Here is a 57,392-nt window from a genome sequence, read left to right as displayed (position 1 = left end):
TTGCAGGAGCTGAGCAGAAAGGATTTGACAAATTAAAAGCAGAGGAATTATGGGATTTGATCGTTAAATTTGCCGGATACGGTTTTAATAAATCCCATTCTGCCGCTTATGCGATGGTAACCTTTCAGACAGCGTATTTGAAGACTTACTATGAACATGAGTTTATGGCAGCAATGCTCACTAGTGAGTCTAACAAAATCGAAAGCGTGGCAAAATATATCGATGAAGTTAAAACAATGGGGATTGAACTTATTGCACCTCATGTGAATAAATCCGGACTTGATTTTGGTGTGGAGGATTTTGAAGATAAGCATGGAAATACAAAAAAAATTATTTTTGGACTAGGTGCGATTAAAGGTGCTGGAGAGGGGCCTTTGAAAAATATTATAGAGTTACGAGAAACTCAAGGAGAGTTCAAAAATTTAGAAGATTTTATTTCAAGAGTTGATTCAAGTAAATTCACCAAAAGAATATTGGAGCCACTTATCAAATCTGGAAGTTTGGATAATCTTGGGTACACTAGAGCTACCATGCTTGAAAATATCGATAAAATATGTGATGCAGGTAGAAATAGTGATAAAGTCAAAGAAATGATGATAAATTCTCTTTTTGGCGATCAAGATCAAGAAGAGAGTGTTACACTTAATCTTGAAAAAGTTCCTGAATACGATGTAAAGACTTTGCTTGATTATGAGTATGAATGTTTAGGGTTTTATATCTCAGCTAATCCGCTTGAAGAGTTTAAAGATCAGATTAAAGCTATCAAAGGAGTCGCAAAAAGCATAGAATTGGATAGGTTGGAAGTTGGATCAAATATTATGCTAGTGGGTAAGGTGCTTGATATTGAGAAAAAAATCAGTAAAAAAAGCGGAAAGCCTTATGGAAACGCAAAAATATTGGATATGTATGGAAGTATCAATTTGATGTTGTTTGAAAAAAATTTGAAAGAGTTAGAAGAATTTGATATTTCTATTCCCCTTGCATTCAAATGTAAAATTGATGAGAGAGATGGGAAGGTGGAATTGAGGCTGTGGGAGATTATGGATTTAGAAAATGCAGCCAATCAAGAAAAAAAAGTCAAACTCAAGTACAAAAAAGAAACAACGCAAGAAGAAGATGAAATACAACCCATTGATCTCAAACCTCAAGATTTAAGCGATGCAACCTGTCCTTTGGCTGTAGTGCTTAATAAAAACATTCAACCAAGTTTTTTTGAGAAATTGCGCATGGAGGCAGAAAGATTTCAAGGAAACAGGGAATTAAGAGTAGTTATAAAAGATGAAAAAAGATCCTATATGATTGTGAGTAACCTTAAGGTAGATACAAAAATCAAACAAAATCTCCAAGATCTTCAATGGGTAGATGTATTATGAGACTTAATCAATTTATTTCGCACAATGCAAAATATTCTCGTAGGGAAGCTGATATTCTTATAGAACAAGGAAGAGTGAATATCGAAAAAACTAAAGCAAACACTAAAAGTGTGTTGCTTGAAGGACAAAGAGTTTTTATTGATGGTAAATACATCAAACCAAAACAAGAAGATAACTATACTGTTATTGTCTATCATAAGCCAAAAGGTGAGTTGGTCAGCAAGAAAGATGATAGAGGTAGGAGAGTTATTTATGATGCTATAGGTTCGAAATATGCTCATTTTGCACCCATAGGAAGACTTGATTTTGCTTCTGAAGGAGTGTTGCTACTCAGTGATAATAAAAAGATTGTTCAATGCTTAATGCAGAGCGATCTAGAGCGTGAATATATTGTAAAAATCAATGGTAAAATCACCGAAGAGATGATAAAGGCAATGAATGAAGGCATACACATTGAAGATGCTAGTAGTGGAGCTCACCAAAAAAGTAGAATTCAGGCAATGACTTTTGCTCCATTTGTAAAATATGATATAGGAAAAAATGATGCTCATTTTTCAAAACTCAAAGTCACTATCACAGAAGGGAAAAACAGAGAATTGAGAAGGTTTTTTGCATATTTTAACGCTGATGTGATGGATTTGAGACGCATTCGTTATGGATGGGTAAATTTGAATGCCTTGCCGGTAGGTAAGGTTAGGTTTTTAAGCAAAGATGAGTATAAAAAGTTGCATCATTTTATAAGCGGAACCGAGAAAACAGATTTAAATATCAGTAAAAAGAATATATAATAACATCTTTAATTAATATTATCCAAAGGAAAAATATGAAGAAATTATTTTTTAGCCTATTGCTGCTAGGAGTGTTTTTTTATGGTTGTAGCGATCCTATCAAGCCTCAAAAGGGGGACACTCAAGAAATTTCAGATCTGAAATCAAACTGTGGTGCAGGGGATTTGGAAAGTTGTGCAAACTTAGGTGTTAAATACGCATTAGGTCAAGATATTAAAAAGGATTTAGGTGCTGCTAAGGATTTGTTTGAAAAGTCCTGCAAAGGTGATAATCCTACAGGTTGTTATAATATGGGTGTGATCGATAGAGATAAAAAAGATTACAAGCAAGCTATAAAAAAATTCCAGGATTCTTGTGACAAAAATTTTTCTCAGGCTTGTTATAGTGTGGGTGTAATGTATAAAAATGCTGAAGGAGTAGATCAAGATCTAGACAAGTCTGCAGAATTATTTTCTAAAGCCTGTGATCTTGATAACGCATATGGTTGCTTAGATGCTTGTGCGTTCTACAAAGATGATGCACAAGGGGATAGAGCATTGCCAATGTGCCAAAAAGCTTGTGAGCTTGGAAATGGTGCAGGATGTTTCAATGCAAGTGATTTGTATTTTACGAAATATAAAAACATTAAAAGCACTATTGCCTATTCTGAACGTGGATGTGAGCTTGGAGTGGGATTATCTTGTTCAAATTTAGGATTTTTGTATGCTGAGGGTAAGGCAATCCATCAGGATGTAAATAAGGCTATGGATTACTTTAAAAAAGCTTGTGATTTAGGCATTAAAGATGCTTGTGATAATTATGAAACACTCCAATCTCACTTGAATAAAAACTCTAAAAGTAATAAAAAAGACGTAGGGGATTCAAAGAAAAAATAGCTAAATTGTTTTGATAAAACCTTTTGAATTTAAGTTTATTTTTTATTAGTTTAAGTACAATGCCCGTTATTTTTATGTCTTAAAAGGTAAAAAATGTCAAATTTGAAAAAAACTCTTGTGGTGAATAGCTACTTTAACGGGCTTGTTTTGGTGGGGGCAATATCTTTTGCCGCCCTTTATTTTGCTAACCTTGACTTTGTTCAATCAATACATTTTTCCCCCTTGCTTATTGGCGTTGTTATTGGCACTCTGGCTTCTTCGATTTTTAGAAGAGCGAAAGAATCCACTGAATACGGAGTGAATTTCAGTGCAAAGAAACTGCTTAGATTTGGGATTATTTTGTATGGGTTTAATGTCACATTAACAGAGATACTGAGTGTGGGAATACATGGAATCATTATTTCAGTGATTGTTGTGGGGGTTATTTTTTCTTTAGGCACTTATATTGGTGTTAAATTTTTGGGATTGGATAGGGATATTTCTATGCTTGTGAGCGGGGGTAGTGCAGTTTGTGGTGCTGCAGCTGTTTTGGCATTAGAGTCTTCTATAAAATCAGAACCCTATAAGGGGGTTATTGCTGTTGGAACGGTAGTGATATTTGGCCTTATTGCGATGTTTTTATATCCTATACTATACAACATAGGAATAATACCTTTAAATCATACTCAAGAGGGTATTTATATTGGTGCAACTGTGCATGAAGTAGCAAATGTTGTAGGGGCTTCAAGCTCGATTTCTCCAGAAACCGAAAGTGTTGCTGTAACCATTAAAATGATTCGAGTGATTTTGCTCGTTCCTTTGTTGCTCATCGTTCCTTATCTTGTGAATCGCGATGGAAAATTAGGAGGTCGCAGAAAACTACATATTCCTTGGTTTGCCTTCGGATTTTTGGTTGCGGTGATTATAAACTCTTATCTTCCTAGACTTGTTCCCAATGTTCTTTCTGCAGATATGCTTGAAAACATTATCGTTGTGTTGCGTTATATTTGCAATGTTTCTTTGGTGTTTGCTATGGTTGCACTAGGACTTCAGGTTGATTTAAAAAAATTTGCTAGTTCTGGTGGGAAAGCATTTACTCTAGCGTTGATATTGTTCGTTATTCTAATCTGCGGTGGTTTTTTCTTGGTTAAATTTCTAATATAAGAAGGATAAAAAATGGTAGAACTTATCAACAGAGCAGGATTTGAAAAACAAACAGCACATGGAGCTGTTATTGTAGATTTTGGAGCGAATTGGTGCCCAGATTGTCGAAAAATAGAACCTATTTTAGAGGCACTTTCAAAAGACTATGAGGGCAAAGTGAAAATATATAAGATAAATATTGATGCTGAAGAAGAGTTAAAAGATGAGCTTGGAGTGAAACGGATTCCCACTTTGATGTTTTTCAAAGATGGTAAAGAGATTACAGAAAGGCTTGTGGAACCCGATAATAAACTTCCTATTGAAACGGCTTTGAAAAAATTACTCTAATTTATTGGGAGTATTCTTGATGGACTATTTTTTCCAGTCCATCATACCTTCCTTGACTATTTCAATTACACAATCCATTCCCCCTGCTAGACTAAAGAGCCAGTATTTGTGTAAATAAATCCATTCAATTTGTTTGGCTTGGGTTTGTAGTTCATCTTTGACATTTTTAACTAGAAGTTTTGCAATATCAAGTTCTTGATGAAAAATGTATGATTGGATCGCATCTACAAAATAATCGTTGAATTTTTTTTCATCAAATAGTTTTTTAATCTCGTCAATTTCATCTAAAAGCTTGGACAATTTTTTAAAATTTATTTTTTCTAAATTATTTTGCTCATTGAGTTTTTCAAGCTCTTCTGTGTATTTTGCAACCTTTAAAAATAGCTTCTCGACTCTATTTTTTTGCTTACTGCCATAAGAGATAATGTCTTCACATTTTTCTCTAGCTATTTGAATATTTTTCTCAATAACATTTTGTTCTGGATAGGTTAATTTGATGGAGGGTTTAGGAGAGGTCGTATCCACCATCTTGATAGCTTCTTGAAAACTCATTTCAGTTGTTCCATGTATTCTTGCACCACCTTCTGTAGCATTAATAATTTCAAGTCTATAGGGAGTTTGGGCGATATCTTTTTCAAAAAATTCTAAGAACAATTTCCAAACTTGTGTGGTTTCTACCTCTCCTCCCCCTCCATATTTTTCTGTAAATAATTTTTCATTTTCTGGTTTTGGCTTGATTTCATCACTTCCATACAAAGCATTTTGAGCATGAGAGCTACCATCATCCCCAAAAGCAAGATCTTGACCGATGATAATACATCTTTTAAATCTTGAATGCACTACAAGTTCATAAGCCATGTTTGCAGCACTCATACCAATTCCTAAATAGCCATATTCATGAAATCCAAATAAATTAGTATATCCAAATGGACGAAAACTGAATTGCTTGATACCTTTTGTTATGGACTCTTTAAGTCTTTTATGAACAATAGAGGTGATGGCAAATACAACACCTTCTTGAGCTTCCTCTGGGGTGTCATAATAAAATCGAGCAGTTGCTTCTACGCGTTCAAGAGAGAGCACTACATCGGGTTTGATGCCATTTTTATGCAGAATAGGAAAGGATGCGTCAATGCAAAATATAGTTACGAAAGGAGCTATTATTTTGAGAGTTTCAAGTTGTTTGCTAAGGCTTGGGCCTGTAGAGACTATGATAGCGGTATCACGATTTTTAAGATTACCAACTAAATTTATGAGTGTGGGAGAAGACAGAGCATCAGGGAGATTTTGTATATGCTGCTTGATGCCTGTTATGGCATCTCTTGTGTCATTGCCTATACTAATAACGCCATGTTCAATTGCCTTGATAAAAAACTGATTGAGCTTAAGTATCTCATCTTGATAGACTTCATAGTAAGGATTAAAGATATGTAAGTCATATACTTTTGAATAAATCTTAGATTTCTTATCCATTTCAAAAAGTGAATTAATAAGATGGTAAGTGCAAAGTTTTGAATACAGAAATATTACCCTATCACTCAAGATTTCTTGTTCAAAATCCACTAGATTAAAAACGATAAATAATATTTCTATCTCAGGTTCAATAACAACAATGCGTTTGAGCTGAGAGTTTCCTAAAAGCAATCGATAAAATATTCCATTTCCTAAGCCATAAAAATACAAATATGGATAATGCACATAAGCGGAAAAATCAGCCACTTTTTGCATGGTTTCTTCAAGTGGCTTACCTATAAATAAAGGAGTGTTAGAACTTTTGTGTATGATATTAAAATTTGCAGGATCTTTGTCCATAAAAACATCAAATTTTTCATTGGGTTTGATGTTTGCCAAAGAAATGGCTAGAAGGGGGTCTTTGATTTTTAAGGCATTGAAATTTTTTTCATAAATATTTTGCATAGCTAACCTTGAAAAATAGAGGGAATAACACCCTCTTTAAGAGGAGTTATTGGAGGAGTCTTAGAACGTTTTGTTGAACGGCATTTGCTTGAGCCATCGCAAAACTTCCACTTTGTGCCAAAATATTATATTTTGAGAAGTTTGCAGATTCTTGTGCAAAATCCACATCTCTGATTTGAGATTCAGCAGCTTTTACATTCACCTGAGTAACAGAAACATTGTTGATAGTTGCAACTAGTTGGATTTGAACAGAACCTATATCTGCACGAACCTTGTCTAATTGAGTTCTAGCAGAATCTGCCATATCCATTACCACCATAGCACCTTTGATACTTGTAACTCCAGCACCCATTCCTCTCCAGTTAAGATCTGCTTGAGCAACGTTTGCATTAGCCCCAGAAGCAGAGGTTACATTCGCGTCAAAAACACCTCTGATAGCTCGAAGATTTACAGTATATTCTGAAACGCCTTGTGCGGAATGTAGACCAATATGGCTAAAATTCACACCGCTTATAATAATATCTCTAGCATCTGTTCTTGTAAGTGTTAGTCTTCCTACAATTGCGTGGTTAAATCCTGATATACCAACGAAGTTTCCTCCACCAAAGACTTGACCACTAGCACTATTTGCGTGGATTGAAATAGCCCTTCCATCATTTGATTTTAGATTTATTCTTCCTGTGATATCCAAAAATGCTTCTACGCCCGTTTGATCTTTTACCGAATTGACCGCATTCATCAATCTGCCATCTGCGTCATTTTTACGAACATCGTTGATAGTTCCAATCGTCACGCCATTGATAACAAGTCCTCTAATGGTTCCTGATTGCACTGGCGTACCACCTGTTGCCATAACATTATAAGAGGCTCGTACGCCAAGCTTGTTTGAAAATCTATTGATAATTTCGCTCAATGCACCGATTCCAGTTCCAGCAGATGTTGAAATTTTGGCAGTTTCTATTTGGTAGTCATTTACTCCATCAACCTGCCTAAAATTCAATGCAACTTCGGTAAGATTTCCTCCAGCAGCAGAAGCTTGCATTCCTGTGCCATCAAACGAAGATGTTTCCATTCTAATATGTCCGATTTTATCTGAGCTTGTTGGACCAATGGAGGCTTTTACGGTTGTATTGGAATATGCCCCGATTTGAAATTCTTTGTTTGAAAAGCTTCCAGATAGCATTTGCTGACCATTAAAACTTGTAGTGTTTGCAATATTGTCCAGCTCTTCTAGAAGTCTTTGAATGTCACTTTGGAGTGCCTTTCTAGATTCTAGGGTTTGACCATCTTGTGCAGCTTGAATCGCTTTAGTTTTAATGGTATCTAAGATTTTGATTTGTTCATCCATTGCTTTATCAGCAACCTGTATCATACCAATAGCATCATTCGCATTTTTAACTGCTTGTCCTAAGCTTTCGCTTTGACTTCTAAGGCTATCGGCAATGGCCATACCAGAGGAGTCATCAGCGGCTTTATTGATACGAAGTCCAGAACTGAGCTTTTCCAAAGAACCTGCTAAGTCTCTGTTATTTTGTACGCCTACTGCGTGTGCGGTAAGTGCCGCTATATTTGTATTGATCCTAAAACTCATAATCGCATCCTTTGCTATTTGTTTTGACCAATGTAAGCAATAGGTGTTCCAAAAATATTTTCTAGTAAAAAAACAAAAATGTGTTAGAATTATCAAAAACATCAAATAATAAAGAGAAATAATGAAAGATCTAATCATCGTAGAATCTCCAGCCAAAGCAAAAACAATTAAGAATTTTTTAAATAATGATTTTGAGGTGATTGCTTCAAAAGGTCATATAAGGGATCTTCCAAAGTCTAATTTCGGAATTAAAATAGAAGCGGAAAGTTTCACTCCTGAATATAAAATCGATAAAGATCACAAAGAAATTGTAGCAAAAATCAAAACATTGGCAAAGAAGGCAAAGACTACCTATATAGCGACCGATGAAGATAGGGAAGGAGAAGCGATAGGTTTTCACATCACTCAAGCTATTGGCAAGGATGTAGATACTTTTCCTCGTATTATTTTTCATGAAATTACAAAAACAGCTATTGAAAATGCCTTAAAATCTCCAAGAAAAATCGATATGGATAGAGTCAATGCACAACAAGCTCGAAGACTCCTAGATAGAATAGTGGGTTTTAAGCTTAGTGGTCTAATTTCAAATAAAATAAGCAGAGGGCTAAGTGCTGGGAGGGTGCAGAGTGCTGCTCTAAAGATTATCTTAGATAGAGAAAGGGAGATTAGAGCTTTTGTGCCTGTTGATTATTACACTATTGATGCTGTTTTTGGAGATGGGATACAAGCTGAACTTAGTGTATATGATGGCAATAAAATTAAAAAACAGAGCATTACAGACAAGGTTTTCTCTCAAGAAATATTAGAAACTCTCAAGGCTAGTTCTTATAAGGTTGGTGAAATTGCAAAAAAACCAAAAAAATCTCCAACACCCCCACCATTTATGACTTCTACACTACAACAAAGTGCTTCAAATATTTTGGGTTATTCTCCTACAAGAACAATGAGCATAGCTCAAAAGCTTTATGAGGGGGTTGAAACTAATAATGGGGCGATGGGAATTATCACCTATATGAGGACAGATAGTCTTAATATCGCCAAAGAGGCCCAGAAATCTGCTCGTGAGAGAATCCTCAAACAATTTGGAGAAAAATATGTTCCTCCAAAACCAAAAAACTATACAACAAAAAATAAATCTGCACAAGAAGCACACGAAGCAATACGGCCTACAGATATTGCTTTTACGCCAGATATTGCGAAATCTTATCTCAAGCCTGAAGAACACAAACTTTATTCTCTTATTTATAATCGCTTTTTGGCTTCGCAGATGGAAGATGCTATTTTTGAAAGTCAGAGTATTGTTTTTGTATGTGACAAAGGTGAATTCAAAGCCAGCGGAAGAAAGCTTATTTTTGATGGATATTATAAACTCTTGGGTGATGAGGATAAAGATAAATTATTACCTGAACTTAAAACTGGTTCTAGTATAACTTTGGAATCTATTCAAAATAATAAACATACTACAGAGCCTCCAGCTAGATATTCTGAAGCTTCATTGATAAAAACTTTGGAGGGATTAGGTATTGGAAGACCTAGCACCTATGCTCCTACGGTTTCACTTTTGCAAAATCGTGAGTATATTGTTATTGAAAAAAAGCAGATTATTCCACAAGAAAGTGCATTTAAGGTTATTAAAATGTTAGAAGAACATTTTAATGAAATTGTTGATTGTAAATTCAGTGCTTCTTTGGAAGATAAGCTAGATGAGATAGCTCAAAGCAAAGAAGACTGGCAGAAAGTATTGTGGGAATTTTATGAACCTTTTATGAAAAAAATCTCTGAAGGCAAGCTCAATATTACTTCTCAAAAAGTTATTATTCCAACAGGTGAATTTTGTCCAAAATGTGGTGAAGAACTTGTAAAAAGAAGTGGCAGATATGGAGAGTTTATCGCTTGTAGCGGGTATCCTAAGTGTAAATATATCAAGCCAGATGAGAGTAGTAGCAGTAATGCTGAAGAAACATCTGAAGTTTGTGAAAAATGTGGAAAACCTATGGTTAAAAAAATTGGGAAAAATGGAGAGTTTATCGCTTGTAGTGGGTATCCTAAGTGTAAAAATACTAAATCCTTAAAAACTCCTTCTAATTCATCTAAGCCCTTGGATGTAAAATGTCCTGAATGTGGTGGAGATATATTGCTTAGAAAAAGTCGTAGAGGATCTTTTTATGGTTGTGCAAACTATCCAAATTGTAAGTTTATTTCTAATCACGAACCTATTGATGTAAAATGTCCTGAATGTGGCTATATGATGAGTGATAGAACCTATAGAGGTAAGCATATTCACGAATGTATCAAATGCAAACATAAGATTGAAGTGGATTGATGCATAAAATTATATTTGGACCTGTTGTTTCTAGGAGATTTGGAATTTCTTTAGGGGTTGATTTATCTCCTAGTGGTAAGCAGTGCAATTTTGATTGTCTTTATTGTGAATTGATCGGGAAAAAAGCACAAGATCAAATGCAAGAAATTTTAAAATTAGAAGATCTTGTTCAAAGTGTTCAGTTAGCTCTCTTAGAACATCCTAAAATTGATGTCTTGACTATTACTGCAAATGGAGAGCCTACACTTTATCCATTTTTATATGAATTTATGAGTATCCTTAAACCTATGATTCCAAAAAATATTTCTACACTTATTTTAAGCAATGGTTCTAGATTTGGTGTTCCTAGTGTTCAGAAGGCTTTAGCATTATTTGATATCGTAAAATTTTCTTTAGATGCTGCAGATGAAGATAGCTTTAAACGTGTGGATAGACCCTATAGAAGCATTAATTTAAAAGATTTATTGGCAGGTATTAAGGATTTTTCATCTAAATATCAAGGCGAATTGGTTGCTGAGATACTGCTTGTAAATAATATCAATGATGGAGCTAAAAATATCGAAGCTTTAGTAGAATTTTTAAAAGATATACGGGTAGATAGAATTGATTTAGGGAGTGTAGATAGGCCTCCTGCGTATAATGTAGAGGCGATTGGCTTTGATAGACTTGCTCAAATAGCCAAACAATTTGAAGGAATGTTTGTTTCTTTGCCCCATCGAAAAAGTTCGATTCCTTTGATACATCAAAATTACTCTAGGGAAGATCTTGTGGAGTTTATATCCAGAAGACCTGTAAGTGTGAATGAATCTGAAAGTCTTTTTGATTCTCAGACTTTAGTTGTTTTAAAAGAACTTTATACAGATGGCATATTAAAAATAAAAAAAGTAGCCAATCTTGAATTTTATACAACAAAGTCCTAATTTTGGAAGATAAAGGGTATTAAGCTAATAACAAATAAAATAATTACTCCAGGATTTATTCTCTTCCATTGCTTTTTAAAAGCACACATTAAAACATAAACAATAAATCCACTTGCTAATCCTGTTGTAATTGAGGAACTCAGAGGCATTAAAATAATTGTAAAAAAACTTGCTACACAAATAGGTAAATCCGAAAAATCAATATGCCTGATTTCTGCAAACATCAACGCTCCTACCACGATCAAAGTGGGATAAATAGCATAATCAGGAATAGCACTGAATATGGGTAATAAAAACAATGTTAGGCCAAAGAGTACCGCGGTAAAAATGGCTGTTAGGCCAGTTCTTCCGCCTACTGCAACCCCTGCTGAGCTTTCTAAAAAAGCTGTTGTTGTAGATACTCCAAACATTGCTCCTGCAGTTGTGGCTATCGCATCGGCTTGAAGAGTTTTTTCAAGTTTTTTGTCTTTTCCGCTAACATCTTGAAACATTTTTGCTTTTGCCCCAACTCCAGCAAGAGTCCCTAAAGAATCAAATAAATCTGTAATAAGCAATGCAATGATCGCTGGTATAAGAGCAACATTCATTATTCCTACCAAGTCAAACTTCATCGCGATGCTTGAAATAGAAGATGGAGAGGAAAATATTTCAGATGGCAATGACGAATATCCTAATATCCAAGAAATTGCTGAACAGAGTAATATTCCAATGATGAAAGCACCTTGAATTTTAAGAGTATGCAACAATAGCATGACAATAACTCCAAAAATACCAATAAGAATATGAGGTGAAGAAATATTTCCTAATGTCATCAGCCCAGATGAGGTGATAGTAATAAAACCTAGAGATTTAAATCCTATGGTTGCAATAAACGCTCCAAGTCCTGCACACAGGGCAAATCTTAGATCTTTAGGAATGCTCTGCATAATCCAAACCCTAATACGAGTGAAAGAAATAATAATAAATATTACCCCTGATAAAAAAACCGCACCTAACCCTTGCTGCCAACTCAAACCCATACCTTGAACGAGTCCATAGGTGAAATATGCAACCAAACCCATCCCTACACTCATAGCTACGGGGGTATTTGCCCACAGTCCAGTTAGTAGCGTTGCCAATGCAGTTACCAATGAAATAACAGTAATCAGTTCGTTTTTTGGCATACCCGCTTCAGATAGAATTTGTGAGCCTACAGGAATAATATAAAGCATTGTTAGAAATATTGTAAATCCTGCCAAAGCTTCTGTTTTAATATTTGTGTGGTTTTGATCAAGTTGAAAATACTTTTGTAAAAACTTCATTAGCCCCTCTTTTTCAAGTAGATTGTATTATGGAAAAACAGACCAATTGTAAAATATTTTTTCATAAAAACATATAAAATCTAAAGTAATAGTAAGAATAATTCAGGAAAAAACATTCAATCCTAATTTTTATAAGAAAAATTATTTTGATACAACCTTAAGAGTGCTATAAAAAATGCAGTGATAGTGGGTCCTACGACAATTCCCCAAAATCCAAAGGTAGAAATACCAGCTAAAATCGAGAAAAAAATTAATATTTCGCTGATCTGAATAGGGGTTTTTAGGATTTTTTGTTTGATGATAGTGATAATAATTGGTTTAATGAGATTATCAATCACAAAACTTATAAATACCAAAGAATAAATTCCAATAAATACAGCCCCTGTTATATTGCCCAAATAAATTTCATAACCAACTATAGGTATCCACAAAAGTGCTCCCCCAACTATGGGTATCAAGGAAGCTAGTCCATATAGCACTCCAAGTAAAAATCCATCATAACCAAACCACATCACAGCAATTCCAAAAGCAAGTCCCTGTAACAAAACATTGATAATGGAAGTTAAAAACACAATGTGCAAAACGCCATTTATTTCTTCAAAAACAGCCTGGCTCTCAGATTTTTGAAAAGGTAAAAGCTTGATGGCGTAATCATACATTTTGCGTCCATAATAAAAGAAGAAAAACAAAAATACTACAATGAATCCTGTGTTCATAACAAAATTTAGACTGTATTTTCCAATATAACTACTAAATTTAAGTGCGTAGGTCATCATTCCATCTACAGAAATATTTGATAAAACTTTATTTAAACTTGAGTTTAGAGATGGAAAATCGACAAATGTATTAGAGGTAAAATTTCTTAATTTTTCGATAAACATTTGAAAACTATGAGGTTCTAAATGCCTCAAAAAATCGATACTTTGGTGTATAACAAAATAAAGAGGCAAAATAAAAAATGTCAAAAGGACAAACACGCACAAAAAAGATGTGATGAAATTATTTTTGATATATTTTTCAAAAAAATGTTTGAGCCAATAACTAGCTACACACAAAAGTCCTGCTATTAAAAGGTTCATCAAAAAATCTTGATATAAATATCCCATCCAATAAAGACTGACAACAAAAACAACCCAAAAAAAGTATATAGGACGCACTAGATTGCTAACATTCCGTTGAAATCATTTTCTATTTTAAGAATATCAAGGGCTGCTGAAATCTGTCCTCTATGATGAATGTCATGAGTAAGTACTGATAGAAGAATTTGATAAGTTGGTTTTTGAAATGTTATACCCGGAAATTCTAATGTTTCTATTTGCGTGAAATCAGATTCTTTTTCAATAAGGGCAATCATAAAATCATCAATTTTGGTTCTGTATTCAAACATTTTTTCCATTGTTTTATATTCTGGTTTTAGTTGCATATTTGAGTCAATGATAGAGACGATGGCACTCCCATCAAGCTCTTTTGAGCTATATCTACCACAAATATGGGCTCCTAATGTCAGAGTGTGCTCAAAAAGACCTGCTATGGATTTGAAATACAATCCCATATCTTTTTCAAAAATTTCCTTACCGCATTTTTTTAAGCACTCCATCATTTTTTCGTTTGAAACTTTGTTGTATTTCATCTCTAATTTCATTATTTCTTTCATCTGAAACCTTTTTACTTTTTTTTAAGATTATAGCTTGATTGCTTTAACTATAGTCTATTTTGTGTTAAAATTTACGGTTCAGTCAAAATAAACACTAAAGGAACACAATGGTGGTGCATAAATATTGTGCAAGTGGTAATGACTTTTTGATAATCAATGCTTTTAGACATGAAGATAGATCTCAATTAGCAAAAGAACTTTGCGATAGACATAATGGAATTGGTGCAGATGGGCTTGTAGTTGTTTTGCCTCATTCAAGCTATGCTTATGAATGGGAGTTTTATAATTCTGATGGAAGCAGAGCAAAAATGTGTGGAAATGCTAGTAGATGTGTGTGTTATTATGCTTATAGCAACTCTCTTGCTCTTGCTTCTCACACCTTTTTTACTGAAGCAGGAGAAATCAAAGCTTATTTCAATGGTGCTGTAGAATCTGATGGTATTGGAAAATTCGCAAATATTCAGACCAATCTAGGAAAATACACCTTTATAGAAGAGTTAAGCTTGGATATTCACCCTTATGGACAAAAGTGGTATCTTCTTGATACGGGTGTTCCGCATTTGGTTCATTTTGTGAGGACTTTTGAGGAACTTCCTAAAACAAAAAATCAAACACTCTGTGATTTGCGTCAAAAATATGATGCAAATGTCAATATAGCTTATATTAGAGATAATACAACCATATATCTTAGTACTTACGAAAGAGGAGTAGAGGATATTACCTTAGCTTGTGGGACGGGAATGGCTGCTGTTTTTGCCATGGGAGTTCGTCATTATAATATTTCTAAAAAATGCATACTTATTCCCCCCAGCACAGAGAGATTGGATTTGGAGTTAGAAGATGGGGAAATATTATTTGGTGGAAGGGTTCGTTTTATAGGTGTTTGCGTTGTCGATTGAATAATGCCTAATGAGCATAATTGTGATTTTTGGAATACTTCTTGATATAATATTGTTTGCAATAAATACTAAAGGATAAAAAATGTTATCAGATATAGGAAAACTAATACTCAGGCTAAATATCGGAGGAATGATGTTGTTTCATGGCATTTATAAAGCAATGTATGGAATTGAAGGCGTAAAGGGTATGATTGAAACGATCGGGATACCTGGAATTGTAGCTTATGGAGTTTATATTGGAGAGATTTTAGCTCCGATTATGCTTATTATCGGATTTCAAGTTAGAATCGCTTCTGTGATACTTATTTTAAATATGCTAGTGGCAATTTTTGCTGTTACAGGCGGAAATATTTTTGGAATCAATCAAATGGGTGGATGGATTATTGAACCCCAAGCATTTTATCTTTTTGGGGCTTTGGCAATTATCTTTTTAGGATCAGGAAGATTTGCTTTAGATATCAAAAAAGCGAAATAGAAAAAGGGGATTTTGATCCCCGCTATTGCTAAAAACACTTTAGAATTAATGTTTAAAATCTATAATTTATAGTTTAATGTAACACAAGCAAAATTGTAGAAACTTTAAATCACACAGTGACTGATTTTCTTGAATTCTTCTAATATCTCAAATACTTTTTTGCTTTTCAAAGTTTCTTTTATTTGCATATATCCATCTTTGATAGAGTTTGCCAAACCATACATATATAAGGCTGCTCCAGCATTTAAGCATACTAAGTCATTTTTTACTGAAGGAATGTTATTGAAAATATCTAAAGTGATTTGTTTGTTTGTATCTGCATCCCCACCTCTTAACATGCTATATGGAACATAATCAAGTCCTACTTCCAAAGGAGTAAAATCATAACTTAAGATTTTCCCATCTTTGAGTTCGGTTATTTTGGTTGGTGCAGATAGTGAAATTTCATCATATTCGTCAAATCCACTCACTATCATAGCTCGTTTTATTCCTAAGATATTGAGAGCTTCGGCCATTATCTCTGTATAGTTTTTGTTAAAAACGCCTATGAATTGATGCGTTACAGCTGCTGGATTTGCTAGAGGACCAATAAGATTAAAAGCAGTTTTAAAACCTAGAGATTTTCTAGCGTTACTTGCAAAGGCTAGTGCAGAGTGAAATTTGGTTGCAAATAAAAAAGTGATTCCAAGTTTTTTATAGCATTCAATACAGTTTTCTACACTCATATTAATATTGATCCCAAGTTTTTCAAGTAAGTCTGCCGATCCTGATTGGCTTGTGATAGCTCTATTGCCGTGTTTGATAATATTTACTCCTCTAGCAGCTAGAATCAATGAAGAAGTTGTCGAAACATTGAAAGTTTTATTCGGACTGCCTCCAGTTCCCACGATGTCTAGACGTTTTTCTCCATCTATGGGAAGAGGGAAGGAAATAGCTTTTTTCTTTAATATGCTTGCAAATCCGGCGAGTTCTTCAGCTTTAATACCCTTGATTTCTAATGAAGTGAATAAAGAGCCAATTTGTGCATCGCTCATATTTCCTTCTGTGAGTTCATCCATGATATTATAAGCTTCTTGAAAGTCCATATCTAAAAGATTGAGAGCTTTTTTTAAATAAGTTTTGATAGGTATGGTTTCTCTTCTATAGTGTAAAAAATTTAATATCATTTTTTCACCCTCATTTGTTCCTATAGATTCAGGGTGAAATTGAAGTCCAATGAGTTGGTAACTTTTGTGTTCAACAGCCATCACCTCTCCATCGTGCGTTTTAGCTGAGATTTCAAAAAAATCTGGAATATCATCACTTTTTGCTGCCAAAGAATGATAGCGGACAATAGGTGTGTTGGGTGAAATATTTCTAAAAATACCTTTTGAATTATGTTCAAGAGGTTCTATTTTTCCATGAACAATGTGTTTTGCATTTACAATGGGCACATCAAATGCCGCGAGTATAGCTTGATGTCCTAAACAGATTCCTAAAATAGGATAGATGCCTTTTAATTCCTGAACAATCTTAATTGATATACCTGCTTCTTGTGGCGTCTTAGGACCTGGTCCTATTATAATGTACTGCGGATTTATTTGTTTGATTTCTTCAATGCTTATTTTGTCATTTCTAATAACCTTGATAGGGTGGTTAAATTTTGAAAACATTTGGTAGATGTTAAATGTAAAAGAATCATAATTATCGATCAATAAAATCATAGCAAACCTTTCAGATCTGTTTTTGAGTGATGGCTTCTATTAAGGCGAGCATTTTATTTTTTGTCTCTAAATATTCACTTTCAGATTCAGAGTCATATACAATACCCCCTCCAGATTGCAAGTAATAAATACCATTTTGATAAACCGCACTTCGAATGCTTATTGCACTATCAAGATTACCATTTCTATCAAAATACCCCACAAGTCCAGAATAAACACCTCTTTTATGTGGCTCTAGTTTGTAAATAGTTTTTATTGCCTGTATTTTCGGAGCTCCACTCACGGTTCCAGCCGGGAAGGTTGCATAAATAGCATCTTTTGAGCTATATCTTTGTGTATCTAACTTTGCTTTTACCTCAGAGACGATATGCATCACTTTGGAGTATTTTTCTATTCTTTTAAATTCCACAACCTCTACACTTCCAGCAATAGCTATTTTTCCCAGATCGTTTCTGCCTAAATCTACAAGCATAAGATGCTCAGCATTTTCTTTTTCATCTGCTAGGAGTTCATTTTGAAGTTTATTGTCTTTCGCGATGGTTTCTCCTCTAGGGCGAGTTCCAGCTATAGGTCTTAATGTGAGAGTTGAATCTTGAGATTTTACCATTACTTCTGGAGAAGCTCCTAAAATCTTAAAATCATTAAAATCAAAATAAAACATATAAGGACTAGGGTTTTTATGCCTCAAATTGCGATATGCACTAAGAGGAGGAAGATCTGTTTTGATTTGCATACTTTGTGAGGGAACACATTGAAGTAAGTTTCCTGCATAGATTTCTTTTTTGATGTATTCTACAGCTTGAATATAATATTCGTGTTTATCCTCAGAGATAGTTTGAGCAGTATATGTTTTCTCTGGAAATGGGTTTGGCTTTAAAAAATGTAGTTTTTCTACTATCTGCGAAACTCTGTTTTGCAAGTCAAAAGTTTGAGTTTCTTTTGCATATGAAATACCAAATATATATGCTTCATCATAGAGATGGTCAAAGATCAAAAAATCCCTTCCAAAAATAAATGCACACTCATATGTATCGACAATAGCAGGTTTATCTAAGGAGATATCTTCAATTTCTTCAAAAAATTCATAACCCAAATAACCTATCCCTCCTAGTGGTAATGGAATATTTTCTAGTTCTTTTGGTTTTATCGGGGCTAGATTTCTAAAAAACTCTAGCCAGTCTAAGAATTTTTTATCTTCATCAATTTCTTTGAGATCAAGTTCAAAGTCAGCTTGTTTTAAAAAATATCTACCCTTTTGTTTTACAACCATAAATGCACTTTCAAGCATCATTAGAGAATAACGTTCTTTACCAGTTTCTTGATAAGCAGATTCAAGCAAAACCTTTGCCTGAATATTTTCCAATACTAGTAGGGGTGTAAAACTATCAGATATTATTTTTTCCACGATGATTTTTGCAGGTTGTTTGGAATCAAAATCAAACATAAAAACTCCCATTCATATATAGTCCTCACATTATACATTAAATATTTCAAGAAGAACGCTACCATAAGCTCGAATAAAAAATGATTGTATATACAACTAATTTACATTATGTTGCTATACTTCACATTTAAAATGTAGAATTTCACGAAAGCTTTCAGCATTTAAAACTATTAGGAGAGTAAATGAGATACATTAGTGTGTTTGTTTTGGCTATTTTGTCGTTTTCTAATTTATTTGGGGATGATACACAAAATAGTCAAAACGATAAAACATTGGATTTGAGTGTAACGAGCAATTATAAAGATGCTAGCATATATTCAGAGATTCAAAAAATGAGTAGTAACTCTTCACATTCCATCGGTCTTCAAGATCTTCTTAAGGGTGCTGATACGAACTATTCTCTTCAATCAAAGATGTTAACAGTTGAGCAATCTAAGAAAAATCATACAATTGCACAAATTAGTTTTTTGCCTACACTTAATTTGGACTATACCTTCCAGAATAATAATAGAGATACTATCCAGTATAAAAATTATAACACGCAAACATTTGATGCTAAATTGAATTTAGATCTTTTTAGTGGATTTAGCACTGTTAATTCTATCAAAGAAAAATCCGCAACTTATCGTTCAAGTGTAGCTGATATGGAATATACTAGACAAAATATCTATTTACAGGTGATTCAGCAGTACTATCAATATTTTGATAACCTTTCTCAGTTGCTTTCGCTTAAAAGAAAACTTGAGCAAATCAACTCTGATATATCTAGGGTTTCTAAGCTTTATGAACAAGGTCTTACAACTATTGATGATTTGGAATCCTTGAAAGCACAAGGATCGTTGAGCGAATATCAGATTTCTGACATCAAACTTTCTATAGAGCAGAATAAATTGATGCTTGAGTATCTTACTAACCTTAATTTTGATGCACTTAAGAGAGATGATATTGCCAATCCTGTTTATGAGATAAAAGAACGCAAAGATCTGATTTCTTTAAAAGAACAGATTAATGCCTCCATTTATCAAAATAAACAACTCAATTATTATCCAACCGTGTCATTTTTTGATACTTATACCTATAATATTCAATTACCGCAATATATTTTGGCAAATCCGCTCTTGGCACCTACTTTTCCGCAAGGTCAAAATATTCTTGGTTTGACGGTGAGTTTGAAGCTTTTTGATGATGTGGGACTGACATTGCAAAAGCAGTATATGAAATTAGGTCAGCTTGCAAATGAAAAAAACCTCCTATACAAACAAGCTGAACAAAAAAAAGATGAAAAACTCTATCGTAAATCACTAGAGATTGCTAAGGCAAAAATTGCTTCATCTGAAGCAAGTCTAAAATCAGCAACGATTTCTTATTTGAATATCAAGAAAAAATATGATGCACAATTAGTTAATTTTACAGACTATTTACAAGCCTTGAGTACGAAATTTGACGCAGAAGCAACGTATAATGCGAGTTTAAATAATTATGAATTGCAAAAAGCTAACTATATTTTCTACAGTGGCCAAAAAATACAAGACTACATAAAGTAAGGAGAAAGAAGAATGAAGTTTAAATTTTTGATAGCGGCTCTTTTGAGCTTTTCAATATTGTGGGGAGATGATGTTTATGCTATTTTTGATGTAGAAGCAGTTAGAGATTCAAATCTTACTTTGGATAGTTCAGGAATAGTTTCAGAGATGTGGGTTGATGTTGATAGTGTTGTCAAGAAAGATGACAAGCTTTTGTCTTTGGCCAACAAAGATAAAATTGCACAAGCTGATTCTATCAAACAACAATATCTTTTTGCCAAAAAGCAATATGAAAGATATTCTAAAACAGGTACTGCTATAGATAAAAATACACTTGATAATTATTATTTTAACTACAAGAAGCTACAAGCAGATTATGCGTACTATACATCCTTACTTGATAAAAGTATCCTAAAAGCTCCTTTTGATGGAGTGATCGCAGAGAGAAAGATTAACTTGGGGGATGGTGTGAGTGCCAATAGCACTACATTATTTCGTTTAGTAAGTCATCAGAAAAAAATAGTCTTACAATATGATTCAAAATACATTGATAAAGTCAAAGTTGGAGATGAATTTGAATATTCTGTTGATGGAAATGGACAGAAGAAAGTCGCCAAAATTACAAAGATTTATCCAACCATTGATGATACTACTAGAAAAGTTACAGCCGAAGCAACTGCTAGTGATGATATGGTTCCGGGTATTTTTGGTGATGGATATATAAGGAATAAATAATGTATAAATTTGCCATAACTCGTCCAATCACAACTTTGATGTTTGCATTAGCAATCATCTTTTTTGGAATAATGGGTCTGAAGAAAATTCCAACAGCTTTGTTTCCAGATATAGACTTTCCTATTATTATGGTCAGCACTTCCTATCCGGGTGCGAGTGCAGATGTTATAGAAAGTAAGGTAACTGACAAGATAGAAGAAGCTGTAATGGGGATTGATGGTATCAAAAAGGTTACTTCTAATAGTGCAAGAAATATCAGTTTGGTTATTATTGAGTTTCAATTAGAAAAGCCTATCGATGAAGCATTGAATGATGTTATTAATAAAGTTTCATCTGTTAGTTTTGATGATCCTAATATCAATCAACCTTCCATGGATAAATTTGACACTAATGGACAGGCTATTATTTCTTTATTTGTGAGTAGTGACAAAATACCGATTCCAAACTTAATGAAACATTCTGAAAATATCATAAAACCAATGTTGCAAAAGATATATGGAGTTGGAGGTGTGCAACTTAATGGTTATCGTGAGCGTCAAATTAGAATTTATGCTGATCCTACGCTTATGAACAAATATGGTATCACTTATGCTGATTTGTGGAATACACTTGGATCAGAGAACCTTGAAGTTGATGGTGGTAGGATTGTAAATGGACAGAAAGACTTTTCTATTCTTACTGATGCTAATAGTTACAAAATTGATCAAGTTGCCAACATTCGAGTTGCAAGTAATGTAAAATTAAGTGATATTGCCGTGATTGAAGATGGCATTGAAGAAGATACGACTTATGCTGCATTCGGAGATAAGCCAGGTGTTATTTTTGAAGTTCAAAAAATATCTGGTGCAAATGAAGTTGATATAGCTGATGGGGTATATAAAGAACTTCCTCTTATTAAGGCTGCAAGTCCAGGCTATGAGATAAAACCATTTTTAGATACAACAGAGTATATTCGTTCTTCTATCAAAGACATTGAATTTGACTTGATGTTAGGAGGTATTCTTGCTGTTTCTGTTGTATTTTTATTTTTGAGAAATTTTACAATTACTATCGTTTCTGCTATCAGTATTCCCATATCAGTAATGGGTACATTTGCATTGGTTCAAATGATGGGATATTCTTTGAATATGCTTACTATGGTCGCACTCACGCTTTCTATTGGTATTATCATTGATGATGCCATTGTTGTTATTGAGAATATTCACAAGAAGCTAGAGGCAGGTATGACCAAACGTGAGGCTGCATATGAAGGAGTGCGGGAGATAGGGTTCGCCATCATTGCTATTTCCGCGATGTTGCTCTCTGTGTTTATCCCCGTAGGTAATATGACAGGGATTGTTGGAAGATTTTTCCAGAGCTTTGGAGTAACCGTCGCTCTTGCAATTGCTATTTCTTATGTGGTGGTTATTACCATTATTCCTATGGTAAGTTCTTTGATAGTTAATCCAAAACAATCACGTTTTTATCATTGGAGTGAGCCGTTTTTCAAAGGAATGGAAAATGTGTATATGAAGATACTCCAAAAAGTATTGAACAACAAAATTATAATCATTGTCTTAGTATTTGCAGTATTTTTTGGTTCCATTTTTGTCGCTGGTAAGTTGGGAACGGATTTTATGCTCAAGGAGGATAGGGGACAGTTTTATGTTTGGATTCAAACTAAGCCTGGAATCAGTATTTATGATATGCAAAGAAGAACTGTAGATTTTCAAAAAGAGATACAAAAGCGTCCAGATGTTGATTTTACGACTATTCAAGTTGGATATGGCAAAATACAAAGTGTATTTAAATCAAAAATTTATGTAAAACTTAAACCTGAAAAAGAACGTAAAAAAGGTCAGTTTGAGATTATGGATGAAGTACGAAAGACCCTTAATGCAATGCCTGAAGCAAAGGTAATGACTTCCATTATTCCATCTGAAGTGCCGCTTATTGGTGGAGGAGATAACTCTTCATTCCAAGCTTATATTTTTGCACCTACTGAAAAGTTAGTAGATGAAAGTGTGGCAAAATTGCGTGATTTTCTACTTAATAGCCCAGAACTTAAGGGAAAATTTGGAAATTACCATACAAGCACATCAGATATGCAGCCTCAATATCAACTCACTGTTTTGAGACAAAATGCAAATAAGTATGGCATCACTGCTCAAGACATAGGAAAGGTTGTAAATGCAGCTTTTTCTGGAGAAAATCAAGCTGCGTATTTTAAGGAAAATGGAAAAGAATATTATATTACCATCAGAGTTCCTGATAATAAAAGAGTTTCAGTTGAAGATATTAAACGTCTTCAGATTAAAAACAAAGATGGTAAATTGATGTTTCTAGACGGTCTTGTTGATATAAAAGAAGATCTCACTCCTTCTAATATTACTCGCTATGATAGACAAAGAAGCGTAACTGTATATGGCGATCCAATAAAGGGTTCAGGAGTTTCGCTTGGAGATGTTCTTAAACTTGTAACTTCTAAGTCTTCAGAGTGGTTATCACCAGGTGCAAGTATTGCTTTTGGTGGAGATGCTGATAACTTGGCTGAAACAGGTCAGGCGTTTGGAGTTGCTGTTGCTACGGCGTTTATTTTGATTTATCTGATTTTGGCAGCACTTTATGAATCTCTTTTAGAGCCACTTATTATTATGATTACAATGCCATTGAGTTTTTCGGGTGCATTTTTTGCACTCGGACTTGTTGGGCAACCTTTGAGTATGTTTTCTATGATGGGTCTGATATTACTCATTGGTATGGTGGGTAAAAATGCTACCTTACTTATTGATGTTGCAAATGAAAAACGAAAAGAAGGGAATAATGTATATCAAGCAATCATACTCGCTGGGGAATCTAGACTTCGTCCTATTCTTATGACGACAATAGCGATGGTTTGCGGTATGCTACCTCTAGCTATTGCTACTGGAGATGGTTCTGCAATGAAATCCCCAATTGGTATTGCTATGACAGGTGGTTTGATCGTATCCATGCTTCTAAGCTTGTTAATTGTTCCGGTTTTTTATTGTCTTTTGGCTCCTCTTGATGATCGCATTAAGAAGTTCTATAAACCAAAAGAAGGAGATAAGTTTTAAATACCCATGCTAAAATCATGGGTATTTTTTTAAAAATTCAGTATAATAAATAAATTTTTATCTAGAGTTGGAAATGAAAAAAACTTTATCTATTTTCTTTATCACCTTTGTAAGTATCTTTTGTACTTTGAGTGCAGAAGATAAGAATTCTTCGCCACAAGAAGATGAACAAAAAAATTTTATTTTCGTTGGTGGAGGCTTTGGAGCCTCAGAGGTGGCCAAGGTTATTGGTGGTAAAAAAGATGATGCAAATTCTTATAAGGCTTTTGCTTGGGATATACGAGGTGGCTATGAGTATATGCCTATAAAATATGTTGGTTTAAGAACTTATCTTGATTATATGATGTCTATAAAACCCTCAGGATTGGACACTGTTACTTCTTCACTTTTTAGTTTAAATCTAGATGTTTTGGCAAATTTCTTTTATTATAAAGGTAATGCTGTTGGTGTTTATGGTGGAGTTGGTTTTGGATATTTTCAACATTCAAATGTTGTTCAAACAACAGAAGAGGACAAGGCTTTTGTGTTGGGTTATGCAAATTTATTGAATTTTGGAATCAGTGGGACTTTTGATCAAGTTCATTTTGTTGAACTAGGAGCAAAGATACCTTTATACACTTATGGAAAAGAATCAAACTCCTATCAAGATAGTTATGTATTTGTTTCATATTCATACTTATTTTAATATTTAATTGAAAATTTCTATAGCCTTTTAATAATTTTACTACTATTTTGAGTAAATATTCTAAGATTTTGATATTTAAAAACTAGGAGATAAAATGTCTCTCAATAATATTCCCTTTTCTTTTCTTGATCTTGTTCCAGTGTTGCATAATGGCTCTATTCAGGAAGCTTTCAAAAATTCTCTCTTCATGGCAAAAAAAGCAGAAGAGCTAGGATTTAAGAGATTTTGGTTGGCAGAACATCATAATATGGACGGTATTGCTTGTTCTGCTACGCCTGTACTTATTAGCTATATTGCTTCAAATACTAAAACTATCCGCGTTGGATCTGGTGGAATTATGTTGCCAAATCATACTCCTTTGGTTGTTGCAGAACAATTTGGCACACTTCAAGAGATTTATGGAAATCGTATAGATCTAGGCGTTGGTAGGGCTAGAGGTGGAAATTATGAAAGTGCATTGCTAGTAAGAAAAGAGAGGATGTTTAGCGATGAAAACTTTTTTGAAGAGTTCCAAAATTTGGAGGATTTTCTAGGTAATACTGAAACTTCGAAAGTAAAAGCAATACCTGGATACAATACAAAAGTTCCACTCTACTTACTTGGTTCAAGTCTTTATAGTGCACAAATGGCTGCAAAAAAAGGATTACCTTATGCGTTTGCTTCTCATTTTGCACCTAAATATCTTTTAGAAGCACTTAAACTTTACAGAGAAAATTTTATTCCTTCTGAGATGTTGGAAAAACCTTATGCCATTGTTGCTTTACCCTCATCTTTGGCACCTACTCAAGAAGAAGCTTTATTTTTAGCGAGTAGTTCTTATCAAAGAGCTTTATCTCTTTTTAGAGATGGCAGCTTGAGACTTAAGCCCCCTGTGCCATTTTTGGATATTGATTGGAATCCAAATGAAAAAGTATCTGTTTTAAGCCTACTTTCACAAATGGTTATAGGAGAAAAGAGCAATGCTAAAAAATTCTTATCATCGCTTCTTTGCAACACACAGGCAGATGAATTTATATTCACTTGTGATATTTATGATCAAGATAAAAGAATCCGTTCTTTAGAACTTCTAGCACAAGTAATGCAAGAATAAAATCATTCCCTAAATTTTAGGGAATGATTTGGGGAATAACGTAAGCTATAAAGGTTGTAATAACCCCTATAGCAACCACAAAGAAAACTGAATACTTCACAGTAAATCTAAATAATTCTGATTCTCTACCCACAAGTCCTACTGCAGCACAAGCAACTGCAATACTTTGAGGACTGATCATTTTTCCTACTACTCCGCCTACAGAATTTGCTGCTAAAAACAACACTTCAGGAATTCCAAGTTGTCTTGCTGTAAGTTGTTGAAGTGTTCCAAATAGAAGATTTGAACTTGTATCGCTACCTGTTAGGAAAACCCCAATCCATCCAATAATCGGTGAGAAAAAGGTAAAAGCATGTCCAGTGTTGGCAAGTGCAAGTGCAAGGGTTGCTGATATACCACTATAGTTTGATATAAAAGCAAAAGAAAGCACAAGTCCAATGGTAAGTATAGGGAATTTCATTTCATTGAGAGTCTCTCCAAATACTCCTAAAGCTTCTTTTGGTTTGACTCTAAGAATAAATATACTCAAAAGCGCAGCAACAAAGATAGAAGTTCCTGTAGCATTGATAAGCGGAAGTGAGAATATAACTTTTCCTATAGGTTTTTCTTCAGTTACTACAGGAGGGGTTTGTATTATTTGTTGGCTGATATTGTGAAACTCAAATGAAAAATTTGTAAATGCCAAAACTCCATCTGGCTTGAATAGCTCTTTAAATGCAGGTTGTGTCCAAATAAAAATAGTGATTATGAGGAGTACAAAAGGTATCCAAGCAACGATAACTTTGCAGATATGGTGTTTGTTTTCTGGTTTTATTTCTTCTTTTCCATCAGTGCGGAAAATTTTCTTAGGTTGCCAGAATTTTAAGAAAATTGTCGTTACTACAATAGAAACAATTGCTGAAATAATATCAGGAAGTTCTGGTCCTAGATGATTGGAAGAAAAATACTGCACTATCGCAAAAGAACCCGCCGCAACTACTATGGCAGGAAAAGTTTCTTTAATCCCCTTATAGCCATCCATTAGAAATACAATAAAGAATGGAACAAATAATGTCAAAGGAGGTAGCATTCTGCCTACCATAGCTGAAATATCCGCAGCTGGTACATTTACTACTCCTGCCATTGCAATAATGGGAATTCCAACTGCACCAAAGGCTACAGGAGCAGTATTTGCAATCATACATAATCCAGCCGCGTATAAAGGACGCAACCCCAATCCTACGAGTATAGCCGCAGTAATTGCCACAGGTCCGCCATAACCTATTGCTCCTTCTAAGAATGCTCCAAAACAAAACCCTATCAATATAACCAATATTCTATGATCAGGGGTTATAGAGAGAATACTTTCTCTCAAAATATCAAAATATCCTGATTTTACAGATAATTTGTATAGAAAGATTGCTGCTACAATGATCCAAGCAATCGGCCACAATCCATATAAGAAACCATATCCAAAAGCAGATCCAACCATATCTATGGGCATATCATACACAAAAATAGCGATAATTGCCGAGAAGACCACTGTTATAAATCCTGCAGTATGGCCTTTGAGTTTTAGCACAATTAGCGAAATAAAAAAAAGTAATATAGGTAAAAATGCCACAAAGGCACTTAGCCAAATGTTATCTAAAGGGTTATAAATCTGTGTGTACTCCATCTATTTTTCCTTAGTTTTGTTATTTCTTCTAGTTTGTAATTTTTCTAAGAGTATAGCCAAAACACCTAGTAGCATTTTATTTTTTAGATGATAAAAATTATTTCTAATTAATTTTGTGTAATTATGTATCAAAAATGATATTAAGCAAAATAACTCAAAGATTTTGCTACGGATTTTTTTATGCTTTTTAGGATATATTTATACTAAATCTTAAAAGGAGATAATTTTGAAGGTCTATTTTTTTTCTACCTGTCTAGGCGGGATTGCTTATAGTGATACTTGTGTGAATGCAATAAAGCTCCTTCAAAAAGAAGGGGTAGAAGTCGTATTTAAAAAAGACCAAACTTGTTGCGGACAGCCAAGTTATAACTCAGGTTATTATGATGAGAGTAGAAAAGTTGCCCTGTATAACATTAATTTGTTTGAAGGAGATTATCCTATTATTGTTCCTAGTGGCTCTTGTGCGGGTATGATGAAGCACGATTATTTAGAGCTTTTTGAAGGGCATAAGGATTATAAGAGGGCAGAGGACTTTTGTGAGAGAATTTTTGAACTCAGCGAATTTTTGGATAAAAAACTAGGAGTGAGATATGAAGATAAAGGAATGCCTATCAAGATCACTTGGCATTCAAATTGCCACGCTTTGCGAGTGGCTAAAAGTATAGAATCTTCCAAATCACTTTTGAGAAGTCTTAAAAATGTTGAGCTTATTGAACTTGAAAGAGAAGAAGAATGTTGCGGATTTGGTGGAACATTTAGCGTAAAAGAGCCTGAAATTTCTCAAGCAATGGTTAATGAAAAGATTGCAGATATTCATTCTAAAAATATTGATTATTTGATTGCTGGCGATGCTGGATGTTTGCTCAATATCAGTGGAGCTATGGAAAAAATGGGATCAAAGGTAAAAACAGAGCATCTGTATGATTTTCTAGCTAAAAGAGTTGGTATCAGCGAAGGAGATTTGAGATGAGTGATAACTCTTTATTTCATTCTAATGAACAATATGAAGACACCATAACCAAGAAACTTTCTGATACCCAACTTAGAAAAAATCTCAAATCCGTGATGAGTACTCTTAAAACCAATCGTAAAAATCTTATCAAGGCTAGATACACTGATTGGGAAGGATTAAGAGAGCTTGGGAAGGCAGTTAAGATAAAAGCACTCTCACATTTAGATGAATTTTTAGAGAGATTTGAGGCAAATGCTTTAAAAAATGGTTTTCATATTCATTGGGCAAATAACGCTCAAGAAGCTAATGAAATCATTTATAATCTAGCAATACAAAAGCAAGTCTCCAAGATACTAAAGGGTAAGTCTATGGCTAGTGAGGAAATCCACCTCAATAAGTATCTTAAAGAAAAAGGAATCCTTGCAACAGAAACAGATCTTGGGGAACTCATTATTCAACTTATTGATGAGCCTCCTGTGCATATTGTGGCTCCAGCTATTCATAAAAATCGTTATCAGATAGGCGAAATTTTTGCCGACAAGTTGGGATCTAAGCTTGAATCAGAACCTGAAAAGCTTAATGCTATTGCAAGAAAACATCTAAGAGAGGAATTCAAAGACTTTAAAATGGGTCTATCTGGAGTGAATTTTGCCATTGCAAATGAAGGTGCAATTTGGTTGGTAGAAAATGAAGGCAATGGGAGGATGAGTACTACAGCTTGTGATATTCATGTAGCAATTTGCGGGATCGAAAAGGTTATAGAAAGTTTTGAAGATGCTTCTATTTTGGATACCTTGCTTGTTCCTAGTGCTGTAGGGGCTTCTATCACTTGTTATAATAATATTATTACAGGTCCTAGAAAAGAAGGCGAACTCGATGGTCCAAAAGAAGTTCATATTGTGATGCTTGATAATAATCGATCTAATATTTTATCTGATGAGCATTATTATCGATCTTTGAGCTGTATTCGTTGTGGAACTTGTCTCAACCACTGTCCTGTATATGATAAAATAGGAGGACATGCTTATTTATCTACTTATCCTGGACCTATTGGAGAGGTTATTTCTCCACAACTATTTGGGTTGGATAATTGTGGGTATATGGTGAATCTCTGTAGCCTATGTGGAAGATGCAGTGAGGTTTGCCCTGTAAAAATACCTTTAGCAGAGCTTATAAGAGACATTAGAAGTGAAAAGGTAAAAGAAGGTAGAGGAGGCGTGAAAGGTTATGCAAATATCCATCAGAACAAAGCTGAAAAAATGGCTATGCAGATGTTTTCTTCTCTAGCTACTAGTGGAGTGAAATGGAGGATACTTTTGTGGTCAGCTAGGGCATTTTCACCACTAATGAAAATGACTCAACATATTTTGCCAGGACTGAAAAACTGGACATCTTGTCGCACCTTTCCTAAAATCAACGCTACCTTGCATCATAAAATTAAACATATGAAGGGGGTTGTTTATGAGTAAGACAGAAATATTAAAACGTGTTCAAAATGCTTTGGGCAAAAATCATATTCCAAAAGATAATATTCCTTATTTTAAAGATATTCTTAAGTATGAAAATGTAGATTTGATTGAAGAATATAAACGTCTCCAATCTAATAATCGTGCAAAAGTCCTCTTATCTGAAAAACAAAGCTTAGGCGATGATATTCAAGGAATTTTAGAAGAGATGGGAAGCAAAAAAATCCTCTATAGCTTGGATATCCCTTTTGATATCTCTACTTTGGGGGGAGGGTTTGAAAAAATTGCTTATGACAAAGATGTAGAAACAATGCGTTCAGAACTTTTTGGTATTGATACTTCAATTATAAAGGCAGTATGCGGGGTAGCCAACCTAGGTATTATAGGGATTGTTTCAACTCCTTCTTCTCCCCGTTTAGCATCTTTGATAACACCTAATTGTTTGATCTTGCTTGATAAAAACAATATCGTTAGCAATTTGTTTGAAGGCACAGAAATACTCAAAAAACAATCAAAAAATGGGGTTTTACCCACAAATATGCTTTTTATTGCTGGTCCTTCTAGGACTGCTGATATAGAACTTCAGACAGTTTTTGGAGTTCATGGACCACAGAATGTGGCTGTTATTTTATATTAAAGGATTTAAATGAAGTTAGAAATAGGCGATAAAGCCCCTTTTTTTAAGTTAAAAAATCAAGATGATGTTGAAATCGCTCTTACGGATTTGATTTCAAAAAAAGTTATTTTATATTTTTATCCCAAAGACAATACACCAGGATGCACAATTGAAGCACTTGATTTTACAGAAATGATAGATGAATTTGAAAAAAAAGGTGCAGTTGTTGTTGGCATCAGTCCTGATAGCACTAAAAGTCATAAAAAATTCATACAAAATAAAGAGCTTAAACACATTCTGCTTAGTGATACTGATAAAGCTGTCGCGACAAGCTATGGAGCGTATGGTAAAAAGATGATGTATGGGAAGGAAGTTTTTGGAATCATACGATCTAGTTTTATCATAGGTCAAGATGGACGCATAGAAAAAATATTTTATAATATAAAAGCCAAAGGACATGCCAAGGATGTTTTAGATTCTTTGTAGGATTTAAATGATTTTTGGCTTACAGCCTTTATTTGTTATAATTAGATTGAAAAATAAAGGAAGGTTTTAATATGGATAAAGGGATATTTTTGTGTTCAATTTCAAATGTTAGTAGTGGAAATTGTAGTGAAGATTGTGGATATTGCACACAAAGCTCACATTATCACGCTGATATTGAAAAATACAAATTTAAAGATGCTGATATTGTGCTCAAAGAAGCTCGTTTATTGAAAGAATATGGGGCGTTGGGCTTTTGTTTGGTAACTGCAGGACGAGGATTGGATGATAAAAAATGTGAGTATATTGCTAAAATAGCAAAAATGATCAAAGATGATGGATTGGATTTGCATATTATTGCTTGTTGTGGAAGAGCTGACTTGGATTCTTTGGTATATTTGAAAAAAAATGGCGTAGATAGTTATAACCATAATTTAGAGACTTCGAAAAATTTTTTCCCCAATATTTGCACCACCCATCCTTGGAATGAGAGATTTGAAACCTGTGAAAATGCACTTAGTGCAGGGCTTGGGTTGTGTAGCGGAGGAATATTTGGATTAGGAGAAAGTTGGGGGGACAGAATAGAGCTTTTAAAAGCATTACAGATACTTTCCCCGCATTCTACACCGATTAATTTTTTTATTCAAAATCCTGCTCTTCCCATTAAACAACAGACATTAAGTCGTGAAGAGGCACTAGAATGCGTGGTTTTAGCTAGAGAGTTTCTGCCTAAGGTACGATTGATGATTGCAGGGGGTAGAGAAGTTGTTTTTGGTAGAGATCAAAAAGCCTTATTTGATTGTGGTATTGATGCAGTAGTGCTTGGGAATTATCTTACAGCAAAAGGAGATGCTCCCCAAACAGATGTAGATATGATAAAATCTTATGGATTAAGCATCGCTAGTGTTTGTCATTGATGAAATTTGCTGTTATTAGAAATTTTTCTATCGTATTTAAAGATAAAATTAAAGAAGTTGTAAATTTCCTAACTCATGAACAGGCCATGTTTTATTATGCTTCTTCGCTCAGCTTTTATACTGTTTTTGCGATGATTCCCTTGCTTCTAATCCTTTTTTCTATCGTGTTAAAATTTCCTAATTTCCAAAATAAATTCAACGAATTTAAAGCGTTGATACTTTCAAACATTCTTCCAGATTATACCGGAGTGATTGTATCATTTTTTGATACTTTTGTTCAAAACAGCTCCAAAATAGGAACAATAGGTTTTGTATATGTTTTATTTACTTCGCTGATGTTTTTTCGCAACTATGAATTTATTACTTCGAAAGTTTTCAACTCTAAACCCAGAAGATTTTTTGAATCTTTGATAGTTTATTTGGTAATGATGGCGGTTTTTCCGGCAGGTATTTCAATATTGATTTATTTTAGTGCTGAAGTTCAGGGGGTTTTTAAAAATAAACAAAATATAAGTATTTTCGCCAATGTGCTTGCATGGTTGGCAACTTGCTTGTTATTTTTAATCCTTTTTAAGATTTCTGCAAATAAACGATTGAATAAAAAATTATTATTGCTCACTTCTTGTTTGAGTGCAAGTCTGTGGTATTTTCTTAAATGGGCTTTTGTGTATTATGTGTCTTACAATAAGACTTATCCAACTCTATATGGTTCGGTTTCTGTGCTATTGATTTTGATGCTCTGGGTATACATTTCTTGGCTTGTATTGCTTTTTGGAATGCGTATTTATGAAGCTCTAATAAGTGATTTTGGAAAAAAAAGAGAATCTTTGAGTTTTAAATATAAAGTTTAAGAAACACTTCGAATTCGAAGTGTTAAGAGTTATTTTTTGAGTTTTCCAGCAATGATAAAACGTAAGGCATTTAGCTTGATAAAACCCTGTGCGTCTTTTTGATTATAAACACTATCTTCTTCAAAAGTGCTATAAGCTTGGCTAAACAATGAGTTTTTGGATTCTCTTCCTGTAATAATTACATTACCTTTATATAGCTTAAGATAAACTTTTCCTTCTACTTTTTCTTGTGTCTTATCTATCAAAGCTTGAAGAGCTTCTCTTTCTGGAGAAAACCAATATCCGTTGTAAATTAGAGAAGCATATTTTGGCATTATTTCATCTTTTAGATGAGCTTCTTCCCTATCTAGACAAAGTGACTCAATAGCTCGATGAGCCTTGAGCATAATAGTGCCACCAGGGGTTTCATAACATCCTCTAGATTTCATTCCTACATAGCGATTTTCTACAAGATCAAGTCTTCCTATACCATGTTTACCGCCTAACTCATTGAGCCTTTCTAGTAGTTTTGCAGGACTTAAGGGTTTATTGTCAATACTTACAGGATCGCCATTTTTGAATTCTATTGTAATGCTTTCAGGAATATCGGGTGCTTGTAGAGGAGAGGTTGTCCATCGCCACATATCCTCTTGTGGCTCTATGCTTGGATCTTCTAATATCTGCCCCTCATAAGAGATGTGCAAAAGATTCGCATCCATAGAATAAGGTGATTTATTACCTTTTTTTTCTATAGGTATTCCTGCTTTATCAGCATAGTTCAAAAGTTTTTCTCTAGAGTTTAGATCCCACTCTCTCCATGGTGCGATGATTTTTATATCAGGATTTAAGGCATAAGCACCTAATTCAAATCGAACCTGATCGTTTCCTTTTCCTGTTGCACCATGTGATATAGCATCAGCATTCACTTTTTTGGCAATTTCCACAAGTTTTTTTGCAATCAAAGGACGTGCAATACTGGTTCCTAGAAGGTATTCTCCTTCATAAATCGTATTAGCTCTAAACATTGGAAATACAAAATCACGGACAAATTCCTCTCTGAGATCTTGAATGAAAATATTTTCGGATTTTATTCCTAGTCTTTTGGCTTTTTCTCTAGCGGGTTCAACCTCCTCGCCTTGTCCAATATCTGCAGTAAAAGTGATTACTTCGCATTTATATTGTTCTTGTAGCCATTTTAGAATAACACTTGTATCAAGCCCGCCCGAATAAGCCAAAACTACTTTCTTAATCTCTTTTGTCATCTCTAGTCCCTTTTGGTTGGTTGAAATCAGCTCCCGTATTCTATCAGAATTATACAAAAAGTGATATACTCATTCATATTTAATAAGGCGAGGTATAAGGATGCAGTTGATTGATATTTTTGGTATCTTGTTGGTTGTATTTGTCATTGGAATTGTTATTTATAGGATTTTGGGAAGAAAAAAATCTAGTTGCGGATGTGGTTCTAACAAATGCTCCAAACCCAAACACTACTCATCAAAAGATGAGTGATTTGATTATTGTATTCCAAAAAAAAGATTTACAGGATAGTTTCTACCCATTTTTTTAAGTTCAAGATAAGCATTAATAATGAGAAAATCATCTTTATTGTGTGTGGAAAGTCTTTCTTTGGCTTGCTCTATCATTTCAAGATCTATGAGTGCGTATAAGTAAGCTTTTTCAGCTTTTTCGTCATTGTTTGCAAGTTTTCCAAAAATTTTTAGCCACATATCTGGGGATAAAAATGGCTTGGATTCTTTGGCAAGTCTTAGATAGTTTATTTCTGCATATTGAACACTTTTACATAACTTGGTGATATTATCTATTTCAAATGTGGCTCGATTTTGTGAGTATGCTACAAATAGCTCTCTGAGCATTTCTTTATCAAGAAAGCTTCTTGAGAGTTCCAAAGCCTTTTGAATTTCTTTATCACTTGAGTTTTGAACAATTGCAATGAAGGCATATTTCTTCAAATCAGTACTTAATGTTCCCTTCAAAACATCAAGAGCAAATTTGGTATCTTTTGAAATTTTATTTTGAGTGTTTTTGATAAAAAATTCATTATCTTCAGATAAATCATACTTTTTAATATCTTGTTCGATACCCTTGTCTATTTGCTTATAAGCTTCAAAAAGCTTGTCTATTTTGCTATAAGTGCTATTTTGGGAATTTAGATTTGCCTTTAAATCAAATCTAGCAAGTATCTTTGAAAGTAGATCAAAATGATGGTTTTTATAAGTTTCTTTTGGAGGATTTTTTCTTGTATTTTGTTCAATGATTTGATGAATAATTTTTTCAAAGTCTCTGTTGTTGTAATATTTTGTGAGCAAACCTCTTATCCACTCGCCTAAGAAAAAAATTAGAGAAATCACAAAAAATACTAACACGATAATAGCTACCCATATTGCGATAGGTAAATTGAGAGATTCCCCTTGATGTGATGCTGATAGGGTATAGCTACCACTATTTAGGCTATAAATATATATAGCTGTAGCAATGATAAATAAAACAGCAAACATAATATAATATTTAAATTTCATTTCTCACCCCTGTTTTTAGACTTTTCGTGCAATTCACGACATTTGATACAGTATTTAGCATGAGGTTTGATTTTGAGTCTTTCTATATCAATTTCATCATCACACATTTCGCAAATACCATAAGTTTCATTCTTGATTTTCTGCAATGAACTCATTATATCTTGTAATTCTAATCCGTGTTTTTGGATAATCAAAAAATCAAGCTGACCTTGTAAGTTTGCTGATACAATATCGCTCTGATCTTTGAGATTAGAATTATTGAGTTCTTTTAAGGAAATATTTCGCATATCGATATTTGAACTGATTTCATTGATTCTATCTTTGAGTATCTGTTCGAAATATTTCAGAGTTTCTTTTTTCAATGTCATCTCCTATTTGTGGTATGGATGATTATGGATAATGCTTAAAGCACGATAGATTTGTTCGCAAAGAATGATTTTTGCGATCTTGTGGCTAAAAGTAAGCAAACTTAAACTAATAGAGGTTGTTTTTTTCACAAACTCCTCTTCAAATCCATATGCACCACCAATAAAAAAATTGATTTTATTGTAATTTTTTATCAGTTCAGCAAAAGCAAAAGTATCTCGCATTTTTCCATTTGGGTGCAAAGAGATATTTATATCTCCAGCAAGATAAGGTAAAAGGGCTTTTGTGTAGGATTTTTGAGCGTTTTTTTGAGAGATTTTTTGGGCATTTATAATATCGTTATTTATGATATCTTTAATTGTTAATGTTGTGCCAAATTGCTTACACTGTTTTTGGTAGTGAATGATGGGTGCTCTCCAATCATCGCTAGGTTTAGTGATCGAGTATAGGTTGCATTTCATAATTCGGATTAAGCATACCAATAATATCGCTCAAAGTTTTTTTCAACTCTTTTCTAGGGACAACCATATCAATGAGCCCATGTTCAAGTAAAAACTCTGCAGTTTGAAAATTTGAAGGAAGATCTGCACCGATAGTTTGTTTGATAACTCTAGCCCCTGCAAATCCTATCATTGCACCAGGTTCTGCAATGATAATATCTCCTAAAAACGCAAATGAAGCACTCACGCCACCAAAAGTAGGGTCGGTAAGCAAAGATATAAAAGGCAATCGAGCTTTGCTGAGCCTGTTGAGTGCTGCACTAGTTTTTGCCATCTGCATAAGAGAATAGGTAGATTCTTGCATTCTTGCTCCACCGCTAGTGGAAACAATTAGCAAAGCTTGTTTTTTGGCAATAGCACGATCTATGGAACGTACAATTTTTTCACCTTCCACAGAGCCTAAACTCCCTCCCATAAATTCAAAGTCAAATACCACAATTTGTAGGGTTTTGTTATTGATACTAGCTTCACCAGATATAACAGAGCTTGGACGTCCTGTTTTGCTTTCATATTTTTTAATTCTTTGTTGATAGCTTTCTTTATCTACAAATTTCAGCGGATCAATCGGCTTGAGTGTTTTGTCATATTCAACAAAACTTCCTTCATCGCACAAAAGCTCTATTCTATGGGTGGCTGAGATTCTGAAATGATAATTACATTTAGGACACACTTGAGATTGAGAAAAGACTTCTTTGTGATACATCAATGCGGCACAACCAGGACATTTTATCCAGTGATTACTCGCATCTTTTTGTGATGATTTTTTTTCGTCTTTTTTGAGATTTTTTAAAAAATCTGCAAAACCCATTTTCAATCCTCCGCAATTTTCGTAATAATATCAAAGATTTGCTTATTTTTGCTTACGAGTAAAAAACTATCCGATTTTTTTATCCATAATCCATTGCATAAAAACAATCCGGCTTTACAATCGTATTCTCTGATATTTCCCGCAAAAAATACAAAATTCACATCGTGAGCAGATGCCAATGAAAGTGCTATAGCTCCAAGTGAGCGAAATTTCATTTTTTGTTCGTACATTTTTGTGCATAATAGCGGGTTAGAATAAGATTTTTCAAAAATCCCACATTTTGGAAGAGTTTGGTTTTTTGATATCTCCAGATCAGAGTTTAAATTAATATACTTGATACCATTTCCATCGCTATAATGAGCAATTTGAGTGCAAAAATTAATAACAATAGCTTCTTTGGTATGCCTATTTTCATCACAAAGAGCTATAGAAGCACCATAATATGGAATATTAGAGAGATAATTATCACTCCCATCTAAAGGATCTAAAACAATAATATCACTGCCTTTCCCCTGAATATAGCCCGATTCTTCAGAATCAACACTTCCTAGTTCCAAAAAATATTCCATAAAGATTTCTTCACTTAATAAATCAGCTCCTAAGCTAATATCTCCTCCTGCACCTATGCGATGTTTTTTCATGTACTGAGGTTTTCTTTGCGATAACATTTCAATGATTTGTTTGCTCGATCTTATAGAGGCTTGGATAAAATCACTCAAAGACATCCTTGAATAAAATTTGAATTATTGATTATAGTCATTTTATTTTTAAGTAAAACTGATATTTATAGGAGTATATTTGCAAGGCTATGTTCTAAAGACAATTCCCCTAAAAAATGAAGATATTATTGTTCATATCCTCACTCATAATTCTCTTAAAAGGCTGTATAGATTTTATGGAGCCAGACATAGCATTATTCACCTAGGAAAAAAAATAGATTTTGAAGAGGAAAGCAACGGTATATTTTTGCCAAGGCTTCGAAATGTAATACATTTAGGATATCGATGGGAAAGTGATTTGAGCCGTGTTTATGTATGGCAAAGATTTATTCAAATGTTGCATAGCCATCTTTTTGATGTTTATGAATTGGACAGATTTTATTTTGAAATGCTTGAAGATGGAGCACAAAAACTCAAAGTTCAAAATCCATTACGTGTAGCTTTGGAAATGTATGCTGAACTTTTGGGATTTGAAGGCAGAGATGATAAAGGGAAGAGTTGTTTTGTTTGTGGAGAAGCATTAGAAAAAAAAATTAGTCTTGGAAGAGCTTTTTTGTTGGGACATCCGCATTGTTTAAAAGGAAATATTTTTGAACAACAAGATATTTTTGATTTTCTTTATAGCAAACAAACATTACACTTAGATGATGATGTTGTAGAAAAAATGTGGGGAATATTATTAAAAGGAATATAAATCCTTGCAATAGCTCTAATAACCATTTTGTGAGTAGGGGTGAATAATGTTTGGATCAGCTAATAGACATACTTTTGTTGGATTTTTCCCCTCATAATCTATTTTACTAAGTATATCTCTAGCGATATTTATTCTAGCGAGTTTTTTATCGTTTGAATCTACAATTATCCAGGGTGCATAGGGAGTGTGAGTTCTAGAAAACATCTTTTCAAATACTTCAGAATACTCATCCCATAATTGTAAAGATTTAGAATCAATCGGACTGAGTTTCCACATTTTTAATGGATCAGTTTTTCGATTTTTGATTCTACGTTTTTGTTCATCTTGATTTACATTCAAAAAATATTTAAAAAGAATAATGCCGCTTGAAATAAGCATTTGTTCAAGATTGGAGACTTGATAAATAAACTGTTTATACTCTTCTTGAGTGCAAAAACCCATTACTTTTTCTACTCCAGCACGGTTATACCAACTCCTATCAAAAAATACAATTTCTCCCCCACTAGGAAGAGTGCTGATATAGCGCATAAAATACCATTGAGATTTTTCTACTTCAGTGGGTTTTTGTAGAGCTACAATTCTACATCCTCTAGGATTTAGATGTTCGCTCAAGGCTTTGATAGTTCCCCCTTTTCCCGCACCATCTCTACCTTCCATAATGATGACTATTTTCTTGGAAGTATTTTTAACCCAGTTTTGGAGCTTGAGAAGTTCGATTTGTAGTTTTATCATTTCTTTGGTATAGAAAGATTCTTTGAGTTTGCCCTTTTTGTTGTAAATGGATTTTTGATCTTGTGTGGATTCAGGACGATTTGTGATGATGGAATTTTGTTTTGACATTCTATCTCCTTAGCTCGTGTATAATTTGATTATAACCTATATTAAAAGGAAACGAGAATGAAAAAATCTTTAATATTTTTAGGCATTGATAATGATTCTGCGATTTTGTTATCTCGTCCTCATATTGAATGTTTTGATGTGCGCATATCTTTAAAAGGAGATGGAATTTTTCTAGAAGGTAGCGAGGTTTTACAAGCTTTTGAGGCAATGAGGCTAATTTTTGGGAATAAAGTTATGTTTTTAGACAGCTTGAATGAATGTATCATTGCCATATTGAGAGAAAATAAAAAAAAAGTTACAACCGCAGAGAGTTGCACAGGCGGACTTTTAGCCTATCAATTCACTTCAATATCAGGAGCTTCTGATGTTTATGATGGAGGAATTATTAGCTATGCTAATGACATCAAGCATCGAATTTTAGGAGTGAGTGAAGAAAATCTCAAAAGATATGGTGCAGTGAGTGAAGTGGTTGTGAGTGAGATGCTAATAGGGGTATTGAAGGTTTTTGGAGCTGATTATGCAATTGCTACAAGCGGGATAGCAGGACCAGGTGGAGGAAGTATAGAAAAACCTGTTGGAACTATTTTTATAGGAGTGCAGAAATTAGGAGAATTTCCAGTGATAGAAAGATATTTATTTGGAGGAAGTAGAGAGGAGATTCAAAAAACTAGTTCTCAAAAGGCATTAGAATTGTTGGCGAAAATTTTATAAAAATTCATTACAAAGCCTTGACAAAAGGGCGTAAATAAAATATAATTTCGCTCTTTTATATAGAGAGTGTTATTTAATAGTATCATTGTTTTGACCCGTTAGCTCAGTTGGTAGAGCAATTCCCTTTTAAGGAATGGGCCGTTGGTTCGAATCCAACACGGGTCACCATTTAGAAAAGTAGAAGTGGCCCCTTCATCTAGCGGTTAGGATACCACCCTTTCACGGTGGCTACAGGGGTTCAAGTCCCCTAGGGGTCACCACTTTTATTCGATGTTTCCCTAATAATACATAACTATATCTAAAGTTTGGTCGCTTAGCTCAGTTGGTAGAGCGCTACCCTTACAAGGTAGATGTCACAAGTTCGAGCCTTGTAGCGACCACCACTTGTAAATTTTGGAGCGGTAGTTCAGCTGGTTAGAATACCTGCCTGTCACGCAGGGGGTCGCGGGTTCGAGCCCCGTCCGCTCCGCCACTTCACTTCTTTAAATTCATTTTGTAATCTTGGTTTTGTTATTTTCTTATGACCCCTTCATCTAGTGGCCAAGGATACCACCCTTTCTAGGTGGGTACGGAAGTTCAAATCTTTCAGGGGTCGCCACCAAGTTTTTATATCTTCTAATGAAGTATTGATCTTCTTTTTTATCTCAGCTCAAAATAATTATATCAACACAATCAAAAATCGTTCACATTAGAGTTTTAAATTTGCAATAAACATTCTTTTTTTGTCTTTGATAATTTCTACTTTCTTTGTTTTATAAAGCTTGTGAAATCAAAAAGATACAACTTTGGACAGGATGTATAATCTAGTGCGATTATTTGTATTTGAATATAAAACAATCTTATAAATTGATTTTAGAAATGTTTTAATAGAAGTTCTGTATATTTTATGAAGGAAATCATAGACGATTTTTTAATTGATCTACACTAGGTAGATTTGAAAAATATTAATTATTAAGATTGAATTTCAAATAAAATAAGGTGGCCGGGAGAGAGGGATTCGAACCCCCGGAGGTGTTACCCTCAACGGTTTTCAAGACCGCCGCTTTCAACCGCTCAGCCATCTCCCGACAGTATGGTTTGATAAATTTTGGAGGCGACACTCGGATTCGAACCGAGGAATCAAGGCTTTGCAGGCCCATGCCTTACCACTTGGCTATGTCGCCCTCTTTTTGGTGGTGCCCGGAGCCGGACTTGAACCGGCACGGAAGCAATATCCGAGGGATTTTAAGTCCCTTGTGTCTACCATTCCACCACCCGGGCATTGTAACAAAAATAAACAAATCCAAAAGAACAACCTAAAATGTGACTAAAGAATAATTTAAAGTTACAAAATGAGGCTAAAGATGGAGCGGGAAACGGGGGTCGAACCCGCGGCCCCAACCTTGGCAAGGTTGTGCTCTACCACTGAGCTATTCCCGCAAAAGTATCAGGGGCATAATTCTAGCAACCATTTTAAAAAAAATCAAGACCAAAAGCAGAAAATTGCAAAATTTTATATTACAATAGCTTTTTTGATTCCAAAATCACTAGAGTTCAAGGAGAAAAAAGTGAATTTTCAGCCTTATCCATTTGAAAGATTGAGAGATTTAATAGCTCCCATAGTGCCGAAAAAAAAACAAATGTTACTCACAATAGGCGAACCCCAATTTCAAACTCCTAGCTTTATTCAAGAGGAGCTAAAGAATTATACCTCTGAACTTCGATTTTATCCTAAAAGTGCAGGAGAAGATTATCTTAAAAAAGCCCAGATGGATTTTGTAAAAAATCGTTTTAAAGTTTCTTTGGAGTCTTCAGAAATCATACCTACTTTTGGTACGCGTGAAGTGTTATTTAATTTACCACAATTTTTGCTTTTTGATAAGCTTAATCCTGTTATTGCCCATCCTAACCCATTTTATCAGATATATGAAGGAGCAGGTATTGCAGCTAGAGCAAAGATAATCTATATGGATTTATGCAAATCTAATCATTTTAAACCTTTTCTCAGTGATGAGGATAAAAAAGAGGTTGATTTAGTGATCTTAAATTCTCCAAATAACCCAACAGGAGCTACTTTGAGTTTAGATGAGCTTAAAAATTGGGTGCAATGGGCTTTGGAATATGATTTTGTATTGCTCAATGATGAATGTTATAGCGATATTTATAAATCCTCTCCCCCAGCGGGAATTTTAGAAGCTTCTTATATGCTGGGGAATAAAGATTTTAAAAATGTCTTATCCTTAAATTCTATTTCCAAAAGAAGTTCTGCGCCTGGTCTTAGGAGTGGTTTTATCGCTGGAGATAAAAATATTCTTAGAGAATATCAAAAATATAGAACTTACATAGGATGTGCTATTCCAAATCCTATTCAGAGAGCTTCTGCAGTGGCGTGGGAAGATATACAAGTAAGTGAAAAAATTCGCCAAAAATATGCTAAGAATTTTCAAATCGCACAGGAAATATTTCCAAATGTACCTATAGAGCCTTATACATTTTATATGTGGCTTGAAGTGAGAGATGATGTTGATTTTACAAAAAAACTTTATGAGAAAGAAGGTCTTTTGGTGCTTCCAGGTTCGTTTTTAGGTAGAAAAGGGGTAGGTAAAGAATATGTGCGAATTGCTCTTGTTTATGAAGAAGAAATTACTAGAGATTGTTTGAAGATTTTAAAAGGTTTTCTTTGTGATTATTTGAAAAAGGGTTTTGATGCTTAAAAAAGATATTTCTAAATTAAAGATTCACTTTATTGGCATTGGGGGAATTGGAATTTCAGGACTTGCAAAATATCTCAAAGCACAAGGGGCAAAAATTAGTGGATCTGATATTGCAGAAGGAAGTGCTATATCTTATCTTCGATCTATTGATGTTCCTGTGACAATTCCTCATAACAAAATCGCTATTACCGATCAAGATATTGTGATTCATTCAGCTATTATCAAGGAAGAAAATCCTGAAATTATTGAGGCAAAAAATAAAAATATCCCAGTGCTTTCTAGGAAAGAGGCTTTAGAGTTTATCTTATGCAATAAGCGAGTTTTTAGCATATGCGGAGCTCATGGAAAAAGCACTACTAGTGCTATGTTAAGTGCAATATTTAGAGATTTTGGTGCTATTATCGGAGCAGATACCAAAGAATATGGTTCAAATGTTAGAGAAATACAGAGTGAGAGTATTGTTTTTGAAGCCGATGAATCTGATAGGAGTTTTTTAAATTCAAATCCTTATTGTGCAATTGTTACTAATGCTGAGCCAGAACATATGGAAAGCTATAACCACGATTTGGAAACTTTTTACAATGCTTATAGAGAATTTTTAAATTCTGCAAGTCGATGTTGTATCAACATTGAAGATCCATTTCTTCGGACTTTGGATATGGAGGCAAAAAAACTCTCCCCTTCTAAGGATATTAAAAACATCACTTATGTGCTAAAAAATGATGAGCCTTACACTCATTTTGAACTTTTGGATTTAGGAGAGTTTGAGGTTTGGGGATTTGGAGAACATACTGCTTGTAATGCTTCTTTGGCTATTTTGGCTGCACTTGATGAGATGGATATACAGACTATTAGGAACAATCTCAAAAATTTCAAAGGTATCAAAAAACGTTTTGATATTATCCAAAAGGGTGATTTGATACTCATTGATGATTATGCTCACCATCCTACAGAGATTGTAGCTACATTGAATTCTGTTAAAACCTATGCTACCTTAAAAGGAAGAGATAAAATCACGGTAATTTGGCAACCGCATAAATACTCAAGATTGCTTGATAATCTCAAAGGTTTTCAGGAGTGTTTTAGTGCGTATTGTGATGAATTGATTATATTGCCGATATGGAAAGCAGGAGAGGAGCATATTGAACTTGATATGAATAAACTCTTTGGACACTACAAGCCTATTTTTGCAGATAAAATCAAGAAAAAAGGTACTGATGTTGAGGTTTTTGCCGGTGATGGGGTTATTAAAACTATCAAAGATGGTATTGTTGTAGGTTTTGGAGCGGGTGATATTACCTATCAATTAAGGGGGATAAAATAATGTCAGCATTATTTGGAATTTTTTTAGTATTGTTTCTCGCATTGTTAATTTTGTATTTTGTGCTTAGAGATTTTGGTGTATTCACTCGCAAACAGAAGATAATCTGTATTGCAGGGTTAGTCATATTAGGTATATTTATAATGATCTATAGTTATTTTCAAAGTCGATCAGACAAAAATGACATGATACTTCAAGCAACTTTTTTAAGAGGAGGATCGCTTGATTGTGATGATGTGATTGTAAATAAAGAAAATTTTAATCTCGTTACAGGGACATTGAGTTTTATTGGTAAGAAAAATGGTCCAATGAATAATATTATCATTTCTTTGGATAAGTGTAGGATTGTTCCTCAAGATAATGGCGATGAAGAATCTAACTCTAGGACTCTTGAAGAGGAACTTCAGAGGGATTAATGCAGGAGAAGGAGAGTTATCAATATGAAGAGATAGTTAAAAAACTAGATCTCGAGGATTTTATCAGATCTTTTACAAGTTTTTTTTCACGCATTAAGCCTATTCACTTGCAGGGGGATAAATCTAGTTTGGTGAGCTTTATTAAAGATCTAGAAAATATTGTATTCTCACCTCCTCCAAAGACAAAAAAACTAGATATTTCCATTTTGCATCTAAAAAAATTTGGAACTCTTAAACTCGAAGAGATATTTGAATTTATTAAAATAATAAGGTATTTTAGTTATCTCAAATCCCTCAGCAGCATCACTGAAGACATGTTTATTTATAAATATTTGCAAAATATTAATATTCCCCAAGAAATAAAATATTTGATGGAAGTATTTGATTGTGAAGCACAAATAAAAAGTGGTATTTATGATGAATTAGATAGTCTTATTCTCTCTATTTCAAGACAAAAAACTCAGATTTCAAAGATTTTGGGTGAAATCCTCCAATCAAACAAACTTGTTCCTTATCTTGTGGATAGACAAATCCATTACATCAATGGAAATGAGACATTGTTATTAAAATCAGGTTTTAATTCTGCTATTAAGGGAATTATCATTTCGCGTTCTCAGAGCGGATTTTTTTATCTTCTTCCTAGTGAGATTCATAACATCCATCAAAAAATCTCTGAATTTGAGGAAAAACTTCAAATATGTCTCTATAATATTTGCAAAGAACTCTCTGCGATCTTGAGAAAACATATTTTGTTTTTGAGTTTTATTGATAGGGAGTTTGATAAATTTGATCACCTTCAAGCTAGAATTAATTTTGCTAAAGCCTATAACCTTGAGTTCGTTACCCATAAAACTACGGATAAAACTATTATTCTAAAAGGTTTTTCTCATCCAGCTCTAAGTCATCCTAAGCCTATTGATATTGAATTTAAAAATCAGTTGTTGATGGTTACAGGAGTGAATGCTGGGGGAAAGACAATGCTTTTAAAATCAATATTGAGTAGCGTTTTTTTGGCCAAGCATTTATTGCCGATGAAAATCAATGCTTATGCTTCTAGGATTCCTAATTTCAAAAATATATTTGCCATCATCGCTGATCCACAAAATAGTAAAAATGATATTTCTACTTTTGCAGGTCGAATGCTCCATTTTTCTCAGATACTAAATACCCAAGATTTAATTATTGGAGTAGATGAGATTGAGTTAGGGACAGATGCTGATGAGGCTTCTAGCCTTTATAAGGTTTTGTTAGAGCATTTACTAGATAAGAACGCTAAGATTATCATCACCACACATCACAAGAGACTTGCTGCATTGATGGCCAGTGATAGTAGAATTCAGATGTGTGCTGCTATTTTTGATGAAAATGCTCAGGTTCCTACATATGGATTTTTACATGGTAGCATTGGTAAGAGCTATGCTTTTGAAACTGCAAAAAGATATGGAATTCCTACTAATCTTATCATAGAGGCAAAAAAAATCTATGGCGAAGACAAGGAAAAACTTAATGAACTCATAGAAAAATCTGCTACATTAGAGATTGAGCTTAGTAAAAAAACTTCCATATTGGATATGAAAATAGAAGAATACGATAAGAAAAAACAAGAACAACAAGAGATAATAGAGACACTAAAAAGGCAATATGCAAAACAAAAGTTCGAGCTTGATAATATTTATAATCAAGCATTAAATGAAATCAAATCAGCTATCAAAGCTAAAGAAAGCAGTGAAATGCACCGATCTATGAATAATGCAAATAAAATTATTCAAGCTATCAGGCAGACCTTGCCATCAGAACAATTTAAAAACAAAAAAGAATTTCGTCCTGGAGATCATATCAGATATGGGGTGCAAGATGGTATCGTTCTAGGAAAAACAGGTAAAAATAATGAATTCTTGCTTGTAGAGCTAGATAGTGGGATAAAGCTTAAAATAAGTCCTGACAAGCTTAAACATATTTCTAAGGCAATTTCTAATAATCAACTTCCTCATAAACCAAGATCAGTTTCAAAAACCAAAAAACAGAAAATCGATTTTAGTATTGATAAAAATACAAAAAATAGCGTGAATGTGAGTTTGGATTTGCATGGTCTAAGAAGTGAAGAAGCTATAGAAAAGCTAGATAAATTTCTCTCTGATGCTCTTATAGCTGGATTTGATGAAGTCCTTATCTATCATGGAATAGGTACAGGCAAACTTTCTTTTAGTGTAAAAGAATTTCTTTCTTCGCACCCAAAAGTTATTTCTTTTTGTGATGCCCCTATTGAAATGGGGGGCTTTGGAGCGAAGCTTGTGAGGCTGTAGAAAATATTTATAAATCAAGCATTAGAAATAATTACTAAATAGAATAGTTATATAATTATTTTTATAAAATGTTACATTTTTTTACATAAAAAAATATTCAAAATTTTATAAAAATAAAGTCTTATACTCTCGGTTATATTGATAAATAATAGACCATAAACCAATTTATTTTAAAGTTAAAATTTTAATAATTATAAAAAATATCATCTAAAAAACTTATTTTTTATTGACATACCCCCCCCCCCATCAGAATATAATCCATATCTCAAAAGCAATAAAGACAGAAATTTTATTATCTAATAGTATAAGAATAGGTATGAAAATTAATATCTTTTTATTGCTTTTAATTAATAGAAAGGAGTTTTAGTTGAAGAAAGTATTTTTAACTTTTTTTATCAGTTGTTTGGTCGGTGGTTTTTTTGTAAATGCAGAATCTGTTGATAGTGATGGGACAGATCAAGGTATTGTTTCTGAAGATACCCAAATTCAGAGCAATGCTCGTGGGTGGAGCTGGTATTTGGATGCAGCTCTTGATATGGAGTTTTTCAAGATTTCTGATTCCAACGAAGGAACATCATCTTCAGTTTATGGAACTAGAGATAAAGATAGCTATTCTATGGGTGCACAATTTTATGTAGCTGCAGGTCCTACTTATAATTTTACTGAAAGATTTGGCATAGGGGCTAAAATAGGTATTGGGGCACAATATTTTTTGCTTGGATATTCAGGAATTGATTATAGTTGTTATTCTTATAGTTATTCTTCTTGTGGTTACCAAGATAAAACTACTTTTGTTCCTGTAGGTTTTGGCGTGGTAGTGCCAGTTGCATTTGATGTTAAATATAGTTTTAATAAAAAATATGGTCTTATCGGAGGAGTTGGATATGATTTTGGCTCAACAATGAGACATTTTAGAATGTATGTGGGTGGAATATTTTATAAAAATGCTGTGATTAAAGTTGGATATTCTCATGTAAGTCTTACTGATAGCACACTGAAAAAAGTCTCTGATCCAAGTGCTGGAAGTAGTTTATATCAAGCTCTAGGAGTAGGGGGAGTTGATCTTGGTGGTGGAAATGGAAATGGATTTTATGTTTCTGTTTCGTATATGATATGGTAAAAATAAGGAGAAATGGATGAATAAGAGAAACTTTTTGAGTTTTGGAATTGTGTTGGGTTTTGTGTTGTTGCTAGTAGGATGTGTTGGTGAGGTGCAGGTCGCACAAAAAAATCCTTTGAATTTTACTTTTGAGTCAAAAAATCCTGCAGGACCAAAGTCAAACAAAAAAATTCTTTTGCTTGACAGTGAAATAGAACTCAAATTATCAAGCAATGGAAGAATATTGAATTCTCAGGCTACTGAATTTGATAGATACAAAAAGCAATTTAAAGCTAATTTTAGAACGACAATAGAGAAAATGTTTCAACAACAAGGCTATCAAATTATAGATGTTGATGGAGTTGAGTATAATGATATTCCTTTTAACGAAAGAAAAGAAGGTTATATGGCTGTCCTTATCAAGGGTGATATAAATGTTGATGAAATGTTAAGTCAAGCAAAAAGAAGTGATAATCCTTTTGATTCAACTTCAAAAACCATCAGTGGAAACTATGGTATTTCTGGAAATGTGAAAATTAGATTCTTAGAGCCACTCTCAGGTCAAGTGATGGATTCTTTGAATATAAATCTAGCAAAATTTAATATTAAAGTGCCATTTAGTATTTCGCAAGAGGCAAATGCTGGGACTTTCTTATTTGGAAATGCGGCAAGACCTGATCTAAAGGATAATTCAGCGGATTCAACAAGAAAGGCATTAAATCTACTCTGGGCAAAATTATTTGATAAAATAGACAATAAAATTATCTATCAAACAATAAATTCCTATGAAAAAGATATTAAAGAAATCAAACATAATAAGAGATTCTAATTAAATAAAGCCCATCAATTGGTGGGCTTTAGATTCAAACCAAATACTTCAAAATCAAGATTACATAATTATAAAAAATCATTGCCTTAAAATCATCAGTGATTATACCTTACTAAGTCCATATTTATGGGATAAAATGATGATAAATATATTAAAATAATTTTAGATGGTATTTTAAGAAAATTGCAGAAAATCTAGTGGTGTCCTCGGCGGGATTCGATTTATAGTTTCTATAGATACCTATTTTAGGTGTTTATACTTTATCCTATCCCCAATCTGTCCCCTTTAAAAAACTTGTTCATCTCTTTTGAATAATAAACAACTCAAACATAGAGGCCGTGATTTTTTATCTTCGTTTGGAATGATAAAAGGCTGAATAATAAGCAACTCAAATACCACAATCACCCCGCTTGGGGTATCTGCTTGGGGTATCTGCTACCCCCCCGCTATTTTTTTAAACCCATCCTTAAAAATTCTCGAGTCTTTTTAAAATCCCCTCGAGTTTTAAGCCTCTGCCTTATGCTTCCTTCCTATCATCACAAAGGTAGCTACAGTGCTATTTAGATGCGTTAGATTCGTCTTTTAGTGCCTTAGTATGCTTTAGTAAGCCTTATTAGTCTCTTTGGCAGTTTTTTTGATTGAATTTTCTTGTTTGCTCATTTTAAATCCTTTTTGTCATTTTCAAGCTTGTCGATGCGTTTATTTAGCTTTCTCTCAAGCAAAAACACATACAAAGTCAATAATCCAACTGCTAATGCTAATATTAAAGTCTCCATTTTATCTCCTTGTGTTATAATATCTTGACATCAAAATCTAAAGTTATTTTAGTTCGCCCACTATGGGGCAATCCCGCTAAAAGAGGGATTTGATTTTAATTATCCAGTAAGCTAACTGAACAATCAAAACTAAAATTTTGAGGAACTTTAGCATTTGATGTCTCCTTCTTTGGATTTAAAAGTCGCTTCTAACAACTTTTATAATATAATTATATCTTTTTTAAATACAATTGTCAATTATTTTAATCGTTTTTGAATATTTTTTTATAAAAATAAGTCGTTTAAACAGACTTAATTCTCTGAAATAAACTCTCTGAGAATATTTTTGAAATCTTTAGTTTTTTGAAGCTCTTTTTTAAGCTCCAAAGTCTCTAAATAAAGCTCTATTGCTCTCTCCATTTGTGGGCTTATTTTATCGTTTGTCATAGCTGTTTTAAGCCCTGCCTCACTATAGCCTATCGCTATCCCTAGCTCTTTGTAAGTCATTCCAAGTTCTTTGGCAGTTTTTTTGATAAGATTTTGTTCATTACTCATTCCTTGTCCTTTTTGTCATTTTCGATTTTATCGATGCGTTTATTTAGCCTCCTCTCAAGCAAAAACACATATAGGGTCAATAAACTCACCGCAATGCCTAAAACTAAAGTTTCCATTGTTTGCTCCTTGTATGCTATAATCAGTCTAATACGATGCTAAAGCCTCCCCCCTCTCGGGGTTACCCTGTGAGTAGCTTGTAGCTACTTGCAAGGTAAAAGATAATCTGGCTGATAATCAAGAGAATCTTTAAGACTTTCATCGTATCTCCTTTCTTTGGATTTAAAAACAACTTCAAATTGTTTTTATGCGATAATTATATAATAATTAATTATGTTTGTCAAGTATTTTATAATTATTTTTTATAAAAAAGCCCATATTTTATAATTTAAAATGATTTAAAAATCCTCTTTTACAATATTTTTTAGGGCATTTTTTAGAATACTATAATCTTCTAGTCTCTTCTTAAGATCTAGATTCTCAAGATATAACTCAATCGCTTTTTTAATCTGGTTGCTAATGGTTGAATTGTCCTTTGAAGCCATATTATTTAGACTATCACCGCTATACCCTATCGCTTCGCCAAGCTCTTTGTAAGTCATTCTAAGTTCTTTGGCGGTTTTTTTGATGAGATTTTGTTCGTTGCTCATTTTAAACCCTTTTTGTCATTTTCGATTTTATCGATGCGTTTCTCTAGGGTATTGATTCTAAAAAAAGTCAAAAGCAATGCTATTGCCCCACATAATCCACCTATTGCACTAATTAAGTCCATTTTATAACTCCTTGTGATATAATAAAGGCTGGGTTAAAACCCAACCCCCTTATAAATCGCTATTGTGGTAGCGATTATTTGTAAGATGATTAAAATAACCTGCAGGGTTTTCATCTTTGCTCCTTCCATAACCTGTATTATTTACAAGTTATGGAATAATTATAGCATTACTACTTTTTTCAAGTATTTTATACAATAATTTTCTAAAATTATGTAAATTTTACAAACTTCTTCAAAGCCTCAACCATTTCATCATAAGCCCTAGTCTTATCGTTTTGCAAACCTTGATTGGATGATTCAATCTTAAGCTCTAAATCCTTGATCGTGATTAACATCTCTAAGGCTTTTTGAAGTGGCAGAGAGATTTTTTCACTACTAGCACTTTTTGATATGGTCTCTTGACTATAGCCTATCGCTATCCCTAGCTCTTTATAAGTCATACCGAGTTCTTTGGCGGTTTTTTTGATTAAATTTTCTTTGTCCATTCCTAGCCTTTTTATAAAAAATCTAGGCAATTTTAGCACTTTTTAGCCTATCTGCATTTTTAGGTTGCAGTGCTAGTGCTTTGAAATCTATTGATCTTCTTAGGTCTTTTAGCTTCATTATCTGTTTGCTTAGAATACTCACATCAAGCCCGATTATCCCTCTAACCCCCATTTTCAAAGCCATATCATTAAGCAGAGCAATCCCCCCATCTAGCCCATCATATTCTATCCACCTAAAAAACCTCTCTTTTATCTCTAATACAATCTCACATCGTTTCCAATGTATAAAATCAGGTTGTATGTTTTCTTTGTGATAGAATTTTTGCTTTTTGTATTTGTCATATAGCAGTATTTTTCTTAGCCCGTGTTTTCTGATGGTCTCATTGATGTAGATAGAGTCCCCCTCATTTCTACTTCTTGCACCTATTGCCATATAAGCATTCAAAGCCCCTGTTTGTTTGAGTAAATCTCTCAGATGCCCCTTATAATCAAAATCAGATGCCAAATCCAAAGAATGCGTCTTAAATCGCTTCAAAAATGCCTTTAGTGCCTTAAATACATAAGAATCTATATTTTTGCTAGGTTGATGAAGTCCTGCAAATACTACTTCTACATAATGCTCATAGCCTTTCTTATTGGCTTTAGAGTATTGATGGCAAGTAATAGAATTAGAAATGAGCAAAATCGTATTAGAGAGGCTTTTGTTTCCTCGCTTGAGGTTGATATACTTTACATCAAAAGGATGCTTGGGGTGATGTGTCTTTTGGGATTTGAATTTTTGGCTTACATACTCGTGGATTTGGATATTTCGTGTGCTTTTGCGTATTTTTGCATAAAGATCTTTTTTTCTCAAAAACACTTCTAGGGAGTCTTTAGAAATGACAAATCTAAATGTATCTACTCCTATGCTGTATTTTGTTTTCAAAATATCTCCATTTTAGCTATGATTCCATCTTTTAGAAGGCACTCTAACATAAAGGCTTTTTTCTCATATTTGATAGCTATGACAAAAAAACCCTCTGCTATCTTATTTACTTCAAAAAATCTCAAAATATAAGGTTTGATATACTCTTTTAATCTTATAGGAGCATTTATTCCTGCAAGTGGAATCACCGCACCTAAATAGGTATTTTTGTTCATATATTCTTCATATACATCACAAAAGATACCTAACTCCATATCTATCCTTTAATAAACCCTTCTTTATTTGGGTTCTGGATAGTCTTCATCATGAAATAGATGATTTTGCAAATCGATAGTATCTTTGATATTTTTCTTAGCGATTTGGAAATAACTCTTTTTTAGCTCACTTCCTATAAACCCTCTATCCATATTAATAGCACCCACGCCCTCACTTCCTATACCCATAAAAGGGCTATAGACTATTTCATTAGGATTACTCCATAATTCAATCGCCCTTTGTATTACATCAAGCTGCAGAGGACACATATGCCTCTCATCTTTATCATCTTTGGCAATAGCACTATTTAGCACTTTCCCTTGATCTATATCAAACCACACGGGCGAAGCATATCTTTGCCATACATTGATGCTATAAAATTTCTCATACTCCTCTTTGTTCCTAGTATTATAAGGGGCGATAACACTAGATCCAATATAATCATAAAATGCCTCTCTGCTGACAGGCTCTAGGTTTGTTTCATTAGAATATTTTTTGAGTATGACTAGATAATCACATCTTCCTTGCCTACTTTTTGTGCTATCTTTGCATACTTGTTTATATAGCAGTCCATTTGCTTTGGTTCTCTGCATTTCTATAACAGGGTCTTTGTAGATCGTAACTCTTGAGTGGTAAATAAACCCTGCTTTGATATGCTCTGCTATGATGCGACCTGGAAAGTCCTTAAACCCTATTATTCCATCTTTGCTTTTAATGAGTTGTAGATCACAACAATGCACTGCGATCAATCGATGAGGCTTCATCACACGATACATCTCTTTGATGAGGTATCTATATTGACTGAAAAACTCTTCATCACTGCTACAATTCCCCATATCCCAATGACTATCGCTATAGACAAATAGATCGCTAAATGGCGGGGAATAGATACTAAAGTCAATACTATTATCAGGCAAGGTTTTTGCCAACTCCACGCAATCGCTATTATAAATAGCAATTTGTTTTTTATCATCGTAGTAGTACATACTATCATCATTTTTGATACTCATTTTATTTTTCCTTACATTGTTTTTTATCAATAATTGCTATATGTTTATGGGGTAGGTAACTCTTCGTTCGCCTCTTAGTCCTATAAAAAACGGATTAGGTTTTGCAGAAGTGCAAAATCCCGTTTTTTGTAGGGTTACAAGAAAAAGGCGAACTCCCCCTCCTTGTTTGCCAAAAAAGAAAAGGCGAAGACTTTTTCTTTTTTGGGGCTAAGGAGGGGTTAGGGGAGGATAAACCCTTTTTTCTTTTGGCAAATGATTTGAAAAAAAGAAACTTAGCAATTATTGATATAATCACCCATTCTTTGCCACTATATCTATACAAGGATATTGAAACCCTCTTTTATATGCCTCTTCAAAAGAAAGTCTTTGATAAATCTTACCGCCAAATTCAAAAAACCATCTTTTGTTATAATCTGCCTTTTTGCCCCTTATCACCTCATCTTTTAAAGTGAGATATTTTTCTTTAAATCGCATTTTCACTCCTTAGGAATGATGGCAAGGGAAGTGTTTTTGGCACATAAACTTCGCTTTTAGATAAGGTTTTATTCTCACAGATAGATTTTGTCATCATCTTTTTCATTTCCTGATGTTGTGATTTTTTTGTTTGCAGGTTTTCCCATATTGGAATTTCATTATCTGCTAAGATGATATTCACATTCACAGCTTGTTTTTGACCAAACCGATACATCCTACGCACAGCCTGATAATATTTTTCATAGCTATAATTAAGTCCCAAAAAGCTCATATTACAAGCGTTCTGAAAGTTCATACCCATCCCAGCGATAGAAGATTTAGTGATAAGTACATCGATTCTATTTTCTGCAAAATCATTGAGGACTTTAGCCTTAGATTCAGGGCTATCGCTTCCTTTGATTTGTGCTATTTTTAGATGAGGTCGTTTTGTTTTGATGGTTTTAAAGACCTCATCACTTTCTATATTGGTATCCACCCACACTAGATGAGGATAGACATTTTGCATAAGAATATCCATCAGCTTGTCTATTCTTTTTTCCAAAGATGCTTTTTTGTTTTTTGCTAGAGTGGTGGCATTTTGTTCGTTAAAGCTAAAAAGCACTCCTTCTTGCATATATTTCACATCATCAAACTGCACACAATAGATGCTTTCATATAGTGGGGGCAAAATATGGCTAGATCCATCATAGCCCAAATCAGAAGGGCTATTCACGCATTCTGCCCATTCACTCACCCATGACCAAAAGCTATCTTGAGCGTGTTTTTTAAGTCTCCATTCTCCTGTATCAAATGTATCATTGATAAAAAACCTAGATAGCATTTCAAGTCTTGATAAAATATTCAAAAATTCGCTATGATTGCCAAGCTCCATAAAGTCATTAGGACTAGGAGTCGCAGAACAAGCGAGTTTATAAGGAGTTTGTGCAAATTTCTCTATCAAAGCATTCTTAGTGCGACCTGTGAATGATTTTAATATAGAGCTTTCATCTAGCACCACGCCTATAAACTCCTGCGTTTTTATCTTCTCTAATTGCTCATAGTTTGTAATATAAATCCCTTTTTCTATTTTAGTATCCTCTGTAATCCTATTGAGCTTAAATCCAAATTTCAAAGCTTCTTTTTGCATTTGAAACACCACTGCTAGAGGGGCTAATATCAGCACAGGCTTATTTGTATATTCCACAACCGCATAGGCAAAATTCATTTGCATGATTGATTTTCCCAGTCCTGTATCTACAAATAATGCGTACCTACCTTTTTTACAAGCCCTTTTTACGATCTCTACTTGATAGGGAAATAAATTAGGATTGAGCCACTCTTGATTTATATCAAACCCGCTATAGCCAACTTTTGGCTTTTTCTTAGCGATAAACTCTTCGTATTTCATTGGTTTTTTTCCTCTTCTTTTATCTCTTCTTCTGATTTGCCAAAAAATCTATTTATCTCGTTAAAATGAGTTTTTTCTCTATTGGCTTGATATTTATTGAGTTGATATTTGAAATCAAATAATTCACTAATGAGGATTTTGCCTTTGTGCCTTAGCACATCAAATTCTTGTTGAAGCTCTTGTATTTCATCAAATTCACCCTTGCCACTCCATAAATTTGCATGTTCATAGCCAAAGCTATCGCTTATTTTTTGAATATCTACTATCATCGTGCAGATTTTTTTATCAAGTTCATAAAGTGCGAATATTCTGTTATTTTTTGCCATTTTTAGCTCCTATTTATTTTGGAAATTTGAGATCATTGCTGATCATCCATTCAGCAATATCATTTGCCATAAATACTTTTTTACCCTTTAGCTGTGTGTATTTGGGCATATCTTTGTCTTGATTGCAGAGTTTATTTTGTAAGCTTTGCATTCCAATGCCCAAAATCTCTGCAAGGTTTTTAACACTCAAAACCACTCCATATTTTTGAATAATGGACTGAGAGATAGCTATAGCCATTTGTCTTTCATAGCTTAGATTCATTTTTAGCTCCTTGTTTTTATTATGTTTATGGAACTTGCTAAAGGCAAGTTCTTATCGTAGCTTAGGGTTTCACTCTAAGCTACTCCTAAAGGACTGACTTAGATTCAGCTAATGCTGAATTGTCAAGTCGGTCTTTATAGGTTTATGTGATTCTTGCCAATCCTTATCACTACGCAAGGCAAAGCCCTGCTACGCTCCTAAAGTTCAGACATTCTGTGGCTTTGCCACATCATCAAGTCCTTTTTAGAGGTATTGGGATTCTCAAATCCTTATCTACATTTCTGGAATCCCTATGCCAGTATCGCTATGTTCGCTTATGCTCACATAAAGCGATCGGTCTGCGAGGCTATGGAGGATAAGCAGTTATCCTCCACTAAACGCCTCTCATCTGTCCAATCTTCTATTTCAACTAAACGAGCATTCAAATCACAAGTTCGTTTTTGAAGATTGGTGAGTTCTTCTCTTAATAGCCCGATATTTTCACTTAATGTATTAATAGTTTCAGTTTGCATTTTGACGATATTCTTAAGCCCATCGATAGCTTGTATGCTATAGCTTAAAGTTTTCATTTGCTTTCTCCTATATATTCGATATACCCATCATCTATGAGTTTATAAAAGGCGTTTTTTACCTCTTGTTTTTGGAAGATTCTTTTTTTTCTTTTACTTCTAATAAGTGAGTTGTATGTCCCATAAGGGATGCCTATAGCTTTGCACATCTCTATAGCATTGCCATACTCTCTAGCGATTTTGTCCGCGTTTGTTTTATATACGGCTTTTTGTGTTTGATTCATTTTTAGCTCCTTGTTTTTATTATGTTTATGGAACTTGCTAAAGGCAAGTTCTTATCGTAGCTTAGAGTGAAACCCTAAGCTACTCCTAAAGGACTGACTTACATTCAGCTAATGCTGAATTGTCAAGTCGGTCTTTATAGGTTTATGTGATTCTTACCAATCCTTATCACTACGCGGATTAAAAATCCGCTTTTTTGCTTAGTGCTTCTTGTTTTTGTCTCTTAGCCAATCCGCTATAAGCAGTATCGAATTGGCTATGAGTAAAATGATGATGACCCATTCCATTTTTTAGCTCCTTTCCTATTATGTTTATGGGATTCAACAGGGTTGAATCCTGATCACTACGCGGATTAAAAACCCGCTACGCTCCTAAAGGACTGACTTACATTCAGCTAATGCTGAATTGTCAAGTCGTTTTTATAGGTTTTGTTATTTTTTGATATAATTTTCACAGAGATACAGATATGAATTTAAAGGAGGGTTTCCCCTCCTTCTGCTAGGTTATTTGTTTGATTAACAATATCAGAGCAGTTATTAAATTGATTAGGCCGATAATCAAATCTAATTTTCTCATCTGTATCTCCTTCCTTCTTATTTCAGAGGTTTTTAACCTTTGATAACATAATTATATAATTTTTTTCAATCCTTGTCAAGGATTTTTGATAAATTTATTTAGAAATTCTTCCATTTTTTAGCTCCTATCATATTATGTTTATGGGATTCAACAGGGTTGAATCCTTATCACTACGCGGATTAAAAACCCGCTACGCTCCTAAAGGACTGACTTACATTCAGC

Annotated in this window: 58 protein-coding genes and 9 tRNA genes (1 of these 67 running past the window's edge); 34 read left to right on the top strand and 33 right to left on the bottom strand. The window is 33.9% G+C overall.

The window, feature by feature from the left end; all coding sequences use genetic code 11:
• From dnaE to Q5I06_RS03685, 5 genes are all read left to right on the top strand, one after another.
• Nucleotides 1-1,373, top strand: the 3' portion of a protein-coding gene (gene dnaE, locus Q5I06_RS03705; RefSeq protein WP_305516683.1) for a DNA polymerase III subunit alpha. Its footprint begins 2,251 nt before the window's first position; only the last 1,373 of its 3,624 coding nucleotides appear in the window; the start codon falls outside the window, past its left edge; the stop codon is at nt 1,371-1,373.
• A complete protein-coding gene (locus Q5I06_RS03700) occupies nt 1,370-2,161 on the top strand; it encodes a pseudouridine synthase (RefSeq protein WP_305516682.1) in 792 nt (263 codons plus the stop codon). The genes dnaE and Q5I06_RS03700 overlap by 4 nt, the downstream gene beginning before the upstream one ends.
• A gap of 35 nt (nt 2,162-2,196) precedes the next feature.
• Nucleotides 2,197-3,036 (top strand): tetratricopeptide repeat protein, encoded by an 840-nt coding sequence (locus Q5I06_RS03695; protein WP_305516681.1) that lies wholly within the window; start codon nt 2,197-2,199, stop codon nt 3,034-3,036.
• A gap of 93 nt (nt 3,037-3,129) precedes the next feature.
• Complete coding sequence (locus tag Q5I06_RS03690; protein ID WP_305516679.1) at nt 3,130-4,179, top strand: YeiH family protein; 1,050 nt, start codon at nt 3,130-3,132, stop codon at nt 4,177-4,179.
• A gap of 12 nt (nt 4,180-4,191) precedes the next feature.
• On the top strand, nt 4,192-4,506 hold the full coding sequence (locus tag Q5I06_RS03685) for a thioredoxin family protein (protein WP_305516678.1): 315 nt from the start codon (nt 4,192-4,194) through the stop codon (nt 4,504-4,506).
• Nucleotides 4,507-4,530: 24 nt separating this feature from the next.
• On the opposite strand, the gene Q5I06_RS03680 is transcribed toward Q5I06_RS03685, so the two are convergent.
• Both Q5I06_RS03680 and Q5I06_RS03675 read right to left on the bottom strand, forming a co-directional pair.
• Nucleotides 4,531-6,423 carry a motility associated factor glycosyltransferase family protein gene (locus tag Q5I06_RS03680; RefSeq protein ID WP_305516677.1) on the bottom strand — a complete coding sequence of 631 codons (1,893 nt, stop codon included), beginning with the start codon at nt 6,421-6,423 and terminating at the stop codon, nt 4,531-4,533.
• Between the two features lie 46 nt (nt 6,424-6,469).
• Nucleotides 6,470-8,014 carry a flagellin B gene (locus Q5I06_RS03675; RefSeq protein WP_305516676.1) on the bottom strand — a complete coding sequence of 515 codons (1,545 nt, stop codon included), beginning with the start codon at nt 8,012-8,014 and terminating at the stop codon, nt 6,470-6,472.
• 121 nt (nt 8,015-8,135) lie between these two features.
• Between Q5I06_RS03675 and topA the strand changes: the two genes are divergently transcribed.
• On the top strand, nt 8,136-10,337 hold the full coding sequence (topA, locus tag Q5I06_RS03670; RefSeq protein ID WP_305516675.1) for a type I DNA topoisomerase: 2,202 nt from the start codon (nt 8,136-8,138) through the stop codon (nt 10,335-10,337).
• Nucleotides 10,337-11,257, top strand: coding sequence for a radical SAM protein (locus tag Q5I06_RS03665; protein WP_305516674.1), 921 nt, complete (start codon nt 10,337-10,339; stop codon nt 11,255-11,257). Before topA ends, Q5I06_RS03665 begins: the two co-directional genes overlap by 1 nt.
• Here Q5I06_RS03665 and Q5I06_RS03660 read toward each other — a convergent pair.
• The 3 genes from Q5I06_RS03660 to Q5I06_RS03650 all read right to left on the bottom strand — a co-directional run bounded on the left by Q5I06_RS03660 (nt 11,254) and on the right by Q5I06_RS03650 (nt 14,212).
• Nucleotides 11,254-12,558, bottom strand: a complete 1,305-nt coding sequence (locus tag Q5I06_RS03660) for an NCS2 family permease (protein WP_305516673.1) — start codon at nt 12,556-12,558, stop codon at nt 11,254-11,256. The genes Q5I06_RS03665 and Q5I06_RS03660 overlap by 4 nt on opposite strands.
• Before the next feature lie 122 nt (nt 12,559-12,680).
• On the bottom strand, nt 12,681-13,715 hold the full coding sequence (locus Q5I06_RS03655; protein ID WP_305516672.1) for an AI-2E family transporter: 1,035 nt from the start codon (nt 13,713-13,715) through the stop codon (nt 12,681-12,683).
• Entirely contained in the window at nt 13,715-14,212 is a 498-nt protein-coding gene (locus tag Q5I06_RS03650; protein WP_305516671.1) for a DinB family protein, read from the bottom strand. Before Q5I06_RS03650 ends, Q5I06_RS03655 begins: the two co-directional genes overlap by 1 nt.
• Before the next feature lie 107 nt (nt 14,213-14,319).
• Here Q5I06_RS03650 and dapF point away from each other — a divergent pair, with 107 nt between their 5' ends.
• Together dapF and Q5I06_RS03640 are read left to right on the top strand one after the other, a co-directional pair.
• Nucleotides 14,320-15,111, top strand: a complete 792-nt coding sequence (gene dapF, locus Q5I06_RS03645; RefSeq protein ID WP_305516670.1) for a diaminopimelate epimerase — start codon at nt 14,320-14,322, stop codon at nt 15,109-15,111.
• 82 nt (nt 15,112-15,193) lie between these two features.
• Nucleotides 15,194-15,586: a DoxX family protein gene (locus Q5I06_RS03640; protein ID WP_305516669.1), complete on the top strand. Its 393-nt coding sequence runs from the start codon at nt 15,194-15,196 to the stop codon at nt 15,584-15,586.
• Between the two features lie 104 nt (nt 15,587-15,690).
• Here Q5I06_RS03640 and Q5I06_RS03635 read toward each other — a convergent pair whose 3' ends face one another.
• Nucleotides 15,691-17,289, bottom strand: a complete 1,599-nt coding sequence (locus Q5I06_RS03635) for a bifunctional anthranilate synthase component II/anthranilate phosphoribosyltransferase (RefSeq protein ID WP_305516668.1) — start codon at nt 17,287-17,289, stop codon at nt 15,691-15,693.
• A 10-nt stretch (nt 17,290-17,299) separates the two neighbouring features.
• Entirely contained in the window at nt 17,300-18,733 is a 1,434-nt protein-coding gene (locus Q5I06_RS03630; RefSeq protein WP_305516667.1) for an anthranilate synthase component I family protein, read from the bottom strand.
• Between the two features lie 182 nt (nt 18,734-18,915).
• Between Q5I06_RS03630 and Q5I06_RS03625 the strand changes: the two genes are divergently transcribed.
• The 5 genes from Q5I06_RS03625 to Q5I06_RS03605 all read left to right on the top strand — a co-directional run bounded on the left by Q5I06_RS03625 (nt 18,916) and on the right by Q5I06_RS03605 (nt 25,840).
• Entirely contained in the window at nt 18,916-20,277 is a 1,362-nt protein-coding gene (locus Q5I06_RS03625; RefSeq protein WP_305516666.1) for a TolC family protein, read from the top strand.
• 12 nt (nt 20,278-20,289) lie between these two features.
• Complete coding sequence (locus tag Q5I06_RS03620) at nt 20,290-20,991, top strand: efflux RND transporter periplasmic adaptor subunit (RefSeq protein ID WP_305516665.1); 702 nt, start codon at nt 20,290-20,292, stop codon at nt 20,989-20,991.
• Entirely contained in the window at nt 20,991-24,065 is a 3,075-nt protein-coding gene (locus Q5I06_RS03615; RefSeq protein WP_305516664.1) for an efflux RND transporter permease subunit, read from the top strand. Before Q5I06_RS03620 ends, Q5I06_RS03615 begins: the two co-directional genes overlap by 1 nt.
• Before the next feature lie 73 nt (nt 24,066-24,138).
• Nucleotides 24,139-24,750 carry an outer membrane beta-barrel protein gene (locus Q5I06_RS03610; protein WP_305516663.1) on the top strand — a complete coding sequence of 204 codons (612 nt, stop codon included), beginning with the start codon at nt 24,139-24,141 and terminating at the stop codon, nt 24,748-24,750.
• Between the two features lie 94 nt (nt 24,751-24,844).
• Complete coding sequence (locus Q5I06_RS03605; RefSeq protein ID WP_305516662.1) at nt 24,845-25,840, top strand: LLM class flavin-dependent oxidoreductase; 996 nt, start codon at nt 24,845-24,847, stop codon at nt 25,838-25,840.
• Between the two features lie 16 nt (nt 25,841-25,856).
• On the opposite strand, the gene Q5I06_RS03600 is transcribed toward Q5I06_RS03605, so the two are convergent.
• Nucleotides 25,857-27,497, bottom strand: a complete 1,641-nt coding sequence (locus Q5I06_RS03600) for an L-lactate permease (protein ID WP_305516661.1) — start codon at nt 27,495-27,497, stop codon at nt 25,857-25,859.
• Nucleotides 27,498-27,723: 226 nt separating this feature from the next.
• Here Q5I06_RS03600 and Q5I06_RS03595 point away from each other — a divergent pair, with 226 nt between their 5' ends.
• The 6 genes from Q5I06_RS03595 (at nt 27,724) to Q5I06_RS03570 (ending at nt 32,782) form a co-directional block, all read left to right on the top strand.
• Nucleotides 27,724-28,467, top strand: coding sequence for a (Fe-S)-binding protein (locus tag Q5I06_RS03595; RefSeq protein WP_305516660.1), 744 nt, complete (start codon nt 27,724-27,726; stop codon nt 28,465-28,467).
• Complete coding sequence (locus tag Q5I06_RS03590) at nt 28,464-29,918, top strand: LutB/LldF family L-lactate oxidation iron-sulfur protein (protein WP_305516659.1); 1,455 nt, start codon at nt 28,464-28,466, stop codon at nt 29,916-29,918. The genes Q5I06_RS03595 and Q5I06_RS03590 overlap by 4 nt, the downstream gene beginning before the upstream one ends.
• Nucleotides 29,911-30,552 (top strand): LutC/YkgG family protein, encoded by a 642-nt coding sequence (locus Q5I06_RS03585; RefSeq protein WP_305516658.1) that lies wholly within the window; start codon nt 29,911-29,913, stop codon nt 30,550-30,552. Before Q5I06_RS03590 ends, Q5I06_RS03585 begins: the two co-directional genes overlap by 8 nt.
• 9 nt (nt 30,553-30,561) lie before the next feature.
• Complete coding sequence (gene bcp / locus Q5I06_RS03580) at nt 30,562-31,017, top strand: thioredoxin-dependent thiol peroxidase (RefSeq protein WP_305516657.1); 456 nt, start codon at nt 30,562-30,564, stop codon at nt 31,015-31,017.
• A 71-nt stretch (nt 31,018-31,088) separates the two neighbouring features.
• Nucleotides 31,089-31,931: a biotin synthase gene (locus Q5I06_RS03575; RefSeq protein ID WP_305516656.1), complete on the top strand. Its 843-nt coding sequence runs from the start codon at nt 31,089-31,091 to the stop codon at nt 31,929-31,931.
• Nucleotides 31,931-32,782 carry a YihY family inner membrane protein gene (locus Q5I06_RS03570; protein WP_305516760.1) on the top strand — a complete coding sequence of 284 codons (852 nt, stop codon included), beginning with the start codon at nt 31,931-31,933 and terminating at the stop codon, nt 32,780-32,782. Before Q5I06_RS03575 ends, Q5I06_RS03570 begins: the two co-directional genes overlap by 1 nt.
• A 29-nt stretch (nt 32,783-32,811) precedes the next feature.
• Here Q5I06_RS03570 and Q5I06_RS03565 read toward each other — a convergent pair whose 3' ends face one another.
• A complete protein-coding gene (locus Q5I06_RS03565) occupies nt 32,812-34,023 on the bottom strand; it encodes an argininosuccinate synthase (RefSeq protein ID WP_305516655.1) in 1,212 nt (403 codons plus the stop codon).
• Nucleotides 34,024-34,123: 100 nt separating this feature from the next.
• Between Q5I06_RS03565 and Q5I06_RS03560 the strand changes: the two genes are divergently transcribed.
• Entirely contained in the window at nt 34,124-34,273 is a 150-nt protein-coding gene (locus Q5I06_RS03560) for a hypothetical protein (RefSeq protein ID WP_305516654.1), read from the top strand.
• 5 nt (nt 34,274-34,278) lie between these two features.
• On the opposite strand, the gene Q5I06_RS03555 is transcribed toward Q5I06_RS03560, so the two are convergent.
• Genes Q5I06_RS03555 through Q5I06_RS03535 form a run of 5 tightly spaced genes read right to left on the bottom strand, consistent with a single transcriptional unit; the run spans nt 34,279 to nt 37,694 of the window.
• Entirely contained in the window at nt 34,279-35,301 is a 1,023-nt protein-coding gene (locus Q5I06_RS03555) for a hypothetical protein (RefSeq protein WP_305516653.1), read from the bottom strand.
• Complete coding sequence (dksA, locus tag Q5I06_RS03550; protein ID WP_305516652.1) at nt 35,298-35,663, bottom strand: RNA polymerase-binding protein DksA; 366 nt, start codon at nt 35,661-35,663, stop codon at nt 35,298-35,300. Before dksA ends, Q5I06_RS03555 begins: the two co-directional genes overlap by 4 nt.
• 9 nt (nt 35,664-35,672) lie before the next feature.
• On the bottom strand, nt 35,673-36,128 hold the full coding sequence (rlmH, locus tag Q5I06_RS03545; protein ID WP_305516651.1) for a 23S rRNA (pseudouridine(1915)-N(3))-methyltransferase RlmH: 456 nt from the start codon (nt 36,126-36,128) through the stop codon (nt 35,673-35,675).
• A complete protein-coding gene (gene accD, locus Q5I06_RS03540; RefSeq protein ID WP_305516650.1) occupies nt 36,100-36,975 on the bottom strand; it encodes an acetyl-CoA carboxylase, carboxyltransferase subunit beta in 876 nt (291 codons plus the stop codon). The genes rlmH and accD overlap by 29 nt, the downstream gene beginning before the upstream one ends.
• A 2-nt stretch (nt 36,976-36,977) precedes the next feature.
• On the bottom strand, nt 36,978-37,694 hold the full coding sequence (locus tag Q5I06_RS03535; RefSeq protein ID WP_305516649.1) for an inositol monophosphatase family protein: 717 nt from the start codon (nt 37,692-37,694) through the stop codon (nt 36,978-36,980).
• Nucleotides 37,695-37,773: 79 nt separating this feature from the next.
• Here Q5I06_RS03535 and recO point away from each other — a divergent pair, with 79 nt between their 5' ends.
• Nucleotides 37,774-38,388: a recombination protein RecO gene (recO, locus tag Q5I06_RS03530; RefSeq protein ID WP_305516648.1), complete on the top strand. Its 615-nt coding sequence runs from the start codon at nt 37,774-37,776 to the stop codon at nt 38,386-38,388.
• 15 nt (nt 38,389-38,403) lie between these two features.
• On the opposite strand, the gene ppk2 is transcribed toward recO, so the two are convergent.
• Nucleotides 38,404-39,228 (bottom strand): polyphosphate kinase 2, encoded by an 825-nt coding sequence (ppk2, locus tag Q5I06_RS03525; RefSeq protein ID WP_305516647.1) that lies wholly within the window; start codon nt 39,226-39,228, stop codon nt 38,404-38,406.
• A 57-nt stretch (nt 39,229-39,285) separates the two neighbouring features.
• On the opposite strand from ppk2, the gene Q5I06_RS03520 reads away from it, so the two are divergent.
• The 6 genes from Q5I06_RS03520 (at nt 39,286) to Q5I06_RS03495 (ending at nt 40,537) form a co-directional block, all read left to right on the top strand.
• On the top strand, nt 39,286-39,939 hold the full coding sequence (locus tag Q5I06_RS03520; protein ID WP_305516646.1) for a CinA family protein: 654 nt from the start codon (nt 39,286-39,288) through the stop codon (nt 39,937-39,939).
• A gap of 92 nt (nt 39,940-40,031) precedes the next feature.
• Nucleotides 40,032-40,107: transfer RNA gene (locus Q5I06_RS03515), tRNA-Lys, on the top strand.
• A gap of 17 nt (nt 40,108-40,124) precedes the next feature.
• Nucleotides 40,125-40,199: transfer RNA gene (locus tag Q5I06_RS03510), tRNA-Glu, on the top strand.
• Nucleotides 40,200-40,246: 47 nt separating this feature from the next.
• Nucleotides 40,247-40,322: transfer RNA gene (locus tag Q5I06_RS03505), tRNA-Val, on the top strand.
• Between the two features lie 12 nt (nt 40,323-40,334).
• Nucleotides 40,335-40,411, top strand: a tRNA-Asp gene (locus Q5I06_RS03500).
• A 50-nt stretch (nt 40,412-40,461) separates the two neighbouring features.
• A tRNA-Glu gene (locus tag Q5I06_RS03495) sits at nt 40,462-40,537 on the top strand.
• 381 nt (nt 40,538-40,918) lie between these two features.
• On the opposite strand, the gene Q5I06_RS03490 is transcribed toward Q5I06_RS03495, so the two are convergent.
• From Q5I06_RS03490 to Q5I06_RS03475, 4 genes are all read right to left on the bottom strand, one after another.
• Nucleotides 40,919-41,006: transfer RNA gene (locus Q5I06_RS03490), tRNA-Ser, on the bottom strand.
• Nucleotides 41,007-41,027: 21 nt separating this feature from the next.
• Nucleotides 41,028-41,102, bottom strand: a tRNA-Cys gene (locus Q5I06_RS03485).
• A gap of 10 nt (nt 41,103-41,112) precedes the next feature.
• Nucleotides 41,113-41,199, bottom strand: a tRNA-Leu gene (locus Q5I06_RS03480).
• Nucleotides 41,200-41,283: 84 nt separating this feature from the next.
• Nucleotides 41,284-41,358, bottom strand: a tRNA-Gly gene (locus tag Q5I06_RS03475).
• 128 nt (nt 41,359-41,486) lie between these two features.
• On the opposite strand from Q5I06_RS03475, the gene Q5I06_RS03470 reads away from it, so the two are divergent.
• The 6 genes from Q5I06_RS03470 (at nt 41,487) to Q5I06_RS03445 (ending at nt 48,600) form a co-directional block, all read left to right on the top strand.
• The gene (locus tag Q5I06_RS03470; RefSeq protein WP_305516645.1) at nt 41,487-42,632 is read left to right on the top strand and encodes a succinyldiaminopimelate transaminase; all 1,146 of its coding nucleotides are present in this window, start codon (nt 41,487-41,489) and stop codon (nt 42,630-42,632) included.
• Nucleotides 42,625-43,956 carry a UDP-N-acetylmuramate--L-alanine ligase gene (murC, locus tag Q5I06_RS03465; protein WP_305516644.1) on the top strand — a complete coding sequence of 444 codons (1,332 nt, stop codon included), beginning with the start codon at nt 42,625-42,627 and terminating at the stop codon, nt 43,954-43,956. The genes Q5I06_RS03470 and murC overlap by 8 nt, the downstream gene beginning before the upstream one ends.
• Nucleotides 43,956-44,369: a hypothetical protein gene (locus Q5I06_RS03460; protein ID WP_305516643.1), complete on the top strand. Its 414-nt coding sequence runs from the start codon at nt 43,956-43,958 to the stop codon at nt 44,367-44,369. Before murC ends, Q5I06_RS03460 begins: the two co-directional genes overlap by 1 nt.
• A complete protein-coding gene (locus Q5I06_RS03455) occupies nt 44,369-46,672 on the top strand; it encodes an endonuclease MutS2 (protein WP_305516642.1) in 2,304 nt (767 codons plus the stop codon). Before Q5I06_RS03460 ends, Q5I06_RS03455 begins: the two co-directional genes overlap by 1 nt.
• A 367-nt stretch (nt 46,673-47,039) precedes the next feature.
• Complete coding sequence (locus Q5I06_RS03450) at nt 47,040-47,792, top strand: hypothetical protein (RefSeq protein ID WP_305516641.1); 753 nt, start codon at nt 47,040-47,042, stop codon at nt 47,790-47,792.
• Nucleotides 47,793-47,808: 16 nt separating this feature from the next.
• Nucleotides 47,809-48,600, top strand: coding sequence for an HpaA family protein (locus Q5I06_RS03445; protein WP_305516640.1), 792 nt, complete (start codon nt 47,809-47,811; stop codon nt 48,598-48,600).
• 1,067 nt (nt 48,601-49,667) lie between these two features.
• Here Q5I06_RS03445 and Q5I06_RS03440 read toward each other — a convergent pair.
• The 14 genes from Q5I06_RS03440 to Q5I06_RS03375 form a co-directional block, all read right to left on the bottom strand.
• Nucleotides 49,668-49,910 (bottom strand): transcriptional regulator, encoded by a 243-nt coding sequence (locus Q5I06_RS03440; RefSeq protein ID WP_305516639.1) that lies wholly within the window; start codon nt 49,908-49,910, stop codon nt 49,668-49,670.
• Nucleotides 49,911-50,305: 395 nt separating this feature from the next.
• Nucleotides 50,306-50,557 carry a transcriptional regulator gene (locus tag Q5I06_RS03435; protein ID WP_305516638.1) on the bottom strand — a complete coding sequence of 84 codons (252 nt, stop codon included), beginning with the start codon at nt 50,555-50,557 and terminating at the stop codon, nt 50,306-50,308.
• Nucleotides 50,554-50,679, bottom strand: a complete 126-nt coding sequence (locus tag Q5I06_RS03430; protein ID WP_305516637.1) for a hypothetical protein — start codon at nt 50,677-50,679, stop codon at nt 50,554-50,556. Before Q5I06_RS03430 ends, Q5I06_RS03435 begins: the two co-directional genes overlap by 4 nt.
• Before the next feature lie 209 nt (nt 50,680-50,888).
• A complete protein-coding gene (locus Q5I06_RS03425; protein WP_305516636.1) occupies nt 50,889-51,164 on the bottom strand; it encodes a hypothetical protein in 276 nt (91 codons plus the stop codon).
• Between the two features lie 22 nt (nt 51,165-51,186).
• On the bottom strand, nt 51,187-52,089 hold the full coding sequence (locus tag Q5I06_RS03420) for a hypothetical protein (protein ID WP_305516635.1): 903 nt from the start codon (nt 52,087-52,089) through the stop codon (nt 51,187-51,189).
• Nucleotides 52,086-52,343: a hypothetical protein gene (locus tag Q5I06_RS03415; RefSeq protein WP_305516634.1), complete on the bottom strand. Its 258-nt coding sequence runs from the start codon at nt 52,341-52,343 to the stop codon at nt 52,086-52,088. The genes Q5I06_RS03420 and Q5I06_RS03415 overlap by 4 nt, the downstream gene beginning before the upstream one ends.
• Before the next feature lie 24 nt (nt 52,344-52,367).
• A complete protein-coding gene (locus tag Q5I06_RS03410; protein WP_305516633.1) occupies nt 52,368-53,354 on the bottom strand; it encodes a DNA-methyltransferase in 987 nt (328 codons plus the stop codon).
• Nucleotides 53,355-53,645: 291 nt separating this feature from the next.
• A complete protein-coding gene (locus tag Q5I06_RS03405; protein ID WP_305516632.1) occupies nt 53,646-53,828 on the bottom strand; it encodes a hypothetical protein in 183 nt (60 codons plus the stop codon).
• A complete protein-coding gene (locus tag Q5I06_RS03400; protein WP_305516631.1) occupies nt 53,818-55,215 on the bottom strand; it encodes a helicase-related protein in 1,398 nt (465 codons plus the stop codon). The genes Q5I06_RS03405 and Q5I06_RS03400 overlap by 11 nt, the downstream gene beginning before the upstream one ends.
• Nucleotides 55,212-55,541: a hypothetical protein gene (locus tag Q5I06_RS03395; protein WP_305516630.1), complete on the bottom strand. Its 330-nt coding sequence runs from the start codon at nt 55,539-55,541 to the stop codon at nt 55,212-55,214. Before Q5I06_RS03395 ends, Q5I06_RS03400 begins: the two co-directional genes overlap by 4 nt.
• A gap of 13 nt (nt 55,542-55,554) precedes the next feature.
• Nucleotides 55,555-55,803: a hypothetical protein gene (locus tag Q5I06_RS03390; RefSeq protein WP_305516629.1), complete on the bottom strand. Its 249-nt coding sequence runs from the start codon at nt 55,801-55,803 to the stop codon at nt 55,555-55,557.
• Nucleotides 55,804-56,123: 320 nt separating this feature from the next.
• On the bottom strand, nt 56,124-56,372 hold the full coding sequence (locus tag Q5I06_RS03385) for a hypothetical protein (protein WP_305516628.1): 249 nt from the start codon (nt 56,370-56,372) through the stop codon (nt 56,124-56,126).
• Entirely contained in the window at nt 56,369-56,596 is a 228-nt protein-coding gene (locus tag Q5I06_RS03380; protein WP_305516627.1) for a hypothetical protein, read from the bottom strand. Before Q5I06_RS03380 ends, Q5I06_RS03385 begins: the two co-directional genes overlap by 4 nt.
• A gap of 178 nt (nt 56,597-56,774) precedes the next feature.
• Entirely contained in the window at nt 56,775-56,918 is a 144-nt protein-coding gene (locus Q5I06_RS03375; protein ID WP_305520911.1) for a hypothetical protein, read from the bottom strand.
• Between the last annotated feature and the right edge of the window lie 474 nt (nt 56,919-57,392).

The organism is Helicobacter cappadocius (assembly GCF_030688855.1).
In the GTDB taxonomy this organism is placed as follows: Bacteria; Campylobacterota; Campylobacteria; order Campylobacterales; family Helicobacteraceae; genus Helicobacter_J; species Helicobacter_J cappadocius.
This window is presented reverse-complemented; position numbering and strand designations above follow the sequence as displayed.

Bases quoted from the DNA above. Each gene is read 5' to 3' on its own strand.
- Q5I06_RS03700 (WP_305516682.1), top strand. From the start codon at position 1,370: ATGAGACTTAATCAATTTATTTCGCACAATGCAAAATATTCTCGTAGG.
- Q5I06_RS03695 (WP_305516681.1), top strand. From the start codon at position 2,197: ATGAAGAAATTATTTTTTAGCCTATTGCTGCTAGGAGTGTTTTTTTAT.
- Q5I06_RS03690 (WP_305516679.1), top strand. From the start codon at position 3,130: ATGTCAAATTTGAAAAAAACTCTTGTGGTGAATAGCTACTTTAACGGG.
- Q5I06_RS03685 (WP_305516678.1), top strand. From the start codon at position 4,192: ATGGTAGAACTTATCAACAGAGCAGGATTTGAAAAACAAACAGCACAT.
- Q5I06_RS03680 (WP_305516677.1), bottom strand. From the start codon at position 6,423: ATGCAAAATATTTATGAAAAAAATTTCAATGCCTTAAAAATCAAAGAC.
- Q5I06_RS03675 (WP_305516676.1), bottom strand. From the start codon at position 8,014: ATGAGTTTTAGGATCAATACAAATATAGCGGCACTTACCGCACACGCA.
- topA (WP_305516675.1), top strand. From the start codon at position 8,136: ATGAAAGATCTAATCATCGTAGAATCTCCAGCCAAAGCAAAAACAATT.
- Q5I06_RS03665 (WP_305516674.1), top strand. From the start codon at position 10,337: ATGCATAAAATTATATTTGGACCTGTTGTTTCTAGGAGATTTGGAATT.
- Q5I06_RS03660 (WP_305516673.1), bottom strand. From the start codon at position 12,558: ATGAAGTTTTTACAAAAGTATTTTCAACTTGATCAAAACCACACAAAT.
- Q5I06_RS03650 (WP_305516671.1), bottom strand. From the start codon at position 14,212: ATGAAAGAAATAATGAAATTAGAGATGAAATACAACAAAGTTTCAAAC.
- dapF (WP_305516670.1), top strand. From the start codon at position 14,320: ATGGTGGTGCATAAATATTGTGCAAGTGGTAATGACTTTTTGATAATC.
- Q5I06_RS03640 (WP_305516669.1), top strand. From the start codon at position 15,194: ATGTTATCAGATATAGGAAAACTAATACTCAGGCTAAATATCGGAGGA.
- Q5I06_RS03635 (WP_305516668.1), bottom strand. From the start codon at position 17,289: ATGATTTTATTGATCGATAATTATGATTCTTTTACATTTAACATCTAC.
- Q5I06_RS03630 (WP_305516667.1), bottom strand. From the start codon at position 18,733: ATGTTTGATTTTGATTCCAAACAACCTGCAAAAATCATCGTGGAAAAA.
- Q5I06_RS03625 (WP_305516666.1), top strand. From the start codon at position 18,916: ATGAGATACATTAGTGTGTTTGTTTTGGCTATTTTGTCGTTTTCTAAT.
- Q5I06_RS03620 (WP_305516665.1), top strand. From the start codon at position 20,290: ATGAAGTTTAAATTTTTGATAGCGGCTCTTTTGAGCTTTTCAATATTG.
- Q5I06_RS03615 (WP_305516664.1), top strand. From the start codon at position 20,991: ATGTATAAATTTGCCATAACTCGTCCAATCACAACTTTGATGTTTGCA.
- Q5I06_RS03610 (WP_305516663.1), top strand. From the start codon at position 24,139: ATGAAAAAAACTTTATCTATTTTCTTTATCACCTTTGTAAGTATCTTT.
- Q5I06_RS03605 (WP_305516662.1), top strand. From the start codon at position 24,845: ATGTCTCTCAATAATATTCCCTTTTCTTTTCTTGATCTTGTTCCAGTG.
- Q5I06_RS03600 (WP_305516661.1), bottom strand. From the start codon at position 27,497: ATGGAGTACACACAGATTTATAACCCTTTAGATAACATTTGGCTAAGT.
- Q5I06_RS03590 (WP_305516659.1), top strand. From the start codon at position 28,464: ATGAGTGATAACTCTTTATTTCATTCTAATGAACAATATGAAGACACC.
- Q5I06_RS03585 (WP_305516658.1), top strand. From the start codon at position 29,911: ATGAGTAAGACAGAAATATTAAAACGTGTTCAAAATGCTTTGGGCAAA.
- bcp (WP_305516657.1), top strand. From the start codon at position 30,562: ATGAAGTTAGAAATAGGCGATAAAGCCCCTTTTTTTAAGTTAAAAAAT.
- Q5I06_RS03575 (WP_305516656.1), top strand. From the start codon at position 31,089: ATGGATAAAGGGATATTTTTGTGTTCAATTTCAAATGTTAGTAGTGGA.
- Q5I06_RS03570 (WP_305516760.1), top strand. From the start codon at position 31,931: ATGAAATTTGCTGTTATTAGAAATTTTTCTATCGTATTTAAAGATAAA.
- Q5I06_RS03565 (WP_305516655.1), bottom strand. From the start codon at position 34,023: ATGACAAAAGAGATTAAGAAAGTAGTTTTGGCTTATTCGGGCGGGCTT.
- Q5I06_RS03560 (WP_305516654.1), top strand. From the start codon at position 34,124: ATGCAGTTGATTGATATTTTTGGTATCTTGTTGGTTGTATTTGTCATT.
- Q5I06_RS03555 (WP_305516653.1), bottom strand. From the start codon at position 35,301: ATGAAATTTAAATATTATATTATGTTTGCTGTTTTATTTATCATTGCT.
- rlmH (WP_305516651.1), bottom strand. From the start codon at position 36,128: ATGAAATGCAACCTATACTCGATCACTAAACCTAGCGATGATTGGAGA.
- accD (WP_305516650.1), bottom strand. From the start codon at position 36,975: ATGGGTTTTGCAGATTTTTTAAAAAATCTCAAAAAAGACGAAAAAAAA.
- ppk2 (WP_305516647.1), bottom strand. From the start codon at position 39,228: ATGTCAAAACAAAATTCCATCATCACAAATCGTCCTGAATCCACACAA.
- Q5I06_RS03520 (WP_305516646.1), top strand. From the start codon at position 39,286: ATGAAAAAATCTTTAATATTTTTAGGCATTGATAATGATTCTGCGATT.
- murC (WP_305516644.1), top strand. From the start codon at position 42,625: ATGCTTAAAAAAGATATTTCTAAATTAAAGATTCACTTTATTGGCATT.
- Q5I06_RS03460 (WP_305516643.1), top strand. From the start codon at position 43,956: ATGTCAGCATTATTTGGAATTTTTTTAGTATTGTTTCTCGCATTGTTA.
- Q5I06_RS03455 (WP_305516642.1), top strand. From the start codon at position 44,369: ATGCAGGAGAAGGAGAGTTATCAATATGAAGAGATAGTTAAAAAACTA.
- Q5I06_RS03445 (WP_305516640.1), top strand. From the start codon at position 47,809: ATGAATAAGAGAAACTTTTTGAGTTTTGGAATTGTGTTGGGTTTTGTG.
- Q5I06_RS03440 (WP_305516639.1), bottom strand. From the start codon at position 49,910: ATGAGTAATGAACAAAATCTTATCAAAAAAACTGCCAAAGAACTTGGA.
- Q5I06_RS03435 (WP_305516638.1), bottom strand. From the start codon at position 50,557: ATGAGCAACGAACAAAATCTCATCAAAAAAACCGCCAAAGAACTTAGA.
- Q5I06_RS03430 (WP_305516637.1), bottom strand. From the start codon at position 50,679: ATGGACTTAATTAGTGCAATAGGTGGATTATGTGGGGCAATAGCATTG.
- Q5I06_RS03425 (WP_305516636.1), bottom strand. From the start codon at position 51,164: ATGGACAAAGAAAATTTAATCAAAAAAACCGCCAAAGAACTCGGTATG.
- Q5I06_RS03415 (WP_305516634.1), bottom strand. From the start codon at position 52,343: ATGGAGTTAGGTATCTTTTGTGATGTATATGAAGAATATATGAACAAA.
- Q5I06_RS03410 (WP_305516633.1), bottom strand. From the start codon at position 53,354: ATGAGTATCAAAAATGATGATAGTATGTACTACTACGATGATAAAAAA.
- Q5I06_RS03405 (WP_305516632.1), bottom strand. From the start codon at position 53,828: ATGCGATTTAAAGAAAAATATCTCACTTTAAAAGATGAGGTGATAAGG.
- Q5I06_RS03400 (WP_305516631.1), bottom strand. From the start codon at position 55,215: ATGAAATACGAAGAGTTTATCGCTAAGAAAAAGCCAAAAGTTGGCTAT.
- Q5I06_RS03395 (WP_305516630.1), bottom strand. From the start codon at position 55,541: ATGGCAAAAAATAACAGAATATTCGCACTTTATGAACTTGATAAAAAA.
- Q5I06_RS03390 (WP_305516629.1), bottom strand. From the start codon at position 55,803: ATGAATCTAAGCTATGAAAGACAAATGGCTATAGCTATCTCTCAGTCC.
- Q5I06_RS03385 (WP_305516628.1), bottom strand. From the start codon at position 56,372: ATGAAAACTTTAAGCTATAGCATACAAGCTATCGATGGGCTTAAGAAT.
- Q5I06_RS03380 (WP_305516627.1), bottom strand. From the start codon at position 56,596: ATGAATCAAACACAAAAAGCCGTATATAAAACAAACGCGGACAAAATC.